The 57,055-nt window shown below is 70.4% G+C and carries 50 protein-coding genes and 2 pseudogenes (2 of these 52 cut by a window edge); 14 read left to right on the forward strand and 38 right to left on the reverse strand.

All coding sequences use genetic code 11. The annotated features are described in order from the left end of the window. Positions 1 to 395, reverse strand: partial view of a pyruvate, phosphate dikinase gene (ppdK, locus tag ACZ7L9_RS03780; protein WP_471412218.1) — the 5' portion only. 2,353 nt of this gene lie to the left of the window's left edge; 395 of the gene's 2,748 nt are visible here — the first part of the coding sequence; it begins with the start codon at positions 393 to 395; its stop codon lies beyond the left edge, outside the window. A gap of 685 nt (positions 396 to 1,080) precedes the next feature. Further along, positions 1,081 to 2,229 (reverse strand): tRNA dihydrouridine synthase DusB, encoded by a 1,149-nt coding sequence (gene dusB / locus ACZ7L9_RS03785; RefSeq protein ID WP_471412220.1) that lies wholly within the window; start codon positions 2,227 to 2,229, stop codon positions 1,081 to 1,083. Between the two features lie 70 nt (positions 2,230 to 2,299). Between dusB and ACZ7L9_RS03790 the strand changes: the two genes are divergently transcribed. Further along, positions 2,300 to 3,784 carry an MFS transporter gene (locus tag ACZ7L9_RS03790; protein WP_471412221.1) on the forward strand — a complete coding sequence of 495 codons (1,485 nt, stop codon included), beginning with the start codon at positions 2,300 to 2,302 and terminating at the stop codon, positions 3,782 to 3,784. Here the strand turns inward: ACZ7L9_RS03790 and ACZ7L9_RS03795 are convergent. Beyond that, positions 3,757 to 4,686, reverse strand: a complete 930-nt coding sequence (locus ACZ7L9_RS03795) for a helix-turn-helix transcriptional regulator (RefSeq protein ID WP_471412223.1) — start codon at positions 4,684 to 4,686, stop codon at positions 3,757 to 3,759. The two genes, ACZ7L9_RS03790 and ACZ7L9_RS03795, sit on opposite strands and share 28 nt — an antisense overlap. A gap of 101 nt (positions 4,687 to 4,787) precedes the next feature. On the opposite strand from ACZ7L9_RS03795, the gene ACZ7L9_RS03800 reads away from it, so the two are divergent. Continuing rightward, on the forward strand, positions 4,788 to 6,257 hold the full coding sequence (locus ACZ7L9_RS03800) for an MFS transporter (RefSeq protein ID WP_471412224.1): 1,470 nt from the start codon (positions 4,788 to 4,790) through the stop codon (positions 6,255 to 6,257). An 88-nt stretch (positions 6,258 to 6,345) separates the two neighbouring features. Here the strand turns inward: ACZ7L9_RS03800 and ACZ7L9_RS03805 are convergent, their stop codons facing one another. Beyond that, positions 6,346 to 6,606, reverse strand: coding sequence for a DUF6243 family protein (locus ACZ7L9_RS03805; RefSeq protein WP_471412225.1), 261 nt, complete (start codon positions 6,604 to 6,606; stop codon positions 6,346 to 6,348). 335 nt (positions 6,607 to 6,941) lie between these two features. Then, complete coding sequence (locus ACZ7L9_RS03810; RefSeq protein ID WP_471412227.1) at positions 6,942 to 8,324, reverse strand: glycine--tRNA ligase; 1,383 nt, start codon at positions 8,322 to 8,324, stop codon at positions 6,942 to 6,944. Positions 8,325 to 8,532: 208 nt separating this feature from the next. Here ACZ7L9_RS03810 and ACZ7L9_RS03815 point away from each other — a divergent pair, with 208 nt between their 5' ends. The 4 genes from ACZ7L9_RS03815 (at position 8,533) to ACZ7L9_RS03830 (ending at position 11,703) form a co-directional block, all read left to right on the forward strand. Next, entirely contained in the window at positions 8,533 to 9,486 is a 954-nt protein-coding gene (locus ACZ7L9_RS03815; protein ID WP_471412229.1) for a metal ABC transporter substrate-binding protein, read from the forward strand. Positions 9,487 to 9,524: 38 nt separating this feature from the next. After that, positions 9,525 to 10,307, forward strand: a complete 783-nt coding sequence (locus tag ACZ7L9_RS03820) for a metal ABC transporter ATP-binding protein (protein ID WP_471412230.1) — start codon at positions 9,525 to 9,527, stop codon at positions 10,305 to 10,307. A 2-nt stretch (positions 10,308 to 10,309) separates the two neighbouring features. After that, entirely contained in the window at positions 10,310 to 11,203 is an 894-nt protein-coding gene (locus ACZ7L9_RS03825; protein WP_471412232.1) for a metal ABC transporter permease, read from the forward strand. A gap of 65 nt (positions 11,204 to 11,268) precedes the next feature. Next, positions 11,269 to 11,703 carry a Fur family transcriptional regulator gene (locus tag ACZ7L9_RS03830; RefSeq protein ID WP_471412234.1) on the forward strand — a complete coding sequence of 145 codons (435 nt, stop codon included), beginning with the start codon at positions 11,269 to 11,271 and terminating at the stop codon, positions 11,701 to 11,703. 40 nt (positions 11,704 to 11,743) lie between these two features. Here ACZ7L9_RS03830 and ACZ7L9_RS03835 read toward each other — a convergent pair whose 3' ends face one another. Continuing rightward, positions 11,744 to 12,565, reverse strand: coding sequence for an isoprenyl transferase (locus ACZ7L9_RS03835; protein ID WP_471412235.1), 822 nt, complete (start codon positions 12,563 to 12,565; stop codon positions 11,744 to 11,746). Positions 12,566 to 12,616: 51 nt separating this feature from the next. Further along, positions 12,617 to 12,850 carry a FitA-like ribbon-helix-helix domain-containing protein gene (locus ACZ7L9_RS03840; RefSeq protein WP_471412236.1) on the reverse strand — a complete coding sequence of 78 codons (234 nt, stop codon included), beginning with the start codon at positions 12,848 to 12,850 and terminating at the stop codon, positions 12,617 to 12,619. On the opposite strand from ACZ7L9_RS03840, the pseudogene ACZ7L9_RS03845 reads away from it, so the two are divergent. Beyond that, positions 12,841 to 14,116, forward strand: a pseudogene (locus ACZ7L9_RS03845) (RNA-guided endonuclease InsQ/TnpB family protein). The gene ACZ7L9_RS03840 and the pseudogene ACZ7L9_RS03845 sit on opposite strands and share 10 nt — an antisense overlap. Here the strand turns inward: ACZ7L9_RS03845 and recO are convergent. The 4 genes and pseudogenes from recO to leuA form a co-directional block, all read right to left on the reverse strand. After that, positions 14,093 to 14,839, reverse strand: coding sequence for a DNA repair protein RecO (gene recO, locus ACZ7L9_RS03850; RefSeq protein WP_471412238.1), 747 nt, complete (start codon positions 14,837 to 14,839; stop codon positions 14,093 to 14,095). The pseudogene ACZ7L9_RS03845 and the gene recO overlap by 24 nt on opposite strands. 58 nt (positions 14,840 to 14,897) lie before the next feature. Continuing rightward, positions 14,898 to 15,140 (reverse strand): annotated as a pseudogene (locus ACZ7L9_RS03855) (response regulator transcription factor); the annotation flags it as partial. A 39-nt stretch (positions 15,141 to 15,179) separates the two neighbouring features. Continuing rightward, positions 15,180 to 15,857: a TerB family tellurite resistance protein gene (locus ACZ7L9_RS03860; protein ID WP_471412239.1), complete on the reverse strand. Its 678-nt coding sequence runs from the start codon at positions 15,855 to 15,857 to the stop codon at positions 15,180 to 15,182. A gap of 207 nt (positions 15,858 to 16,064) precedes the next feature. Next, positions 16,065 to 17,861 (reverse strand): 2-isopropylmalate synthase, encoded by a 1,797-nt coding sequence (gene leuA / locus ACZ7L9_RS03865; protein ID WP_471412241.1) that lies wholly within the window; start codon positions 17,859 to 17,861, stop codon positions 16,065 to 16,067. 295 nt (positions 17,862 to 18,156) lie between these two features. Between leuA and ACZ7L9_RS03870 the strand changes: the two genes are divergently transcribed. Together ACZ7L9_RS03870 and ACZ7L9_RS03875 are read left to right on the forward strand one after the other, a co-directional pair. Further along, the gene (locus tag ACZ7L9_RS03870) at positions 18,157 to 19,227 is read left to right on the forward strand and encodes a M4 family metallopeptidase (RefSeq protein ID WP_471412242.1); all 1,071 of its coding nucleotides are present in this window, start codon (positions 18,157 to 18,159) and stop codon (positions 19,225 to 19,227) included. 48 nt (positions 19,228 to 19,275) lie between these two features. Then, positions 19,276 to 19,542, forward strand: coding sequence for a protealysin inhibitor emfourin (locus ACZ7L9_RS03875; RefSeq protein WP_383756340.1), 267 nt, complete (start codon positions 19,276 to 19,278; stop codon positions 19,540 to 19,542). A gap of 28 nt (positions 19,543 to 19,570) precedes the next feature. On the opposite strand, the gene era is transcribed toward ACZ7L9_RS03875, so the two are convergent. The 9 genes from era to ACZ7L9_RS03920 all read right to left on the reverse strand — a co-directional run bounded on the left by era (position 19,571) and on the right by ACZ7L9_RS03920 (position 28,124). Then, on the reverse strand, positions 19,571 to 20,545 hold the full coding sequence (gene era, locus ACZ7L9_RS03880) for a GTPase Era (RefSeq protein ID WP_471412244.1): 975 nt from the start codon (positions 20,543 to 20,545) through the stop codon (positions 19,571 to 19,573). 62 nt (positions 20,546 to 20,607) lie between these two features. Beyond that, positions 20,608 to 21,552: a WxL protein peptidoglycan domain-containing protein gene (locus ACZ7L9_RS03885; RefSeq protein ID WP_471412245.1), complete on the reverse strand. Its 945-nt coding sequence runs from the start codon at positions 21,550 to 21,552 to the stop codon at positions 20,608 to 20,610. A 92-nt stretch (positions 21,553 to 21,644) separates the two neighbouring features. Continuing rightward, positions 21,645 to 23,000 (reverse strand): WxL domain-containing protein, encoded by a 1,356-nt coding sequence (locus ACZ7L9_RS03890; protein WP_471412247.1) that lies wholly within the window; start codon positions 22,998 to 23,000, stop codon positions 21,645 to 21,647. Positions 23,001 to 23,227: 227 nt separating this feature from the next. After that, on the reverse strand, positions 23,228 to 23,581 hold the full coding sequence (locus ACZ7L9_RS03895) for a cytidine/deoxycytidylate deaminase family protein (protein ID WP_266746118.1): 354 nt from the start codon (positions 23,579 to 23,581) through the stop codon (positions 23,228 to 23,230). 101 nt (positions 23,582 to 23,682) lie between these two features. Continuing rightward, a complete protein-coding gene (locus ACZ7L9_RS03900; protein WP_471412248.1) occupies positions 23,683 to 24,036 on the reverse strand; it encodes an MmcQ/YjbR family DNA-binding protein in 354 nt (117 codons plus the stop codon). Continuing rightward, a complete protein-coding gene (locus tag ACZ7L9_RS03905) occupies positions 24,033 to 25,325 on the reverse strand; it encodes a hemolysin family protein (protein ID WP_471412250.1) in 1,293 nt (430 codons plus the stop codon). The genes ACZ7L9_RS03900 and ACZ7L9_RS03905 overlap by 4 nt, the downstream gene beginning before the upstream one ends. Further along, the gene (ybeY, locus tag ACZ7L9_RS03910; RefSeq protein WP_471412251.1) at positions 25,322 to 25,819 is read right to left on the reverse strand and encodes an rRNA maturation RNase YbeY; all 498 of its coding nucleotides are present in this window, start codon (positions 25,817 to 25,819) and stop codon (positions 25,322 to 25,324) included. Before ybeY ends, ACZ7L9_RS03905 begins: the two co-directional genes overlap by 4 nt. A 12-nt stretch (positions 25,820 to 25,831) precedes the next feature. Continuing rightward, on the reverse strand, positions 25,832 to 26,860 hold the full coding sequence (locus ACZ7L9_RS03915) for a PhoH family protein (RefSeq protein ID WP_471412253.1): 1,029 nt from the start codon (positions 26,858 to 26,860) through the stop codon (positions 25,832 to 25,834). Positions 26,861 to 26,999: 139 nt separating this feature from the next. Then, positions 27,000 to 28,124: a carbohydrate kinase family protein gene (locus tag ACZ7L9_RS03920; RefSeq protein WP_471412255.1), complete on the reverse strand. Its 1,125-nt coding sequence runs from the start codon at positions 28,122 to 28,124 to the stop codon at positions 27,000 to 27,002. 347 nt (positions 28,125 to 28,471) lie between these two features. Between ACZ7L9_RS03920 and ACZ7L9_RS03925 the strand changes: the two genes are divergently transcribed. Then, on the forward strand, positions 28,472 to 29,827 hold the full coding sequence (locus ACZ7L9_RS03925) for an MFS transporter (protein ID WP_471412256.1): 1,356 nt from the start codon (positions 28,472 to 28,474) through the stop codon (positions 29,825 to 29,827). Here ACZ7L9_RS03925 and ACZ7L9_RS03930 read toward each other — a convergent pair. The 9 genes from ACZ7L9_RS03930 to hrcA form a co-directional block, all read right to left on the reverse strand. Further along, positions 29,791 to 30,783, reverse strand: a complete 993-nt coding sequence (locus ACZ7L9_RS03930; RefSeq protein WP_471412257.1) for an adenosine deaminase — start codon at positions 30,781 to 30,783, stop codon at positions 29,791 to 29,793. The genes ACZ7L9_RS03925 and ACZ7L9_RS03930 overlap by 37 nt on opposite strands. 38 nt (positions 30,784 to 30,821) lie before the next feature. Continuing rightward, entirely contained in the window at positions 30,822 to 31,730 is a 909-nt protein-coding gene (locus tag ACZ7L9_RS03935) for a ribonuclease Z (RefSeq protein ID WP_471412258.1), read from the reverse strand. An 18-nt stretch (positions 31,731 to 31,748) separates the two neighbouring features. Then, complete coding sequence (locus tag ACZ7L9_RS03940; RefSeq protein ID WP_471412261.1) at positions 31,749 to 32,108, reverse strand: histidine triad nucleotide-binding protein; 360 nt, start codon at positions 32,106 to 32,108, stop codon at positions 31,749 to 31,751. Positions 32,109 to 32,263: 155 nt separating this feature from the next. Beyond that, positions 32,264 to 35,497 (reverse strand): S41 family peptidase, encoded by a 3,234-nt coding sequence (locus ACZ7L9_RS03945; RefSeq protein ID WP_471412262.1) that lies wholly within the window; start codon positions 35,495 to 35,497, stop codon positions 32,264 to 32,266. 80 nt (positions 35,498 to 35,577) lie between these two features. Then, positions 35,578 to 36,111 carry a hypothetical protein gene (locus ACZ7L9_RS03950; protein WP_471412264.1) on the reverse strand — a complete coding sequence of 178 codons (534 nt, stop codon included), beginning with the start codon at positions 36,109 to 36,111 and terminating at the stop codon, positions 35,578 to 35,580. A gap of 84 nt (positions 36,112 to 36,195) precedes the next feature. Continuing rightward, positions 36,196 to 36,942 (reverse strand): 16S rRNA (uracil(1498)-N(3))-methyltransferase, encoded by a 747-nt coding sequence (locus ACZ7L9_RS03955; protein WP_471412265.1) that lies wholly within the window; start codon positions 36,940 to 36,942, stop codon positions 36,196 to 36,198. Then, positions 36,939 to 38,012 (reverse strand): nitronate monooxygenase, encoded by a 1,074-nt coding sequence (locus tag ACZ7L9_RS03960; protein WP_471412267.1) that lies wholly within the window; start codon positions 38,010 to 38,012, stop codon positions 36,939 to 36,941. The genes ACZ7L9_RS03955 and ACZ7L9_RS03960 overlap by 4 nt, the downstream gene beginning before the upstream one ends. A 212-nt stretch (positions 38,013 to 38,224) precedes the next feature. Beyond that, positions 38,225 to 39,361: a molecular chaperone DnaJ gene (gene dnaJ / locus ACZ7L9_RS03965; protein WP_471412268.1), complete on the reverse strand. Its 1,137-nt coding sequence runs from the start codon at positions 39,359 to 39,361 to the stop codon at positions 38,225 to 38,227. Beyond that, positions 39,362 to 40,378 carry a heat-inducible transcriptional repressor HrcA gene (gene hrcA, locus ACZ7L9_RS03970; protein ID WP_471412774.1) on the reverse strand — a complete coding sequence of 339 codons (1,017 nt, stop codon included), beginning with the start codon at positions 40,376 to 40,378 and terminating at the stop codon, positions 39,362 to 39,364. It lies immediately after the preceding gene. Between the two features lie 196 nt (positions 40,379 to 40,574). Between hrcA and ACZ7L9_RS03975 the strand changes: the two genes are divergently transcribed. Beyond that, positions 40,575 to 41,297, forward strand: a complete 723-nt coding sequence (locus ACZ7L9_RS03975) for an MBL fold metallo-hydrolase (RefSeq protein ID WP_471412270.1) — start codon at positions 40,575 to 40,577, stop codon at positions 41,295 to 41,297. 25 nt (positions 41,298 to 41,322) lie between these two features. Further along, on the forward strand, positions 41,323 to 42,159 hold the full coding sequence (locus ACZ7L9_RS03980; RefSeq protein ID WP_471412272.1) for a DUF3097 domain-containing protein: 837 nt from the start codon (positions 41,323 to 41,325) through the stop codon (positions 42,157 to 42,159). 58 nt (positions 42,160 to 42,217) lie between these two features. Here the strand turns inward: ACZ7L9_RS03980 and hemW are convergent, their stop codons facing one another. The 4 genes from hemW to lepA form a co-directional block, all read right to left on the reverse strand. After that, entirely contained in the window at positions 42,218 to 43,459 is a 1,242-nt protein-coding gene (hemW, locus tag ACZ7L9_RS03985; protein ID WP_471412274.1) for a radical SAM family heme chaperone HemW, read from the reverse strand. A 72-nt stretch (positions 43,460 to 43,531) separates the two neighbouring features. Further along, a complete protein-coding gene (locus tag ACZ7L9_RS03990) occupies positions 43,532 to 45,457 on the reverse strand; it encodes a SpoIIE family protein phosphatase (protein WP_471412776.1) in 1,926 nt (641 codons plus the stop codon). 210 nt (positions 45,458 to 45,667) lie between these two features. Then, positions 45,668 to 47,557: an AMP-dependent synthetase/ligase gene (locus tag ACZ7L9_RS03995; RefSeq protein ID WP_471412275.1), complete on the reverse strand. Its 1,890-nt coding sequence runs from the start codon at positions 47,555 to 47,557 to the stop codon at positions 45,668 to 45,670. A gap of 396 nt (positions 47,558 to 47,953) precedes the next feature. Beyond that, the gene (gene lepA / locus ACZ7L9_RS04000) at positions 47,954 to 49,828 is read right to left on the reverse strand and encodes a translation elongation factor 4 (RefSeq protein WP_471412277.1); all 1,875 of its coding nucleotides are present in this window, start codon (positions 49,826 to 49,828) and stop codon (positions 47,954 to 47,956) included. A gap of 215 nt (positions 49,829 to 50,043) precedes the next feature. Here lepA and rpsT point away from each other — a divergent pair, with 215 nt between their 5' ends. Further along, positions 50,044 to 50,310: a 30S ribosomal protein S20 gene (rpsT, locus tag ACZ7L9_RS04005; RefSeq protein ID WP_124717766.1), complete on the forward strand. Its 267-nt coding sequence runs from the start codon at positions 50,044 to 50,046 to the stop codon at positions 50,308 to 50,310. A gap of 264 nt (positions 50,311 to 50,574) precedes the next feature. On the opposite strand, the gene holA is transcribed toward rpsT, so the two are convergent. Then, complete coding sequence (gene holA, locus ACZ7L9_RS04010; RefSeq protein WP_471412279.1) at positions 50,575 to 51,561, reverse strand: DNA polymerase III subunit delta; 987 nt, start codon at positions 51,559 to 51,561, stop codon at positions 50,575 to 50,577. 131 nt (positions 51,562 to 51,692) lie between these two features. On the opposite strand from holA, the gene ACZ7L9_RS04015 reads away from it, so the two are divergent. Continuing rightward, on the forward strand, positions 51,693 to 51,938 hold the full coding sequence (locus ACZ7L9_RS04015; RefSeq protein WP_471412281.1) for a hypothetical protein: 246 nt from the start codon (positions 51,693 to 51,695) through the stop codon (positions 51,936 to 51,938). 13 nt (positions 51,939 to 51,951) lie between these two features. On the opposite strand, the gene ACZ7L9_RS04020 is transcribed toward ACZ7L9_RS04015, so the two are convergent. From ACZ7L9_RS04020 to ACZ7L9_RS04035, 4 genes are all read right to left on the reverse strand, one after another. After that, positions 51,952 to 52,836: a YceI family protein gene (locus ACZ7L9_RS04020; RefSeq protein WP_471412283.1), complete on the reverse strand. Its 885-nt coding sequence runs from the start codon at positions 52,834 to 52,836 to the stop codon at positions 51,952 to 51,954. Between the two features lie 250 nt (positions 52,837 to 53,086). Beyond that, a complete protein-coding gene (locus ACZ7L9_RS04025) occupies positions 53,087 to 55,666 on the reverse strand; it encodes a ComEC/Rec2 family competence protein (protein ID WP_471412284.1) in 2,580 nt (859 codons plus the stop codon). Beyond that, positions 55,663 to 56,091, reverse strand: a complete 429-nt coding sequence (locus tag ACZ7L9_RS04030; RefSeq protein WP_471412285.1) for a ComEA family DNA-binding protein — start codon at positions 56,089 to 56,091, stop codon at positions 55,663 to 55,665. Before ACZ7L9_RS04030 ends, ACZ7L9_RS04025 begins: the two co-directional genes overlap by 4 nt. 830 nt (positions 56,092 to 56,921) lie before the next feature. Continuing rightward, positions 56,922 to 57,055, reverse strand: partial view of a DegV family protein gene (locus ACZ7L9_RS04035; RefSeq protein WP_471412287.1) — the end only. The gene runs 712 nt beyond the window's last position; 134 of the gene's 846 nt are visible here — the last part of the coding sequence; its start codon lies beyond the right edge, outside the window — the gene reads right to left on this strand; the stop codon is at positions 56,922 to 56,924.

Here is a 57,055-nt window from a genome sequence, read left to right on the forward strand (position 1 = left end):
GACTCGTCGGACAGGCCGATGTTGAGGACCGTGTCCATCATGCCGGGCATCGAGAACTTCGCACCGGAGCGGACCGAGACCAGCAGCGGGTCGTCCGCCTGGCCGAGCTTCTTGCCCATCCGCGCCTCAAGGGCGTCGAGATGCGCGCTGACCTCGTCCCGGAGGTCCGCCGGCTCCTCGCCACTGTCGAGGTAGACCTTGCACGCCTCGGTGGTGATGGTGAAGCCCGGAGGGACGGGGAGCCCGAGATTGGTCATCTCGGCGAGGTTGGCACCCTTCCCGCCGAGGAGGTCCTTCAGATCCTTGTTGCCCTCGGTGAAGTCATAAACGAACTTCTGGCCCTGGGCCTCCCGGGATTCCGGGGTGGATACGTGGGGATCTTTGTTTTCCGACACGGGTCTCGACTCCTCGAGGACGCTGTGGCTGCCCTGACGGCGAGGAACATACCCAGATCGAAGGTGTCTGGGTACGTCCACTTGCGCGTCATGAGGCCTCAACCACCCGTACGCCAGCAGATCGAAAGTGACATGACCTGTCCCCCGATCGAAGGAATGCCTTCATTTCTTGAATGAATAAGCACTCAGTGCGACTGTAACCCGGCCAGCCGATCACACAGAGCACTGGAAGCGTCGATCGATCAAAGTGGAGCCCATTGGCACTGGGTGCCACCATTTGAGAAGTGCAGCTCCCAAATTTACGCTCATCTGAGCGCCTCGATTCTCAGAGTGGCGAGAATCACTCTGCGAGCTGCGCTCAAATGTCACCATCTGGACGCGCGAGTGCCGCCTATTGATCACGCGTTGATCATCAGGACACAGCCGAGCGTGAACAGACGCAGCGGCGCGAGGCACGATGCGGACCTATCGAGACTCACCGTGGCCGGATATCGCCGAATCCGGCCAGACATGGCGCTCAGATGAGCGAGATACATGGGGCGGCACGCGGTGCCTGTGTCGCCCCATGCTCCCGAGGGCCTCCGGAGGGCCGAAAGGGGCCCCGAAGGCCCGGGAAGGGCGCGAAAAGGGGCCCCGAAGATCCTGTGCGGCCTTCGGGGCCCCGGAAGAACCCGGGGGGCAGTCGTCAGCCGCCCGAGGTGTCCAGCTCCGCTTCCGCGCTGACGCCCGCGCAGTCGTACGGGTCCTTCAGCCAGCCGTCCGGCAGGACCACCCGGTTGTTGCCCGAGGTGCGTCCGCGCGGCCCGTCCGCGCCGTCCGGCCACGGCTGGTCCAGGTCCAGCTCCCGCAACTGCCCGCCCAGCTCCTCCAGCGACGAGGTGATCGCCAGTTTCTTGCGCATCTCCGAACCGACCGCGAAGCCCTTGAGGTACCAGGCGACATGCTTACGGAAGTCGATCACGCCACGGGTCTCGTCGCCGATCCACTCCCCCAGCAGCGTCGCATGCCGCAGCATCACGGTCGCGACCTCGCGGAGCGAGGGCGCCCGCCTCGTCTCCGTACCCTCGAAGGCGCTCACCAGGTCGCCGAACAGCCAGGGGCGGCCCAGGCAGCCGCGCCCCACGACCACGCCGTCGCAGCCGGTCTCGCGCATCATCCGGCGGGCGTCATCCGCGCACCAGATGTCGCCGTTGCCGAGGACGGGGATCTCCGGGACGTGCTCCTTGAGGCGGGCGATGGCGTCCCAGTCGGCGGTGCCGCCGTAGTGCTGGGCGGCCGTCCTGCCGTGCAGGGCGACGGCCGTGACGCCCTCCTCCACCGCGATCCGGCCCGCGTCGAGATAGGTGGTGTGGTCGTCGTCGATGCCCTTGCGCATCTTGATCGTGACAGGCAGATCACCCGCGTTGGAGACCGCCTGGTTGAGGATCGCGCGCAGCAGCGGCCGCTTGTACGGGAGCGCCGAGCCGCCGCCCTTGCGGGTCACCTTGGGGACCGGGCAGCCGAAGTTAAGGTCGATGTGGTCGGCGAGGTTCTCGTCGACGATCATGCGGACGGCCTTGCCGACGGTGACCGGGTCCACTCCGTACAGCTGGATCGAGCGCGGGGTCTCGCTCGCGTCGAAGTGGATGAGCTGCATGGTCTTCTCGTTGCGCTCGACCAGCGCCCGGGTGGTGATCATCTCGCTGACGAACAGCCCCTTGCCGCCGGAGAACTCCCGGCACAGGGTGCGGAACGGGGCATTGGTGATGCCGGCCATGGGGGCGAGCACCACCGGCGGCTGCACCGTGTGCGGGCCGATCCGGAGCAGCGGGGGCGAGGGGGCGAGCGTGGTCATTGCTCCATTGTCGCGTACGGCACGGAGCGGTCGGCCAGCAGAGTTCGTTAGTTAACCGTACTATCCATGTATGCCCGAGCTGAGCCCCCGCCGACGCCAGCTGGTACTGGCGATCTGCTGTATGAGCCTGCTGATCGTCAGCCTCGACAACACCGTCCTCAACGTCGCCCTGCCCTCCATGCAGAAGGAACTGCACGCCACCGTCGCGGGCATGCAGTGGACGATCGACGCCTACACCCTCGTCCTCGCCTCGCTGCTGATGCTCGCGGGCTCCACCGCCGACCGGATCGGGCGCCGGAAGATCTTCAAGATCGGGCTCGTCCTCTTCACTCTCGGCTCGGTCCTCTGCTCCCTGGCGCCGAACCTGGAGTCGCTCGTGGCGTTCCGGATGGTGCAGGCGGTGGGCGGCTCGATGCTGAATCCCGTCGCGATGTCGATCATCACCAACACCTTCACCGACCCGCGCGAGCGGGCCCGCGCCATCGGGGTGTGGGGCGGTGTCGTCGGCATCTCCATGGCGGCGGGCCCGGTGGTCGGCGGTCTGCTGGTGGATTCGGTCGGCTGGCGGTCGATCTTCTGGATCAATCTGCCGGTCGGTCTGGTCGCGCTGCTGCTCACCTGGCGGTACGTCCCCGAGTCGCGGGCCCCGAAGCCGCGCCGTCCCGACCCGGTGGGACAGCTGCTGGTGATCGCGCTGCTCGGTTCGCTGACGTACGCGATCATCGAGGCGCCCTCGGCGGGCTGGGACTCGCCGCGCATCCTGACGTTCGCCGCGCTCGCCGTCTGCGCGGTCGTCGGGCTCCTGCTGTACGAGCCCAGGCGCGCCGAGCCCCTCATCGATCTGCGGTTCTTCCACAGCGCCCCGTTCAGCGGGGCCACCGCCATAGCGGTCTGCGCGTTCGCCGCGCTGAGCGGGTTCCTCTTCCTCAACACGCTGTATCTGCAGAACGTGCGTGGTCTGAGCGCACTGCACGCCGGGCTCTACATGCTCCCGATGGCGGCCCTGACCTTTGTCTGCGCGCCCCTGTCAGGGCGGCTGGTCGGCAGCCGGGGGCCCCGGCTGCCGCTGCTCGTCGCAGGAGTGACCATGACGGCGTGCGGGCTGTTGTTCGCCGCGTTCGACGCGGAGACGGACAACGCCCTGCTGTTCATCGGCTATGTGCTGTTCGGCCTCGGCTTCGGCATGGTGAACGCGCCGATCACCAACACGGCCGTCTCCGGGATGCCGCGCTCGCAGGCCGGTGTGGCGGCGGCGGTCGCCTCGACCAGCCGGCAGGTCGGCGGGACGCTCGGGGTCGCCGTGATCGGTGCGGTGCTGGCGGCGGGAGTGGCCGGTACCGGGTCCCCGCGGGGCGCCGCGTACGCGGCCGCGTTCGTGGACGCCAGCAAGCCCGCCTGGTGGGTCCTCACGGGGTGCGGGGTGTGCGTCCTGCTGGTGGGGGCGCTGACCAGCGGGCACTGGGCGAGGGAGACGGCACGTCGGACCGCGGAGCGCCTGGAGGTGTCGGCGGGCGCCGCTGCCGGGACTCAGGCATCGGCGAGCTCCAGGGCGTGAAGACGGAGCAGCCGTTGCCGGGTCTCTTCGTCGGCGGGAGCGTACGTCACCATGCGAGGCCCGGCCGACGGGCCGAGCCACAGGTCGGTGTGGTCGAGGCGGAGCAGTCCGACATGGACGTTGCGGAAGATCTTGGTCCGGCCGCCGGGGCCCACCACCTCGTGCCGCGCCCAGATCTTCCGGAACTCCGGCGAGGCCGCCTCCAGCCGCCCCAGGAGCGCCTTCCAGGCGGGCTCGGCCAGATGCTCGGCCATCGCCCTGCGGAACTTGGCGGCCATCACCCGGTTCATCTCCGGGAGGTCCACGACGGCGGCGCGCCAGTCCGCGTTGGTGTAGGAGAGGATCATGCAGTTGCGGTCGTCGGGGTCGACGGCGTCCAGATCGCAGAGCAGCCGTCCGTAGGTCCGGTTGTACGCGAGGATGTCGTACCGGCTGTTCTGGATACAGGCCGGGAGAGGGTCCAGCTGCCGCAGCACCTCGCGCAGCGCCGGGGTGACGCTCGGGCAGTCCGCGCCGGGCGACGGGTCGACGGCACCGGCGAGCGAGAAGAGATGGCCGCGCTCGCTGCGGTCCAGCAACAGGGCACGGGCAAGTGCGTCGAGCACCTGGGGCGAGACCTGGATGTCGCGGGCCTGCTCCAGCCAGGTGTACCAGGTGACGCCGACAGCGGAGAGCTGGGCGACCTCCTCGCGGCGCAGGCCGGGGGTGCGACGGCGGCCACCGCGGGGCAGACCGACCTGCTCGGGGGTGATCCGCTCGCGCCGGCTGCGCAGGAATCCCGCGAGTTCATGCCTGCGGACGTCGGGCTCGGAGGGCTCGGGCCCCTTCGGGGCCGCTGTCCTCGGCACCCCGCGCACGTCGGACAACCCGCTCGCGGGCAACTCGCTCGCCATCCTCGTCATTCCTCCAGCGTGCCGAATGGCCCGGCGCTCTGCCAGGTGCCGCTTGTACCAGGATAAAGACTCTCTGGTACCAGGCTGAGAAGGCGGCGATTCTCGGTGGCGTGAGTGAATCAACTGTCCGCACGAAACCATCCGCCATCACCGCCCGAGTGGTCCGGCACGACCACCCCGCTCCGGTGCTCGGCGCGCTCGGTCTGTTCACCGTGCTTCTCGGCGCCGCGCTGCCGCTCATCGACTTCTTCATCGTGAATGTCGCCCTGCCGACGATCGACCACGACCTGAACGCGGGCCCCGCGCTGCTCGAACTGGTCGTCGCGGGCTACGGCCTGATCTATGCCGTCCTGCTCGTCCTCGGCGGCCGGCTCGGCGACATGGCCGGGCGGCGCCGGCTCTTCCTGCTGGGTATCGCCGCCTTCGGAATCACCTCGCTCGCCTGCGGGCTCGCGCCGGACGCCTGGACGCTCGTCGGGGCGCGGGTGGCGCAGGGCGCGGCGGCGGCGCTGATGCTGCCGCAGGTGCTCGCCACGATTCAGGCAGCCACGTCGGGGCACCGGCGGGCCCGGGCTCTGAGCCTGTACGGGGCGACGGCCGGGCTCTCCATGGTCACGGGCCAGATCCTCGGCGGAGTTCTGGTCGCCGCCGCACCGCTCTCGTCGGTGTTCGGCGAGAGCGCGGGCTGGCGCTCGGTGTTCCTGGTGAACGTTCCGGTGGCGGCGGTGGGACTGGTCCTGGCCGCCCGCGCCGTACCGGAGACCCGGTCGGAACGGCCCGCGCCGATCGACGTACCGGGCACGCTGCTGCTGACCGCGTCACTGGTGACGCTGCTCGCCCCGCTGACGGAGGGGCGTGCCGCGGGCTGGCCGCTGTGGACCTGGGTCTCGCTGGCCCTGTTCCCGTTCGCCGCGTACGCCTTCTACCGGGTCGAGCAGCGGGCCGACCGGCGCGGCCAGACCCCGTTGGTGCCGCCGAGCCTGCTGCGGCTGGAGTCGCTGCGGCGCGGGTTGGTGCTGGTGGTGCCGTTCTCGATCGGCTTCGGCGGTTTCATGTTCGTGATCGCGGTGGCGTTGCAGCAGGGCCTGGAGCTGGGCCCGGCGGCGGCGGGTCTCTCGTTGGCCCCGATGGCGGTGGCCTTCTTCGTGGCGTCGCTGGCGGGTCCGCGGCTGATCCTGCGGTACGGCAGCCGGGTCGTGACGGCCGGCGGGGTGATCCAGGCGGTGGGTGTGCTGGTGCTGGCGCTCAGCGTGTGGCGCGAGTGGTCCGGCCTCGGGCCGCTGGGGCTGATGCCGGGCGTCGCGATCGCGGGGTTCGGGCAGGGGCTGCAGTTGCCCGTCCTGTTCCGCATCGTGCTTTCCGACGTACCGGCCGCGCGTGCCGGTGTGGGCGGCGGGGTGATGACGACGACTCAGCAGGCCGCGCTGGCACTGGGCGTGGCCACGCTCGGCACGCTGTTCCTCTCCCTGGTCCCGGGCGCGGGTATGCGGGACGCGCTGATCGTGACGCTGCTGGTCCAGTTGGCCGCGGTGGTGCTGACGACGCTGCTGAGTCTGCGGCTGCCGCGCAGGGTGGCGTGAGCACGCGGGCGCGGGGCGCGGACAAGGGCGTGGGCCCGGATCACTTCAGGTGATCCGGGCCCACGGTCGTACGGGTGATCAGGAGGCGTCAGCTCTGCGCCGAGCCGTCCTGCTCGGACGCGCTCGGCTGCGCGGTGTCGTCCGACGACGGCCCGGCCTGGGCGGAGTCGGAGGCGGAGGCGGGTCCCGACTGCGCACGCTCCCGCATCTTGCGCAGCAGTTCCTGCTTCTGGTCGGCGGCCGCCTTGCGGTCGGCATCGCGCGCGGGGCCCGCGCCCTGCTGCTCGGCGCGGGACAGCTTCTTGCGCTGTCCGCCCACACCGAGGAGGTTGTTGCGGCTCTTGGCCACGGTGTTCTCCCATTCGTGGTGAGAATTGAGGTCTGAGGTGACCTGGAATCGGTCCGATGTGCGGCGGGTGGTCAGGCCCGCCGCACTCTCACTCGTAGATCTGGAAGAACGAAGACATGCCCGAACCGTACCCCGGCCGGAACGGGCTCAGCACCCGATTTTTCACCGGGGCGGCGCCCGTGCCGGCCCCGCGCCGACAGACAGCGGCTGCGGTCGGCCCGCTCAGGCGGTCGGGTCGACCGTTGCCTGGTGCGCCTCGGCGGACAGTGTGCAACGAAGCCCCCGGTTCCGTACGGGGTACGGAACCGGGGGCTTCGCCGGGAAACCGCGGTGCGTCAGCAGCCCAGCAGCCGGGCGCCGAGGTAGGCCTGGATCTGGTCCAGGGAGACGCGCTCCTGCTTCATGGTGTCGCGCTCGCGCACGGTCACCGCGTTGTCGTCGAGGGTGTCGAAGTCGACGGTGACGCAGAACGGCGTACCGATCTCGTCCTGGCGGCGGTAACGGCGGCCGATGGCGCCCGCGTCGTCGAACTCGATGTTCCAGTTCTTCCGCAGGTCGGTGGCGAGGCCCTTGGCCTTCGGCGACAGCTGCGGGTTGCGGGACAGCGGCAGGACGGCGACCTTGACCGGCGCGAGGCGCGGGTCGAGACGCATCACGGTGCGCTTCTCCATGACGCCCTTGGCGTTGGGCGCCTCGTCCTCGATGTAGGCGTCGAGGAGGAAGGCGAGCATCGCGCGGCCGACACCGGCCGCCGGCTCGATGACGTACGGAGTCCAGCGCTCGCCGGCCTCCTGGTCGAAGAAGGAAAGGTCCGTGCCCGAGGCCTTGGAGTGCGCCTTGAGGTCGTAGTCCGTGCGGTTGGCGACGCCCTCCAGCTCGCCCCACTCGCTGCCGCCGAAGCGGAAGCGGTACTCGATGTCAGCGGTGCGCTTGGAGTAGTGCGAGAGCTTCTCCGCCGGGTGCTCGTACCAGCGCATGTTCTCCTCGCGCATGCCCAGATCCGTGTACCAGTTCCAGCGCTGGTCCATCCAGTACTGCTGCCACTCCTCGTCCTCGCCCGGCTTGACGAAGAACTCCATCTCCATCTGCTCGAACTCGCGGGTCCGGAAGATGAAGTTGCCCGGAGTGATCTCGTTCCGGAAGGACTTGCCCATCTGGGCGATACCGAACGGCGGCTTCTTGCGCGAAGTCTGCTGCACCTGGCCGAAGTTGGTGAAGATGCCCTGCGCGGTCTCGGGACGCAGGTAGGCGACGGAGCCGGAGTCCTGGGTCGGGCCGAGGTGCGTGGAGAGCAGACCCGAGAACTGCTTGGGCTCGGTGAAGGTGCCCTTGTTGCCGCAGTTGGGGCAGTTGAGCTCGGTCAGGCCGTTCGCGGGAGCGTGGCCGTGCTTCTCCTCGTACGCCTCCTCCAGGTGGTCGGCGCGGAAGCGCTTGTGGCAGGAGGTGCACTCGGTCAGCGGGTCGGTGAACGTGGCGACATGGCCGGAGGCGACCCACACCTCGGGGGCCAGGATGACCGACGAGTCGAGACCGACCACGTCCTCGCGCGAAGTGACCATGTAGCGCCACCACTGGCGCTTGAGGTTCTCCTTCATCTCCACGCCCAGCGGCCCGTAGTCCCAGGCGGCGCGCTGACCACCGTAGATCTCACTGCAGGGATAGACGAAGCCACGGCGCTTGCTCAGGCTGACGATGGAGTCGATCTTGTCGGCGGCCACGGTGCTCTCTTCATTACGACGACGAAATTGGACAGGGGTGGCGCGAAGCGCCTCGGTGGGGGGTGGTGGTCGTGAGACGGGCGGGCGAATACCCCAGATTACCGGCGGGCACGCCCCTGGGATCAAATCGGTATCGGCGCGGACGGCCGAGGGGTCATCTCATCAGCCTTGTTGACAATCGTTTCCAGTTTTGTTGAAAATGACTGTCATGAACGTAAGCCGCCTCATACCCACCGCCGCCGTCGCCGGAGCAGTCGTCCTCGGTCTCACCGCGCTCACCGCCTGCTCCTCCTCGGACGCCGCCGACCACAAGAACGGCGGGAAGCTGAACGTGGTGGCCTCGTTCTATCCGATGCAGTTCCTGGCCGAGCAGATCGGCGGGAAGCACGTCTCCGTCACCACGCTGACCAAGCCGGGCGTCGAGCCGCACGATCTGGAGCTCACCCCGCGGCAGATCGGCGGACTCTCCGACGCCGACTACGTCCTGTACCTCAAGGGCATCCAGCCGGCCGTGGACGACGCCGTCAAGCAGTCCGGCGCGAAGGACGTCGTCGACGCGTCGAAGCTCACCACGCTGGAGGACCACGGCACCGAGACCGGCGCCGACGAGCACGGCCACGAACACCACGGCGACGCGGCCGGGGCCGACCCGCACATCTGGCTGGACCCGGTGAAGTACGCCGAGGTCGCCAAGGGCGTCGGGAAGTCGCTGGAGAAGACCGACCCCGACCACGCCGCGGACTACCGCAAGAACACGGACGCGCTGGTCACCAAGCTCGACGGCCTGAACACGGCGTACGAGAACGGCCTGAAGAACACCACGACCAAGACCTTCATCACCACCCACGCCGCCTTCGGGTACCTCGCCGAGCGCTACGGCCTGACCCAGGAGGGCATCGCCGGCATCGACCCCGAGGCCGAGCCCAGCCCCGCCCGGATCAAGGAGATCCACACCATCGCGGAGCAGAACAAGGTCTCCACCGTATTCTTCGAGACGCTCGCCAGCGACAAGACCGCGAAGACCCTCGCCAAGGACACCGGCCTGAAGACCGACGTCCTGGACCCGCTGGAGGGAATCACGGACAAGTCCAAGGGCGCTGACTACATCGAAGTCATGCAGTCCAACCTCGCCGCCCTGCAGAAGGCGCTCGGCGCGAAGTGATCCACGCAACACCCGTCACAGCAGCATCGGAGTCGCTCATGCCCGAGCCCGGGAGCACCACGACCGAACCCGTGATAGCCCTGCGCGGCGCCACTGCCACGCTCGGCGCGCGTCCGGTGCTGCGCGGCATCGACGTGACCATCCGCCGCGGCGAGGTCGTCGCCCTGCTCGGCGCCAACGGCTCCGGCAAGTCGACCGCCGTACGCTCCGTCATCGGCCAGGTCCCGCTCACCGGCGGCTCCGTCGAGCTGTTCGGCACCTCGCTGCGCCGCTTCCGCTCCTGGGCGCGCGTCGGATACGTACCCCAGCGCACCACGGCGGCCGGCGGTGTCCCCGCCACGATCCGTGAGGTCGTCACCTCGGGACGCCTGTCCCGTACGAAGCTGGGCCTGCTCCGCAAGGCCGACCGGGCCGCCGTCGACCGGGCCATCGACCTCGTCGGCCTCGCCGACCGGGCCAAGGACTCGGTGAACGCGCTCTCCGGCGGCCAGCACCAGCGGGTGCTGATCGCCCGGGCGCTGGCCGCCGAACCGGAGCTGCTGATCATGGACGAGCCGATGGCCGGCGTCGACCTGGCCAGCCAGGAGATCCTCGCCGCGACGCTCCGCGAACAGGTCGCGGCCGACACCACGGTGCTGCTCGTGCTGCACGAGCTCGGCCCGCTGGAGCCGCTGATCGACCGCGCGATCGTGCTGCGCGACGGCTGTGTGATGCACGACGGGCCGCCCCCGAAGGCACTGGGCCAGCACGCCCTGCCCGGCCACGACCACGTACACCCCCACGCGGCCTCCGAGCCCGTCCGGACGGGACTGCTGAGCTGATCATGGAATTCCTCGACCCTCCCTTCATGCAGCGGGCCCTGCTCGCCGCCGTACTGGTCGGCGTCATCGCCCCTGCCGTCGGCATCTACCTCGTCCAGCGCCGCCAGGCCCTGATGGGCGACGGCATCGGCCACATCGCGATGACCGGTGTCGGCCTCGGCTTCCTGCTCTCCACCAGCCCGGTGTGGATGGCCACGGCGGTCGCCGTCGTCGGATCCGTCGCTATGGAGCTGATCCGCTGGTACGGACGCACCCGCGGCGACATCGCGCTGGCCATGCTGTTCTACGGCGGCATGGCGGGCGGTGTCCTGCTGATCAACCTCTCCGACACCGGCTCCAACGCCAACCTCACCTCGTACCTCTTCGGCTCCCTGTCCACGGTCTCCACCGAGGACATCACCGCGATCTGTCTGCTGGCCGCCTTCGTGCTGCTGGTGACGCTGGGGCTGCGACGGCAACTGTTCGCGGTCAGCCAGGACGAGGAGTTCGCCCGGGTCACCGGGCTGCCGGTGCGGGCGCTGAATCTGCTGGTGGCCGTGACGGCGGCGGTGACCGTCACCGTGGCGATGCGGGTCGTCGGGCTGCTGCTGGTCAGCGCGCTGATGGTGGTGCCGGTCGCGGCCGCGCAGCAGATCTCCAGGTCCTTCAAGGTGACCTTCGTGCTGTCGGTCGTCATCGGTACGGCGGTGACCCTGGCGGGCACCGTGACCTCGTACTACCAGGACGTCCCGCCCGGCGCGACGATCGTGCTGCTGGCCATCGTGGTCTTCGTCGGCCTGACGCTGCTCGCGACCCCGCTGGCCAGAAGGCGCGCCCGGCACAGCGAAGCCGCGTCCGGGGAGTGCACTCTGGAGGTACCGGCCTCCCGCCCGGCCCCGGACGAGGTCAGGATTTGACCGTGCCGCCCGGGCGGGCTGGCACAATGGCCCGACACAGGTACGGGCGACACGAGGAGGCTGCTGTGGCGACGGCGCCGATCAGTGGAACGAACGCGGCCCCGGTACGCGGCCGGTCGACCCGGCAGCGGGCGGCGGTGGCGGCGGCGCTCGACGAAGTGGACGAGTTCCGCAGCGCCCAGGAGCTGCACGACGTGCTCAAGCACCGCGGTGACTCGGTGGGGCTGACCACCGTCTACCGCACTCTTCAGTCCCTCGCCGACGCGGGCGAGGTCGATGTGCTGCGCACCACGGACGGCGAGTCCGTGTACCGGCGCTGCTCGACCGGGGACCACCATCACCATCTGGTGTGCCGGATGTGCGGCAAGGCCGTGGAGGTCGAGGGGCCCGCGGTGGAGCAGTGGGCGGAGACCATCGCCGCGCAGCACGGGTATGTGAACGTGGCCCACACGGTGGAGATCTTCGGAACGTGCGCGGAGTGCGCGGCCGCGAAGGAGTGACGACGACGGCCCGGGGGCGCTGCCCCCGGGCCCGCGCCGCTCAGCTCGTCGGCTCCTGAGCCGCCTCCACCGCGCCGCCGAAGCGCCGGTCCCGCTGGGCGTACTCCAGGCAGGCCCGCCACAGGTCGCGGCGGTCGAAGTCCGGCCAGAGAACGTCCTGGAAGACCATCTCGGCGTAGGCGCTCTGCCAGATCAGGTAGTTGGACGTGCGCTGCTCGCCGCTGGGGCGGACGAAGAGGTCGACGTCCGGCATGTCCGGGTAGTAGATGTACTTCGCGAACGTCTTCTCGTTGACCTTGGACGGGTCCAGCTTCCCGGCCGCGACGTCCTGCGCGATGCGCTGCGCGGCGTCGGCGATCTCGGCCCGGCCGCCGTAGTTGACGCAGAAGTACAGCGTCATTTTGTCGTTGTCCTTCGTCTGCTCCTGGGCGACCTGGAGCTCCTGGACGACGGACTTCCACAGTTTGGGCATGCGCCCCACCCAGCGGATGCGGATGCCCAGTTCGTCCATCTCGTCACGGCGGCGGCGGATGACGTCCCGGTTGAAGTTCATCAGGAACTTCACTTCCTCTGGGGACCGCTTCCAGTTCTCGGTGGAGAACGCGTACAGCGAGAGGTTCTTGACGCCCATCTCGATGCAGCCCTTGAGGACGTCCATGACGACGCCCTCGCCGACCTTGTGCCCCTCGGTGCGCGGGAGGCCGCGCTCCTTGGCCCAGCGGCCGTTGCCGTCCATCACGACGGCGATGTGCTTGGGCACCAGCTCGCCGGGGATCTTCGGGGGCGTGGCACCGGAAGGGTGCGGCTCCGGGATCTTGTAGTCGCGCCGGTTACGGCCGCCGAGCATCCCACGTACTGCCATGAGCTTCTCTCGTCTCTCTGTGTCACCTGGTAATCGAAGGATGCCCGTACTTCAGGCCGGGGAGGAATCCGACTTCCCCCGTAGCGGGGCAACGGCAAGGGAATCGCCGCTGGGCGATGCCCCGTCCACCGTAACGTCGCTGAGGCCGCCCTCGATCAGGTGCAGGATCTCGGAGTTGATCGACCGCCGGTCTGCAGCCGCCTGGACCTTCAGTCGTGCGTGCAAGTCATCTGGGATACGCAGAGCGAAACGAATCATGATGCTATCATGATGCCATGGCGACATCAAAGGAAGCCGAGGCGACCGAGCTTGCCCGGTACACCTACCGGCTTCGCGTGTCGCCCACCGCTCACACCGCTCTGAACGCCGAGTGGGACTGCTGCCGGTGGATCTGGAACGAGTGCGTGGCAAAGTCGAAGGCCGTCCACACGCTCAACCGGGCGACGGGCGAGAAGTTGACGTGCGGCCCGGCACAGCTCGACAAGATGCTGACCGAGGCCCGCGCCTGCACTCCATGGCTGGCCAAGGGCTCCTCGGTACCTCAGCAGCAGCTCATCCGGGATTTCGCGAAGTCCCGGGCGAAGGCGCTGAAGGACATCAAGGACCGGCTGCCCATGCACCGCCGGGCCGGAATGCCCAAGTACAGGAAGAAGCACGAGTCACTTCCCACGCTGAACTACACCCGTCGGGGGTTCCGTCTCAAGGACCGGCACCTGCATCTCGCCGGAGGCATCACCTTGACCGTGGTGTGGTCGCGAGAGCTGCCCGCCGCGCCGTCCAGTGTGCGCGTGTACCAGGATGCTCTGGGCCACTGGTACGCCTCCTTCGTCGTCCCCACCCAAGTGGACCCCCTCCCGCCGACTGGTGCTGTGCTCGGGATCGACTGGGGCGTGAAAGAAACCGCCACCACCACCAACGACGCCCACGACCTTCCCCACGCCCAGCACGGGCGAGACGCTCAGGTGAAACTAACCCGCTACCAGCGGATGATGGCCCGACGCCGCCCCGCCAGAGGACGGGCCGCCTCCAAGGGCTACCGCAAGGCGAAGAGGCAGACGGCGAAGCTGCACAAGAAGGTGGCCCGGCAGCGACAGGACACCTGCCGCAAGTGGGCCAAGAAGGTTGTACGCGCCCACGACGCCTTGGCCGTCGAGGACTTCCACCCGAAGTTCCTCGCACGGTCGACCATGGCACGCAAGGCGGCCGACGCCGCGATCGGCACCACGAAACAGACCCTGATCGAGATGGCCCGCAAGCACGGTCGGGACGTCCACCTCGTACACCCTGCGCACACCACCATGGACTGCGCACAGTGCGGAGCAACCAAGCACGCACTCCCCCTCTCCGAAAGGACATACGCCTGCACCGCGTGCGGAGTCTTATCCCCCAGGGATAAGAATTCTGCCCGCGTCATGCTGATCCGGGCTGGTCTCGTACCCGGCTGGTGCTGATCGTGTAAGACCTGCGCGCCCGCCGGGCCGCAGGCAACGTGAGCCAGGAATTCCCCTCGTTTGCGAGGGGGAGGAGTCAATTCTCTACGTACCGCAGTGAGCGCAGTCCGCGCTCCAGATGCCAGTGCAGATAGGCGGACACCAGTCCGCTCCCCTCCCTGACATGACGCGCCTCGCACGCGTCCGCCGTGTCCCAGTCGCCGGTGAGCAGCGCGCTCAGCAGCGTGACGGCCTCAGCCGAGGGTACGACGCTGCCGGGCACCCGGCAGTCGCCGCATATGACGCCGCCGGCCGCGACGGAGAAGAACCGGTTCGGTCCGGGCATTCCGCACTTCGCGCAGTCCTCGAAGCTGGGTGCGTAGCCGTTGACGGCGAGCGAACGCAGCAGGAAGGCGTCGAGGACGAGATGCGGCTCGTGTTCGCCGCGGGCCAGGGTGCGCAGCCCTCCGACGAGCAGCAGGTACTGCTGGACCGCAGGCTCGCCCTCGTGGTCGGTGAACCGTTCGGCGGTCTCCAGCATGGCGGTGCCCGCGGTGTAGCGGGCGTAGTCGGTGACGATGCCGCCGCCGTACGGGGCGATCGTCTCGCTCTGGGTGCAGAGCGGCAGTCCGCGGCCGATCAGTTCGCTGCCCCGGGCGAAGAACTGAACATCGACGTGGGAGAAGGGTTCCAGCCGCGCCCCGAACTTGGACTTCGTGCGCCGCACCCCGCGCGCGACGGCCCGCACCCGGCCGTGGCCGCGGGTCAGGATCGTGATGATCCGGTCGGCCTCGCCCAGCTTCTGCGTGCGCAGCACCACGCCGTCGTCCCGGAACAAGCTCATGCGTCCATTGTCCGGTACGGGGACGGCTCATCGGGCCCGCCCCCCGGGCCGGGGCCGCTCACCTGCCGTCCGCCTCGCCGGCGGCGGGTACGACCAGGCCCGATTCGTACGCGACGATCACCAGCTGGGCCCGGTCGCGGGCGCCGACCTTGCCCGTGATCCGGCTGACATGGGTCTTCGCGGTGAGCGGACCGAGGCCGAGGGCCCCGGCGATCTCGGCGTTGTTCAGCCCGCGCCCGACCAGGCAGAGGACCTGACGCTCCCGGTCGGAGAGCCGGTCCGGGCCCCCGGGCACCGGGGCGGGGCCGGGCGGCCCGGACCATCGCCGGGACGGGGCCGTTCAGGACGGGGTACGCGCCGCCGCCGCGAGGAGCCGGGCCGTGTCCTCGGCGCAGAGTTGCAGCGCCCCGCCGACCGTGGTCAGCACCTCGCGCTCCGCCTGCCCGTAAGGGCCGTCGGCGAGCGCGATCCTGGCGCCCTGCAGCAGGATCGATTCGCGCCCGGCGGGGGCCAGATGCGGGGCGAGGGGTTCCAGTGCCTCGTGCAGTTCGATGGCGAGGGCCGCTCCGCAGGCCTCGGCCGCCGGATCGAAGGCGGAGCCGTGGCCGATGTCGGCGGAGAGGACCTCGACGACGGTGGAGAGCTGTTCCTCCGTGCAGTCGTCGAATCCGGCGTCGCGCACGGTGGTGGCCGCGGTCTCCAGGACCGCGCGGGAGGCGGTGCCGCCGGCCGCGAGTACGCCGAGCGCGACCGTGTGGACGGCGTCCCGGAGCATCGCGGAGAACCGGGTGGTGGTGGGGTGGTCGAGCACGTCGGTGCCGAAGTGGGCCCGGCAGGCGGCGCATTCGACGACGGGGCCCGCGGTGCCGCGCCGCAGCGTCGGCACTCCGAGCACCGTGAAGCGTCGACGGCCGGTGAGGCGGCGGTAGTTGCGGTCGCCGCCGCAGCCGGGGCAGAAGAACTCGCCGTCGCCGACGGGGTCCCAGACGGTGCGGATGCCGCAGATACGCAGCTTCATGGCGCGTTGTCCCAGGGCTGACCGCACGTCGCACACCTCCGTAACACTCCGGCAACATTGCCGTGTCGACGTGATGTTAACCACAGTCGCGATGTGCCGTCAGTACCTCGATCGTCACAACCCCCGGAGATGGCCGAACCCCGCCCCCCGGAGGCGGGTGGGGCGGGGTCTTCGGCCGTGCGGCTTCAGGCCCTTTCGGGCACCGGGTCAGCGGGTGGCGCGGTTGACGGCCGAGACGACCGCCTTCAGCGAGGCACGCGTGGTGTTGGCGTCGATACCGATGCCCCACAGGACCTTTCCGTCGATCGCGCACTCGATGTACGAGGCGGCCTGGGAGCTGGCGCCCTCACTCATGGTGTGCTCGGTGTAGTCCAGCAGCCGGGCGTCGATGCCGATGGCCTGCAGCGCTTCGAAGAACGCGGAGATCGGTCCGTTGCCGGTGCCGGTCAGCACGGTGTCCGTACCGTCCACGGTCGCCTCGACGGTGATCGTGTCCCGGCCGTCGGAGCCGGTCGTGGTCTGGCCGGAGCGGATCTGCACGCGTCCCCATTGAGCCGCGGCGTCGCCCGGGTTCGGCAGGTACTCGTCCTGGAACGTGGACCAGATCTGCGTCGGCGTGACCTCGCCGCCCTCGGCATCGGTCTTGGCCTGAATGATCCGGGAGAACTCGATCTGCATCCGGCGCGGCAGGTCCAGCTTGTGGTCGTTCTTCAGGACGTAGGCGATTCCGCCCTTGCCGGACTGCGAGTTGACCCGGATGACGGCCTCGTAACTGCGGCCGACGTCCTTCGGGTCGATCGGCAGGTACGGCACCGCCCACTCGAGATCGTCGACGGTCTTGCCCCGGGCGGCCGCGTCGGCCTCCATGGCGTCGAAGCCCTTCTTGATGGCGTCCTGGTGGGAGCCGGAGAAGGCGGTGTAGACCAGGTCGCCCGCGTAGGGGTGGCGCGGGTGGACCTCCATCTGGTTGCAGTACTCGCTGGTGCGGCGGATCTCGTCGATCTGCGAGAAGTCGATCTGCGGGTCGACACCCTGCGAGAACAGGTTCATGCCCAGGGTTACCAGGTCGACGTTGCCGGTGCGCTCGCCCTGGCCGAACAGGCAGCCCTCGATCCGGTCCGCACCGGCCATGACGGCCAGTTCCGCGGCGGCGACGGCGGTGCCGCGGTCGTTGTGCGGGTGGACCGACAGGCAGATGTGCTCGCGGCGCGACAGGTTGCGCGACATCCACTCGAACCGGTCCGCGTGCGTGGACGGGGTCGAACGCTCCACGGTGGCGGGCAGGTTGAGGATGATCTCGCGGCCCTCCTCCGGCTGCCAGACGTCACAGACCGCCTCGCAGACCTCCAGGGCGAAGTCCAGCTCGGTGTCGGTGAAGATCTCGGGGCTGTACTGGTAGCCGAAGATCGTCTCCGGGCCCAGCAGCTTCTCCGCGTACTCCATGACCAGCCGGGTGCCGTCCACGGCGATCTGCTTGATGTCGTCCTTCGAGCCGCGGAAGACGACCCGGCGGAAGGTTGGCGCCGTCGCGTTGTACAGGTGCACGGTCGCGCGGTGGGCGCCGACGAGGGACTCCACGGTCCGCTCGATCAGATCCTCGCGGGCCTGCGTCAGGACGGAGATCGTCACGTCCTCGGGGATCGCGCCCTCTTCGATGATGGAGCGGACGAACGCGAAGTCGGTCTCGCCGGAGGACGGGAAGCCGACCTCGATCTCCTTGTAGCCCATGCGTACGAGCAGATCGAACATCTCGCGCTTGCGGGCCGGCGACATCGGGTCGATCAGGGCCTGGTTGCCGTCGCGCAGGTCGGTGGAGAGCCAGCGGGGCGCGACGGTGATCCGGTTGTCCGGCCAGGTGCGGTCGGGGATCTCGACGGCCTCGTACCGGCCGTACTTGTGGACCGGCATCCCGGACGGCTTCTGCAGCTGAGTGGCGTTGGTGATCGGCGTGGGGCGGCCGACAGCGGTTTCAGTAGCGGGCTGAGCGGGATTGACGACGGTCATGGCGTACGGCTCCTCGGGGGTCCAACCAATGGGACGGCCGACTGTGTCGCTGCAACACCAGACTCCGCGGGGAGGGGGTCGGCCTACGACTACAGGCCCTCGCCGCGGCAGCTAAGAAGAAGCAGCCCGAAACGCATGATGCGAAGAGCGTAGCCGAGAGGCGTCTGATGCGTCCGTCCCGTATCAGTATGCGGGACCGGACGTCGGAAACGCCCAAGAGTGATCAATCACTCCATTTCATCAATCCTGGTCGCAACCAGTGACATCACGATTACTCGGTGCCACAGTCGAATGCATGCAGCCTCAGTCTCAGCGCGGGTTCCACCCCGTCTTCTGCACCATCGTGCCGCCCCATGTCCTCGACAAGCTGTCGCAGTCCGACAACCCCGATCTGGCGGGCCCCGCCCGCCGCACCCTGGAGAGCGACGCCGCCCGCCGCACCCGCCGCCAGATGGCCACGGTCGTCACCGTGCCCACCGCGACCGAGGGGGAAGCCTCCGACAAGCCCGACCGGACCCTGTACGACTGCCGCCACCGCACCCGGCTGCCCGGCACCAAGGTCCGCGCCGAGGGCCAGGAGCCGACGAAGGACGCGAGCGTCAACCGCGCGTACGCGGGACTCGGAGCCACCTTCGAGCTGCTGCTCAAGGCGTACGGCCGCCGTTCGATCGACGGCAACGGGCTGCCGCTGATCGGTTCGGTGCACTACGACGAGAAGTACAACAACGCCTTCTTCGACGGCGAGCAGATGGTCTTCGGCGACGGGGACGGCGAGATCTTCCTGGACTTCACCGTCGCCATCGACGTGATCGCCCACGAGCTGACGCACGGCCTCACCCAGTACACCGCCAATCTGAGCTACTACGGCCAGTCCGGCGCGCTCAACGAATCGATGTCCGACGTCTTCGGCTCCCTGGTCAAGCAGTACTCACTGGGCCAGAGCGCCGACCAGGCCGACTGGCTGATCGGCGCCGGACTGCTGGCCCCCGGCGTCCAGGGCGACGCCCTGCGCTCCATGAAGGCGCCGGGAACCGCGTACGACGACGACGTGCTCGGCAAGGATCCGCAGCCGGCGAAGATGGAGGACTACGTCCGTACCAGCGAGGACAACGGCGGAGTGCACCTCAATTCCGGCATCCCGAACCGCGCGTTCTATCTGCTGGCGACGGCACTCGGCGGCAATGCGTGGGAGCGGGCCGGGCAGCTCTGGTTCGATGTGCTCACAGGTGGTCAACTGGCCGTGGACGCGGACTTCGCGTCCTTCGCCCGGTTGACGGTGGCCGCGGCCCGCAGCCGCTTCGGGGAAGGCGACGAGGCGGAGGCGGTCCTGAAGGCATGGTCGGAGGTGGGCGTACCGACCGCGTAGCGCACACAGAGGGCATTCCCGGGCCCGTCCGGCGATGGAGGACACCACATGCGGATCCAGGTCAGCAGGACCGGCGGCTTCGCCGGCATCGCACGCCACCGCGAGGTCGACACCACCGGACGGGCCGACGCCGGGGAGTGGGAGGCCCTGGCCGAATCGGCGCTGGCCGCGGGCCACGACACCCCGCCCCCGGGCGTCCCGGACGGCTTCCGGTACCGGATCACGATCGGCGACCGCACGATCCACTGCGCGGACCCGAAGCTCACCGACGCCCAGCGCGCACTGATCTCACGCGTCCTGAAGGAGGGCGCGTGAAAGGGGCGTACGCCGCCTGACTCCGCGGTCAGAACCCCAGCTTCCGCAGTTGCTTCGGGTCGCGCTGCCAGTCCTTGGCCACCTTCACATGCAGGTCCAGGAAGACCGGCGTCCCGAGCAGGGCCTCGATGTGCTTGCGCGACTTCGTGCCGACGTCCTTCAGCCGCTTGCCCTTCGGGCCGATGATGATGCCCTTCTGGCTGGGGCGCTCGATGTAGACGTTGGCGTGGATGTCGAGCAGCGGCTTGTCCGCCGGGCGGTTCTCGCGCGGCAGCATCTCCTCGACGACGACCGCGATGGAGTGCGGCAGCTCGTCCCGTACGCCTTCGAGCGCGGCCTCCCGGATCAGCTCCGCGACCATGACCATCTCGGGCTCGTCGGTGAGGTCGCCCTCCGGGTAGAGCGGCGGGCTCTCCGGGAGCAGCGGGGCGATCAGGTCGGCGAGAAGGTCGACCTGGCTGTCCTTCACCGCGGAGACCGGAATGATCTCTGCCCATTCGAAGCCGAGCTCCTCGCCGAGGCGGGAGACGGCGAGCAGCTGTTCGGCGAGCTGCTTGGAGTCGACCAGGTCGGTCTTGGTGATGACGGCGATCTTCGGGGTCTTCTTGATGCCCGCGAGTTCCTTGACGATGTACTTGTCGCCGGGGCCGAGCTTCTGGTCGGCGGGCAGGCAGAAGCCGATGACGTCGACCTCGGCCCAGGTGGTCCGTACGACGTCGTTGAGACGCTCGCCCAGCAGCGTGCGCGGCTTGTGGAGGCCGGGGGTGTCGACCAGGATCAGCTGGGCGTCCTCGCGGTGCACGATGCCACGCACGGTGTGCCGGGTGGTCTGGGGCCGGTTGGAGGTGATCGCCACCTTCTGGCCGACCAGAGCGTTCGTGAGGGTGGACTTGCCCGCGTTGGGGCGGCCCACGAAGCAGGCGAAGCCGGCCCGGTGGGGGGCGTTGTTCGCAGCCTGCTGGGCAGCGGCTTCTGTGTCAGGTCGAACGCTCATGGCGCCCATTGTCCCCGATCCTGGCGGCCCCGCCGTACCAACCGCCGCGGCGGGGCCCGTACCGCGCCGTCTCAGGCCTTGGAGGAGCGGCTCCGACGGGCCCGTATCCACATCCCGGTACCCCCGCCGACGATCACCAGCAGGAACCCGGCCACCAGCCAGGGCAGCGCGAAGTACGGGGCGGCGGCGGACTCGCGGGTGTCCCGGGCGCTCGCGGTCACTTTGATCTCGCCCCATTCCAGCTGCGGCGCGTCGGCCCACTGTTCGGTCAGCCGGACCCGCTGGCGGGGCAGCAGCTCGGAGGGGATCCCCTTCAGGTCGCGGGCGAGCAGGGTGCGGCCGAAGAGTCCCTCGGCCCTGAGGGCGACCTCGGGGTTGAGGGTGACATTGCCCCGGTTGTGGAGCGTGTAGGAGATGACGGCCCGGCTCTTCCCGGTGCCCGGGACCAGCGGCTGGCTGTGCTCGACCCGGACGTCGTCCACGGAGAGCGCGGGCATGGTCGGCCCGTTCACCCGCAGATAGATCCGCGCGCCGACCGCCTTGCGGATGCCGACGGCGACGGCCCCCGCGTCGGCCGGGTCGATGCGTTCGTCGAGGGCGACGAGCGCGCCGGGGTGGTCGCCCGGCTCGGCGTCCTCCGGGACGGTGATGGTGAGCGGGACGGTGACGGAGCCGTGCGGCCGCACGGTGACCCGGTCGCGGTCGGTCCTCGCCCAGGCGCCGACCGAGCGCTGCTTCTCGTTCTGCGCGCGGACGGCGAATCCGCCGTCGCGTGCGGTGTTGTACGCGTCGGCCGCGTACAGCCGGAAGGTCTGCGGCCGGTCCGTCTTGTTGGTGACGGTGACCTTGTCGTCGAGCGTGGCACCGGGATCGGCGGAGAGGTAGAAGTACGGGCGCTGACCGGCCTGTGTGGTGGCCGGGTAGACCGACCAGCTGCCGTTGTCCGCGGCGTGGGCCGCGGGGGCGCCGGCCAGCAGGAGGACGCCGGCCAGCAGGAGTACGTACAGCTTGCGCACGGTGTGAGGCCTCCAGGTTGGTCGGTCGGGGGTCGGGACGGGCGGTCCGGGCGGGTGCGCGCCCGGTCCACCGGTCGGTCGGGGCTGCTCGGTCACGTGAGCGTGAGAGTGAGCACGCCGGAGTACGCGCCGGGGGCGGTGTACGCCGGTACGGTCAGCGCGAGCCGGGCGTCGACGGTGAACTCACCGCCGGTGAGGGTCCCGTTCGGCGCGGATGCCAGCGTGGCGCCCGCGCTGCCGACCGGCCCCTCGGAACCGGCCGCACAGGTGCTGGCGCTGCCGGGCTTCGTCGCGCAGACCGGGGTCCAGGCGAGAGCGGATGCGCCGATCGTCGCGCCGCCGGGGCCCTTGAAGTCGGTGACCTTTCCGGTCAGGGACCAGCCGGCGGGTCCGCCGCGGTAGTCCTCGACCGTCACCGTCCGCAGGGAGCCGCGGGAGGCGCCGCCCTTCCCGAAGTCGACCGCCGACATCTCGACGGTGTCCCCGGCCTGGACCATGGAGAGCGTGCCCGCCTTGACGGACGCGTTGAGCTGCTGGCTTCCGTCCGGGATCCCCCCGCCGCCACTCGTGACGGTGTAGGCCTGCGGGCCCGCCCCCCTGGCCGCGTCCCAGCTGCCGCCCTCATAGGCGACGATGCCGGTGGTGGCCGGATCGCTGACGGTGAGCCGGCCGCTGAAGCCGCCGGAGCCGTCCGCCTCTACGGTGGCCGTGTCGGCGGTCTGCTGGTCGCCGGCCCGGCCGGCGAGCGTGATGGCCGCGCCCGGGGTGAACTTCGACCCGGTCACGGTGACCGCGTCACCCGCCTTGCCGGATGCGGCCCCGAGCTGGATGGCACGTTCGTTGACCTGGCCGCCGCCGTCCGTCGCGATGATCGTCTCGGAGACGGGAGCGGGCGGGTCCGTCACCGTGCACGGCGTGTCCAGCTCCATGATGTAGCTGGTGTGGATGTTGTAGTCGCCCGGCGACAGCGTGATCTGGCCGGGCGCGGTGACCGTGAAGGTGCCGGTCATCGAGAACGACGGGAAGGCGCCCTTGCCGGGGACCGGATCGTTCTTCTTCGGGCCCGCGACGGTGACGCTCGCGGACTGCGCACCGCCGACGGTGACCTTGCCGGTCGGCGTCATGATGTCGGCGGGCAGCGCCAGATCGACCGGGTTGCTCGCGGCCGGTTCGACGACGGTGTACGTGACCGTGACCTTGTCACCCACCATCGGGGCGGCGTTGTCGACGGTGATCTCGGCCTTCGTCGTCCCGTCGATCGGCGGGATGCCCGCGATGGCCGGCGGGATGCAGTGCGTGGGGAAGTCCACCGGCACGGAGGCCGTCATCGTGGCCTGCGCGGGGCTCGCGAGCCCCCCTCCCCCGGCGACGACGAGCGCACCCACGCCCAGCGCGGCGGCCCAGCGGCGGCCGCGCGCGGGACGTCTTCGGGCGTCGGTTCTTCGCATGCTGATTCTTCGTACGGTCGGACGCATGGAGCCCCCTCCTGCCGGATGCGGCGCAGCGGCTCTTCTGCGCCGACAGGGGGCCCATTGACGACTCCGGCCGAAAAGAAGTCAATGGCAGCGAAATGCACTGACTGATGGACCATCAGATGCTGTCAAGATCCGCACTGCGCCAAGGAATTCCGCCCGGGGATTCTGCCGGGAGACGCCGTAGGGGGATTCCGCCGACGTCAGCCCGCAGTCACGCTGACCCGCAGCGTGCCGTCGGGGCCGGCGAGCAGCACCGGTGTGTCCGGGCCGCCCAGGTCCCGTACCGCGGCGCGGTCCTCGTCGGACGGGGTCTGCGCCTCGGAGACGACTGCGGCCGCCTCCAGCGAGGTGGCGCCACTGGCCACAGCCATCGCGACGGCCGTCTGCAGCGCGCTGAGCTTCAGCGATTCCAGCCGCACGGTGCCCGCGACGTACGTACGTCCGGTCTCATCCCGTACGGCCGCACCCTCCGGCACACCGTTGCGGGCGCGGGCGCTGCGGGCAAGCGTGACAATCTTGCGGTCCTCGGGGCCGAGGTCGGTGCTCTCAGTCATGTGCCGAGCATACGAACCGGCGGGCCCGTTGCCCGCCCGGCCCCTTGCCGTAACCGGTGGCTCCGCCCGCGGACTCCCTTTCCCCGACCGCCGGAGATGCCCTATGCCCGGTCGAGCCTCAGCCGCTCCGCCTTCGGCAAGCCCGCGACCACCAGGTCGTAGGAGTCCTCGATCAGCTCACGGAGCACCCGGTCCGGCACCCCGGACACCGTCACCGTGTTCCAGTGGCGCTTGTTCATGTGCCAGCCCGGCACCACCGCGTCGTACTCCTCCCGCAGCCGCACCGCCTCGTCCGGATCACACTTGAGGTTCACCGACAGCGGACGAACATCCAGCGTGCTGAGCGCGAACATCTTGCCGAGCACCTTGAAGACGGACGTCTCCGGCCCGAACGGGAACTCCTCGACGCTCGCATTGAATTCCAGGCAGAACGCCCTCAGCTGCTGCGGAGTCACTCCGCTTCCACCCCCTCCTGCCCCACGGGCTCCACCAGCACCGTGACGATCTTGTTCCGGCGGCCCGCCGTGGCCTCCGCCGTCAGCCGCAGTCGGCGGCCGTCCGGCAGATCGACGATCGCCGACGCCCCGGCGATCGGCACCCGGCCCAGCGCCTTCGCCAGCAGTCCGCCGACTGTTTCCACATCCTCGTCGTCGTACTCGTCGAGGTCGAACAGGTCCCCGAGGTCGCCGATGTCGAGGCGTGCGGTCACCCGGAAGCAACCGTTCTCCAGCTCCTGGACGGGCGGGAGTTCACGGTCGTACTCGTCGGTGATCTCGCCGACGATCTCTTCGAGGATGTCCTCGATGGTGACGATGCCCGCCGTACCGCCGTACTCGTCGATCACAACGGCGACGTGACTGCGCTCCTGCTGCATCTCGCGCAGCAGATCGCCGGCGTTCTTCGTGTCGGGCACGAACGCCGCCGACCGCATCGCCGTGGAAACGAGATCGGCCTCCGACTCCCGGTTGATGTGCGTCTTGCGGACCAGGTCCTTGAGATACACGACGCCGACGATGTCGTCCTCGTTCTCCCCGGTGACGGGGATCCGCGAGAAGCCGGAGCGCAGCGCCAGGGTCAGCGCCTGCCGGATCGTCTTGTACCGCTCGATGCAGACCAGGTCGGTCCGCGGCACCATGACCTCGCGTACGAGCGTGTCACCGAGCTCGAAGACGGAGTGCACCATGCGGCGCTCCTCGTCCTCGATCAGCGACTCCGCCTCGGCGAGGTCGACCATCGCCCGCAGTTCGGCCTCGCTGGCGAACGGTCCCTTGCGGAAGCCCTTGCCCGGCGTCAGCGCGTTGCCGATGAGGATCAGCAGCTGCGGGACCGGGCCCATGACCCTGGCCAGCGGCAGCAGGACGTATGCCGCCGCCGTCGCCGTGTTCAGCGGGTGCTGGCGGCCGATGGTGCGCGGCGACACTCCGATGGCGACGTAGGAGACGAGGACCATCACGGCCATGGCGACGGCCAGAGCCTCCCAGGTCTCCGGGAACTCCTTCAGACAGGCATACGTGACGAGCACACCGGCCGACATCTCGCAGGCGACCCGCACCAGCAGGGCGACATTGAGGTAGCGGGTCGGGTCCGCCGCGACCTGTTCCAGCTTCTGGCTGCCGCGCCGCCCCAAGCGGACCGCCTCGGCGGCCCGGAAACTCGACGTACGGGCGATGCCCGCCTCCGCGCAGGCCGCCAGCCAGCCGACGACGACCAGCAACACGGCACCCAGGACGAGGGGAACGCTCACGACACCGTGGGGGCGGGCGACGGGCCGCTCAGGCCGCGCTCGGCACGCCAGCCGTCGACGATCGCGGCCTGGAGGCCGAACATCTCGACCTTCTCGTCCGGCTCCTCGTGGTCGTACCCGAGGAGATGCAGCACTCCGTGGACGGTGAGGAGCTGGAGCTCCTCGTCCATGGAGTGCCGCGTCGACGCGTCCTCGCCCTGCTGCTTGGCGACCTCGGGGCAGAGCACGATGTCACCGAGGAGCCCCTGCGGGGGCTCCTCGTCGTCCTTGGACGGCGGACGGAGTTCGTCCATCGGGAAGGACATGACGTCCGTGGGCCCCGGCAGGTCCATCCACTGGATGTGGAGCTGCTCCATGGCGTCGGTGTCCACCACGATCACCGAGAGCTCGGAGAGGGGGTGGATCCGCATCCGCGCGAGCGCGTAGCGGGCGATGTCGAGGATCGCCTGCTCGTCGACCTCGGTTCCGGACTCGTTGTTGACGTCGATCGACATTGTGCGGCGCGACTACTTCCCGTTGTGGCTGTCTCGGTTGTCGTACTTCTCGTACGCGTCGACGATACGGCCGACCAGCTTGTGCCGGACGACATCCTGGGAGGTGAGCCGGGAGAAGTACACGTCCTGGACACCTTCGAGGATGTCCTGGACCTGACGCAGACCGCTCTTGGTCCCGTTCGGAAGGTCGACCTGCGTGACGTCACCGGTGACGACGATCTTCGAATCGAAGCCGAGCCGGGTCAGGAACATCTTCATCTGCTCGGCGCTGGTGTTCTGCGCCTCGTCGAGGATGATGAACGCGTCATTGAGTGTCCTTCCACGCATGTATGCCAGCGGCGCCACCTCTATCGTCCCCGCCGCCATCAGCCGCGGGATCGAGTCGGGGTCGAGCATGTCGTGCAGTGCGTCGTAGAGGGGGCGCAGATACGGGTCGATCTTCTCGTAGAGCGTGCCGGGCAGGAAGCCGAGCCGCTCGCCCGCCTCGACGGCGGGGCGGGTCAGGATGATCCGGTTGACCTGCTTGGACTGCAGGGCCTGGACGGCCTTCGCCATGGCGAGATAGGTCTTGCCGGTGCCCGCGGGGCCGATGCCGAAGACGACGGTGTGTTTGTCGATCGCGTCGACGTATCGCTTCTGGTTGAGCGTCTTGGGACGGATGGTGCGACCGCGGCTGGAGAGGATGTTCTGGGTGAGTACCTCGGCCGGTGTCTCCGGACCGTCGCCCTCGCCGTTCTCCGTTGCCTTGAGCATGGCGATCGAGCGTTCCACTGCGTCCTCCGTCATCGGCTGACCGGTGCGGAGCACCAGCATCATCTCGGCGAACAGGCGCTGGATCAGAGCGACTTCCGTCGCGTCCCCGGCGGCGCTGACCTCGTTTCCCCGGACATGGATGTCGGCCGCCGGGAAGGCCGTTTCGATCACGCGCAGCAACGAGTCGCCTGAACCCAGGACGGTCACCATCGGATGCTTGGCCGGTACGGTGAACTGGGCTCGCGCCTGGCCCGGCGCGGGGGTCTGGTCTGTGGATGTCTGAGTCATGGGCCGGCTCTGTGGCCTGCACATACCTCCCGTTGGAAGGTTCTCGCCGATCGACAACCTCTGGATTACCAAGCCTACGACTCCGCGCTGACAACACCGAGGGCTTTTACGTACGCGCTGCGAACACGCGTGCCCCGGGTCATGCCGGGCGGCGGAAGCCGATCGTCGGGACGGCCCGGCGCAGCGGCCACGGCCGGGCGGCCGTGGGCAGCAGTTTCTCCAGGAACGCGTAGCGCTGGAGCGCGGCCGGGTCCTGGTCGGCGAAGGTGCGGACCTTTTGCCACCAGGCGGCGATCTCGTCCCAGTCGGGTGCCGACAGCGATCCGCCGAACTCCTGCACCGAGAGCGCCGCGGTCAGTCCGGCGAAGGCCAGTCGGTCGGCCAGGGGCCAGTCCGCGAGGGTACCGGTGACGAATCCGGCGACGAAGACATCGCCCGCCCCGGTCGGGTCGAGGGCCTCGACCTCGATCGCGGGTACTTCGGCGCTCGCCCCGGTCGCCGCGTCCACCGCGTACGCGCCCTCCGCGCCGAGGGTGACCACGGCGAGGGGCACCCGCTCGGCCAGGGCGTGGGCGGCGGCGCGCGGGCAGTCGGTGCGGGTGTAGCGCATCGCTTCCTCGGCGTTGGGGAGAAATGCCTGGCAGTGTCGCAGGTCGGTGAGGGCGTCCAGGTCCCAGCGGCCGGTCTCGTCCCAGCCGACGTCGGCGAAGATCCGGGCTCCGTTCCCGGCCGCCTTGGCGACCCAGGGTTCGCTGCGGCCGGGGACGAGCGAGGCGATGGCGGCTCGGGCGCGGGGCGGGCAGCGCGGGAACACGGATTCCCCGGCGGGGATCGCGGCACCGGGGGTGCCCGCGGGGCCCGGGGCCTCGTGGCCGTGCGAGACCATCGTCCGCTCGTCCTCGTACGCCATCGAGACGGTCACCGGCGAGTGCCAGCCGGGGACGGTGTGCGACATGGACAGGTCGATGCCCTCGCCCTGCTCCAGGGCGTCCCAGCAGTACTCGCCGTAGTGGTCGTCGCCGAACGCCGCGGCGAGCGAGGTGTGCAGTCCCAGCCGGGCCAGCGCGGTGGCCATGTTGGCGACCCCGCCGGGGCTGGAGCCCATGCCGCGCGCCCAGGATTCGGTGCCGCGCACCGGGGCGCTGTCCAGGCCGGTGAAGATGATGTCGAGGAAGACCGTGCCGGTGAGGAAGACGTCGCAGTCGGGGTCCTGCGGGGCACGCAGCCCGTCCAGTGGGTCGATGCCTGGAATGTCTGTGCTCACCTTGCACTCCCCGGTCGTGGCAGATCCGGCCAGTGTGCCCGATGCGCGCCGGTATCCGGAGGGTCCGCGCCGCCGCTTCCGAGGAGCGCCGGCCGGCCTCGCACGCAACGACGCTGACCTGCATAAACGTGCGCTGCTACCCGCATGATCGAAGGGTAAACGCATCTGTGATCCAGATCACACAGAGGCACCTTTCGGCCGACTGGGTGCAGTTGATACAAATTGGGCCCGCGAGCCCCGTCTGCGACAACTGCCGACGCGTGCACCGCCTCCCCTGCATTTCCCGCATTGCTCTCGCCTGTCCTCCCTGCCTCCTTCGCCGCTTCGGCATGTCTTCAGGAACGCCCATGTCCTCGCGCCCTCGCGCCGCGTGGCCCCTGGTCGCCGTGTTCACCGCCGGTTACCTCGCCGCCTATCTGCTCCCCACCATCGTCGGGCGGCTCTCCGTCCATCTCGGTCTCAGTACGGCCCAGGCCGGTCTGGCGGGCAGTGCCCTGCTGCTGAGTTCGGCGACCGCCGGGTTCACGCTGGCGGGCCGGGTCGAGGCGTACGGGCCGCGGAGACCGGCGCGGATGGGGCTCGTGCTGGCCATGGCGGGGTACGGCTGCGCCGCGCTGGCGAGTTCCGTGCCGCTGGTGGTCATGGGCGCGGTGATCGGCGGTTTCGGTTCCGGTACGGCCACGGCGGTGGCCGCGGCGGGCATCGCCGCCCAGCGCGATCCGCACCGGACCTCGTCGCTCGGTCTGCTGAGCGTCTCCGCGACGGCGGGCGCCCTCTATCTGACGATCCCGCACCTCGGCGGCGGCCACCGGCTGCCGTTCGCCTCGATCGCCCTGGTGGCCCTGCTCGTCTGGCCCGCCACTGCTCGGCTCGGCTGCGCCGCGCCCAGCGGCCCCGCAGCTCCCGTCTCCCGTCGGCTGCCGCATCGCCGCTCCGGCCTGGTGCTGGCGGGCGGCATGCTCGTCTGGTCCATGGCGCAGAACGCGCTGTGGGGGGTCAGCAGCCGGATCGGGGTGGTGCAGGTGGGACTCTCCGAGGTCACCATCGGCGCGGTGTTCGCCGCCGCGCTCGGTGCGGGGCTGCTCGGGGTGATGGGCGCCGGGGTGCTCGGGGCCAGGCTCGGCCGGGCGGTGCCGATCGGTGTGGGCACTCTGATCATCGCGGCGAGCATCGTGCTCAGCTCGTCCGCCGGGAACCTCGGCTCGTTCGCGACCGGCGAGATCCTGTGGAACACCGTCTACCCGGTGGTCCTGTCGTATCTGATCGGCCTGGCCGCGTCCCTGGACGTACGCGGGCGCTGGGCGGTCCTCGCGGGCTCCGCTTCATCGGTCGGGGTGGCCTGCGGGCCGGTCCTCGGCAGTGTGCTGTCCGAGCAGGCCGGGTACCCGGTCATGGGACTGATCCTGGGCGCCGTCACGCTCCTGGTCGCGGCCCCGGTCACGGCCGTCGCCCTGCACACCGGTGGCCGTCCGCTGGTGCCGGGATCGGTACGCCGCCGGGGTGGCGCACCGGCCGCGCTGCTCGCCGTCACCACCGGGGCGGTGCCCGGCGCCGTGCCCAGACTGGGCGCGCCCGAGCAGGCCGTCACGGAGATCAGCCTGCCCGTGCGCCGCAGGCGCCCGGTCAGGAACGCGTTCCGGACGGCCGGCCCGTCGGGCGGTTCCGGTCAGTCGAACTCGTACGCCTCGACCTCGGCCAGATAACGCGCCCTGCGCTCCTCGTCGTGGTCGAGGAAGGCAGCCTCGAAGGAGTTGCGGGCCAGCGCGCGCAGCTGCTCGTGGTCGAGGCCGAGCGCCTCGTGGACGGCGTGAAAGGTATCTGCGACGTAGCCGCCGAAGTAGGCGGGGTCGTCGGAGTTCACCGTGCAGAGCAGCCCGGCGGCCATCATGGCCGTCAGCGGGTGATCCTCCAGCGTGTCGATGGCGCGCAGCCGCACGTTGGACAGCGGGCAGAGGGTGAGCGGCACCCGGTCGGCGACCAGCCGCTTCACCAGGTCCGGGTCCTCCATGCAGCGCAGCCCGTGGTCGATGCGTTCGACGCCGAGGACGTCCAGGGCCTCCCGGATGTACTCGGGCGGGCCCTCCTCGCCGGCGTGGGCGACCTTGCGCAGTCCGAGCGCCCCGGCCGCCTCGTACACCTCGCGGAACTTGGCGGGCGGATGCCCGACCTCCGCCGAGTCGAGGCCGACCGCGCTGATCCGGTTCAGATACGGCTTCGCGGCCTCCAGGGTCTGCAGCGCCGATTCGGCGGACTGGTCGCGCAGGAAGCACATGATCAGCTGGGTGGAGATGCCGTGCTTCTCCTCGCTGCGGTCCAGCGCCCGGCCGAGCCCCTCGACGACGGTGCCGATCGGGACGCCTCGGGCGATGTGCGCCTGCGGGTCGAAGAAGATCTCGGCATGCCGGACGCCCTGGGTGGCGGCGCGGGTGAGATACGCGTCGACGAGCTCCTCGAAGTCCTCCTCGGTCCGGAGCACCGCCATCAGCGCGTAGTACAGGTCGAGGAAGGTCTGCAGGTCGTCGAAGAGGTAGGCGGTGCGGAGCTCTTCGGTGGTCGCGTACGGCAGTTGTACGCCGTTGCGTTCGGCGAGCGCGAAGGCCAGCTCGGGTTCGAGGGTTCCTTCGATGTGGAGGTGGAGTTCGGCTTTGGGAAGGTGCACGAGTATTTCACGCTCACAGGTGATGGGGCCGATGTGTGTCAGATGTGCCGGGTGGGCACGGGGATCCGGCCGAGGTCCCGGGCGACGGTCAGTTCGCCCTCGAACCCCGCGGCGCGGGCCTGGACCTCGAAGGCGGCCGGGTCGTCGTACCGCTGCGAGAAGTGGGTCAGTACGAGGTGCCGTACACCCGCGTCCCTGGCCACCCGAGCTGCCTGGCCTGCGGTCAGATGGCCGTGGTCGGTGGCGAGCCGTTCGTCCTCGTCGAGGAAGGTCGATTCGATGACCAGCAGGTCGCATCCCTCGGCGAGCACGTGCACGCCGTCGCAGAGCCTGGTGTCCATGATGAACGCGAACCGCTGGCCGCGCCTGCGCTCGGAGACGTCGTCGAGGGTGACGGAGCCGAGGGCGCCCTCGCGCTGGATCCGGCCGATGTCGGGGCCCTTGATGCCGTGTTCGGCGAGTTTCGCGGGGAGCATGCGGCGCCCGTCGGGTTCGACGAGCCGGTAGCCGTACGACTCGACGGGGTGCGAGAGCCGGTGGCTGCTGAGCGTGTACGCGTCCGTGGTGGCGAGCACCCCGTCGGCGGCGACCGGGGCCTCGGTCAGCTCGACGCACTCGCGGTAGGCGGTCGCGTACCGCAGCCGCTCGAAGTAGCGCTGTCCGCTCGCCGGGTAGTGCGCGGTGACCGGATGCGGGACCTGGTCGAGGTTGATCCGCTGGATGACCCCGGCCAGGCCGAGCGAGTGGTCGCCGTGGAAGTGCGTGACGCAGATCCGGTCGATGTCGTGCGCGGCGACGCCGGCCCGCAGCATCTGGCGCTGGGTGCCCTCACCCGGGTCGAAGAGGATGCCCTCGCCGTCCCAGCGCAGCAGATAGCCGTTGTGGTTGCGGTGCCTGGTCGGGACCTGGCTGGCGGTGCCGAGGACCACGAGTTCGCGTACGGACACGGTGTGCGACCGACCGTTCTAGCCGGGGGGCCACTGGAGTCCGCGGCCGCCCAGGACGTGGGCGTGCGCGTGGAAAACGGTCTGCCCGGCGCCGGAGCCGGTGTTGAAGACGACCCGGTAGCCGGTGTCGACGATCTTCTCGTCGGCGGCGATGTGTCCGGCCTCGCGCAGTATGTCGGCGGCGATGGCCGGCTCGGCGGCGGCAAGGGCGGCGGCGTCCGGGTGGTGGACGCGGGGGATGACGAGTACGTGGGTGGGGGCCTGGGGGTTGATGTCCCGGAAGGCGACGGTGGTTTCGGTCTCCCGGACGATGGTTGCCGGGATCTCACCCGAGACGATCTTGCAGAACAGGCAGTCGGGCTGCGGTTCTCCCGCCATGGGGCTGGCTCCTCGGTCGGTGTTCATCGTTGTACGGGCATGCTAGCTGGCGGGTACGGCCGGGGCGGAGCCCCCGTTCGGGAAGGGAAGGGCAGGGGTTCGGGTGCGCCAGTGGCGGGCCCGAACCCCTGCCCTTCCCTTCCCGAACGCTCCTCTTACGCCCCCGGCCGCTCCGGCGCCCGCTTCGCCGGGGTTTCCGCCAACGACGCGAGCGCGATCCGGATCGCCTCGTCCAGCTGCGGATCGCGCCCCGCCGCATGGTCCTGCGGCGCCATCACGACCTCGACGTCGGGATCGACCCCGTGGTTCTCCACGCCCCAGCCGTAATTCTCGAACCAGAACGCGTACTTGGGCTGGGTGACCAGCGTCCCGTCCACGAGCCGGTAGCGGCTGTCGATGCCGACGACGCCGCCCCAGGTACGCGTGCCGACCACCGGGCCGATACGCAGTGCCTTGATCGCGGCGTTCACGATGTCGCCGTCCGAGCCGGAGAACTCGTTGGCGACGGCCACCACCGGGCCGCGCGGCGCGTCCTGCGGGTAGCTGTACGGCTGCATGCCGCGCGGCAGGTCCCAGCCGACGATGCGCCGGGCGAGCTTCTCCACGATCAGCTGCGAGGTGTGGCCGCCGCGGTTCTCCCGGACGTCCAGGACCAGCCCCTCGCGGGCCACTTCGAGCCGCAGATCGCGGTGGAGCTGCGCCCAGCCGGAGCCGACCATGTCGGGGACGTGGAGGTAGCCGAGGCGTCCGCCGGAGTGCTCGTGGACGTAGGCCCGCCGGTCGGCGACCCATGCGTGGTAGCGCAGTGCCTCCTCGTCGGCGACCGGTACGACGACGACATGGCGCGGGTCACCGCCGTCCACCGGTGAGACGGTCAGCTCGACCGGCTTCTCGGCGGAACCGGTGAGCAGCGGTCCGGGCCCGGCCACCGGGTCGACCGGGTGGCCGTCGACGGCGAGAATCGCGTCGCCGACGCGCACCGCCACGCCGGGTGCGGCGAGCGGCGAGCGGGCCGCCGGGTCGGAGGTCTCGGACGGCAGGATCCGGTCGATACGCCAACTTCCCTCGTCCGTACGGGAGATGTCCGCACCGAGCAGCCCCTGCCGGGCGGAGTCGTCGCGCCATCCGCCGGGCGGTGTCACATAGGCGTGCGAGGTGCCGAGCTCGCCCTGCACCTCCCACAGCAGGTCCATCAGGTCGTCGTGGGTGGCGACGCGCTCCAGCACCGGTCGGTAGCGGTCCAGGACTCCGTCCCAGTCGATGCCGCCCATGTCGGGGCGCCAGAAGTTGTCCCGCATGATGCGCCCGGCCTCGTCGTACATCTGCCGCCACTCGGCGGCCGGTTCGAGGGTCCGGCGGATCCTGGAGAGGTCGACGGTGACGCTGCTGTCGGTGCCGCCGTCGTGGTCGTCGTCACCGGCCGGGACGCGGCTGTCGGACGGCACGACGCGCAGCTTGCCACGGGTCCGCAGGGCGATTCGTCGGCCGTCGCCGCTGACCTCGAACCCGCCGACGTCGGAGGCGAGTTCCTCGCAGCGCAGTTTCTCCAGGTCGTACCGTTCGAGGACGGTCTCGGGCCGGCGGGCGTCGGGCGTGGCGCCGCTCGTGCCGAGCACTCCGGTCACGGGGTGGTTCAGCCACAGCAGTCCGTCCTTCGCGGCGCGCAGCGTGGAGTAGCTGGCGGCCTCGACGGGCAGCGGCACGATCCGGTCGGCGAGCCCTTCGAGGTCGATGCGGGTGACGGGCAGCGCGGTCGGGTTGTCCTCGCCGTCGCCGCTCTTCTCCTTCTCGGTCGGGCGGCCGTGGCGCTGCGGTCCGAACGGGGAGGGCGTGGTGGCGGCGAGCGTCAGCAGATGCGGACGGCAGGTGCCGATGAACGCCAGGTCGAAGACGTGGTCGTCGTAGATCGGGTCGAAGGACCGTTCGGAGAGGAACGCGAGGTGCTTGCCGTCGGCGGTGAACGCCGGGGAGAAGTCCCGGAAGCGGAGCGGGGTGGCCTCGGCGACCGACAGGTCGGCGACGTGGGCGAGCTTGAGCTGCCTGAGCGGTTCGGGCCCGGGGTGCGACCAGGCGAGCCAGGAGGAGTCGGGCGAGAAGACGAGGCCGGAGGCGTCGCCGTGCTCGCTGCGGTCCACCTCGTGGACCTCGCCGCTCACCCGCTCGACGATCAGTACCCGTCCGTCGTGCGTGGCGACGGCGAACCGGCTGCCGTCCGGGGCCGCGGCGAGGTCGAGGACCCTGCCGATGCGGCCCGCGGCGAGCCGGCGCGGTACGGAGCCCGGTGCGGTGCCGGTGGCGGGTGCGCACTCCAGGGCGTCGTCGCCCTCGGCGTCGGTGACCCAGACGACGTGCTGGTCGCCGTCGGCCTGGAAGGCGCGGGGCATTCTGGCCCGTACCCCTGGTTCGACGGCGATCGCGCGGGCCGGGCCCTCGCGGTGGGTGACCCAGTGGACGGCACCGCGCGTCCCGACCGCGCAGCCGCGGCCCGTGCGGTCCGGGGACGCGGCGTCGAGGTGGCTGTCGGCGTGCACGGGGTGGGGCTGGAGGTCGGCGCGCTGGCCGCCGAGCAGGATGTCGAGGCGGCGGGGCGCGGCGCCTTCGAGGTCGTCCAGCAGCCAGAGTTCACCGGCCGAGGCGTAACAGACGCGGGTGCCGTCGGTGGTCGCGTGGCGGGCGTAGAAGCCTTCGGCCTCGGTGTGACGGCGCAGGTCCGAGCCGTCGGGGAGCGAGGAGTAGAGCGCGCCGACGCCCTCGTGGTCGGAGAGGAACGCCACGCGGTCACCGACCCACATCGGGGATTCGATGTTCCCGTCGAGGTCCTCGTGGAGTCGTACGAACTCCGCCGGGCCGTCGGCCGCGCCCTCTGCAGCGATCCACAGCTTGCCCGCGGTGCCGCCCCGGTAGCGCTTCCAGGCGGCGGCCTCGCGCCCCATGGTGGCCGAGAGCAGCAGGACCCGTCCGACGGGCCCGTACGCGAGGGAGCCGACCGGCCCGTACGGCAGGGTCCGCGCGGGCCCGCCGTCGACCGGTACGGCCCTGGCCCAGCTGCGCCGCAGCGACGCCTGCCCCTGGGTGCTGATGACGAGCACGTCGCCCTCGGGCGTCCAGCCGCGTACGGAGGTCCGTGCGTCACCCCAGTACGTGAGCCGCTCGGAGGGGCCGCCGTCGACCGGTGCGACGTGCACTTCGGGCACCCCGTCCCGGGTGGACGTCCAGGCGACGCGGGTTCCGTCGGGAGATATCCGCGGGTTGGTGACGGGTCGGTTGTCGGCGCTGACGCGCCAGGCTCGGCCGCCTTCCAGCGGCGCCAGCCAGACATCGTCCTCGGCGGTGAAGGCGATCAAATCGCCCTGGACATGGGGGTATCGGAGGTAGGCAGGCTGCGTCACATCGATCACCCTAGGCCGCGGGCGTGCTCCGCGGAACAGAGTTGGCCGGAGTCCACCGGGTGGTTCGGTGGCCGCCGCACTCATTTGCCCCGGGGCGAATCGGTCACCGTGACCGTCACCGTGACCGTCGGCCGTGCGGTGCCGGTGCCGCCGCCCAGGGGCGGATTCGCCGCGCCGGTCGACGGTGCGGCGGTGCAGTCGCCCAGCACATCTGCCCGGAAGACGACTTTGCCGCCGGCATTCGCGGTCAGGTCGCCCCGCACGCACCGCCCGTCGAGCTCCTGGGTCACGTTGCCGTTGATCGTGATGTCCTTGCCGTCCCGGGTCCTTCCGACGCAGTCGACGTCCGCGATCCGGCGCACGGAGGCGGCGGGCGACGCGCCCCCGGTCCGGCCCGCGACGGTGTCGGCCGTGCAGTTGAGCCACTGGACACCGACCCCGTTGCGCTCCAGGGCACTGGTGGCGGTCCGGTCTGTGGTCACGGCGATGGATGCGGAGTTCAGCCCGTCCACGGGCTCACAGGCCACCACACCGGCGGCCGCCGCGCCCGCGAGTGCGGACGCGGCCAGAAAGCGACGGGTCCTTCTCCGACCCCATGCCCTTGATGTCCCCATACGGGCAGCTTCCCACCGTTCCCCCACCCAACGGTAGACGGCTTGCGGCCACACCGGAGTTGGCGCCGGAGCGCGGGAGGGGGCTCACGACCAGCGGCCGGTGCGCCCCAGCAGCAGTGCCGTCGCCGCCGTGCCCGCCGTCGAGGTGCGCAGGACGGACGTTCCGAGCCGGCAGGTGCGGGCGCCCGCCCCGGCGAAGACCGCCAGTTCGTCCGGCGACACACCGCCCTCGGGGCCGACGACCAGCACGATCTCGCCCTGGGTGGGGAGTTGGACGGTGGCCAGCGGCTCGCTGTCGTGCTCCCGGTCCTCGTGCAGGACGGCAGCGAAGTCCGCCGTGGCCAGAAGCGCGGCAATCTGTTTGGTCGTCATCGCGTCCGCCACCTCGGGGAAGCGCACCCGGCGCGACTGCTTGCCGGCCTCCCGGGCGGTGTTGCGCCATTTCGCGAGGGACTTGAGGCCGCGATCGCCCTTCCACTGCGTGATGCAGCGGGAGGCCTGCCAGGGCACGATCGCGTCGACACCGGTCTCCGTCATCGTCTCGACGGCGACCTCGCCGCGGTCGCCCTTGGGCAGGGCCTGGACGACGGTGACACGGGGCGTGGGCCACGGCTCCTCGCGGACCGTCACCAGGTCCATGACCACGAGCCGGTCCTTGCCCTCGGCGGCCCTGACGACCCCTCGCGTCCACCGGCCGTGGCCATCCGTCAGCACGACGTCCTCACCGGCGCGCAGCCGCTTGACCGATACGGCGTGCCGTCCCTCGGATCCTTCCAGGACGAACTCGGGCCCGTCGGGGACCCGTTCGACGACGAAGACCGGTGCGGTCACTGCGTACTCCCTGTGTTCACGGCCGTCCGTGCGGCGTCCAGTTCCTCGACGAGCAGTTCGATCAGCCGGCCGGCGGGCAGCTCGCGGGCCAGCCGGTGCCCCTGGCCCGCCCACAGGGCCATGCCCTGGGCGTCGCCGGCCTTGGCCGCCGCCTTGCGCAGACCGGCGGTCAGATAGTGGACCTGCGGGTAGGCCGCGGGGGCGTACGGGCCGTGCTCGCGCATGAAGCGGTTGACCAGGCCGCGGGCCGGGCGGCCGGAGAAGGCCCGGGTCAGGTCGGTCCGTACGAACAGCGGGTTGGTCAGCGCCTGCTTGTGCAGCGGATTCGCACCGGACTCGGGGCAGACCAGGAACGCCGTGCCGAGCTGCGCCGCCTCCGCGCCCGCGGCAAGCACCGCCGTGATCTGGGAGCCGCGCATCAGCCCGCCGGCGGCGATGATCGGCACCTGTACGGTCTCGCGGACCTGGGCCACCAGGGAGAGGACTCCGATCCCGGTGCCGTCGGTCTGCGGGTCGTCGCGATGGGTGGACTGGTGGCCGCCCGCCTCTATGCCCTGGACGCAGACCGCGTCGGCGCCCGCCCACTGGGCGGCCTGGGCCTCCTCGGGCGTGGTGACCGTCACGACGGTGTACGTGCCGACCCCGGCGAACGCGTCGAGGGTGTCCCGGGTCGGGCAGCCGAAGGTGAACGAGACGGCCGGGACCGGGTCCTCCAGGAGGATCGCGAGTTTGGCGTCGTAGTTGTCGTCGCCGCCGGAGTCCGGGTCGCCGAGCGGCGTCTCGTACCAGGCGGCCTCACCGGCGAGTTGATGCCGGTACACCTCGACGGCGCTCGGATCGGCGAGTGCGGGCTGTGGCATGAAGAGATTGACGCCGAAGGGCCGGCCGGTCAGCCCGCGCAACTGCTTGATCTCGTGGTACATGCCGTCCGCCGTCTTGTACCCGGCGGCGAGGAAGCCGAGGCCGCCCGCTTCGGCGACGGCCGCGACGAGCTGCGGACAGGAGGCACCCCCTGCCATCGGGGCCGCCACGATCGGATACCGGCAGAGATCGGTCAACACGGATGACATGACCGCATCGTGTCACGTCCCACGCACCTCGGCGTGCTCAGCCCCGGGTCCTCTTTGTCCTTAAATCTGTCCTCGAACGCCGGACGGCTCGGCAAACGAGCCCGTCCGGCGTTCAGGAACAGCGTTCAGGGACGGTACGCAGGAACCGGTACGCAGGAAAGATGCACAGGAACGGTGGACGAATCCGTGTGCACGAACCTGTACGGGGACCGTCAGCGGCCGTTGAAGGCGTCCTTCAGACGGGAGAACAGCCCCTGCTGCCCGGGCTGGAACTGGCCGGTGGGCCGCTCCTCGCCGCGCAGCTTCGCGAGGTCCCGGAGCAGTCGCTCCTGTTCCGGGTCCAGCTTCGTCGGGGTCATGACCTCGACGTGCACGATCAGATCCCCGCGCCCGCCGCCCCGCAGATGCGTGATGCCGCGGCCGTGCAGCGGGACCGACTGGCCCGACTGCGTGCCGGGCCGGATGTCGACCTCCTCCAGGCCGTCGAGCGTCTCCAGCGGCACCTTGGTGCCTAGCGCGCCCGCCGTCATGGGGATGGTGACCGTGCAGTGCAGATCGTCGCCGCGGCGCTGGAACACCGAGTGCGGCAGCTCATGGATCTCCACGTACAGGTCGCCGGCCGGGCCGCCACCGGGGCCGACCTCGCCCTCGCCCGCGAGCTGGATGCGGGTGCCGTTGTCGACACCGGCGGGGATCTTCACGGTGAGCGTGCGCCGCGACCGGATACGGCCGTCGCCGGCGCACTCCGGGCACGGGGTCGGCACGACCGTACCGAAGCCCTGGCACTGCGGGCAGGGCCGCGAGGTCATGACCTGGCCCAGGAAGGACCGGGTGACCTGGGAAACCTCACCGCGGCCGCGGCACATGTCGCAGGTCTGGGCGGAGGTGCCGGGTGCGGCGCCCTCGCCACTGCAGGTCGTACAGACGACGGCCGTGTCGACCTGGATGTCCTTCGTGGTGCCGAACGCGGCCTCGGCGAGATCGATCTCCAGCCGGATCATCGCGTCCTGGCCGCGCCGGGTGCGCGAACGGGGCCCGCGCTGCGACGACGTACCGAAGAACGCGTCCATGATGTCGGAGAAGTTGCCGAAGCCACCCTGTCCGAATCCGCCCGCGCCACCGCCGCCGGAGGCGGACAGCGGATCGCCGCCCAGGTCGTAGACCTGCTTCTTCTGCGCGTCCGACAACACCTCGTAGGCGGCGTTGATCTCCTTGAACCGCTCCTGGGTCTTCGGATCGGGATTGACATCCGGATGCAGCTCGCGAGCGAGCCGCCGGAATGCCTTCTTGATCTCGTCCTGAGATGCGTCGCGGCGCACGCCGAGTACGGCGTAGTAGTCCGTGGCCACTTACGACTCCGCCAGGATCTGTCCGACGTAACGTGCCACTGCGCGTACCGCTCCCATCGTTCCGGGGTAGTCCATGCGGGTCGGTCCGACCACGCCGAGTTTGGCGACTGCCTCGTCGCCCGAACCGTAGCCGACCGCGACGACGGACGTGGAGTTGAGCCCCTCGTGGGCGTTCTCGTGCCCGATTCGTACGGTCATGCCTGAGTCCTTGGCCTCGCCGAGCAGCTTCAGCAGCACGACCTGCTCCTCCAGTGCTTCCAGCACCGGCCGGATCATCACAGGGAAGTCGTGCCCGAAGCGGGTGAGGTTGGAGGTGCCGCCGATCATCAGCCGCTCCTCCGTCTCCTCGACGAGGGTTTCGAGCAGGGTGGAGAGCACGGTGGAGACCGTTCCCCGGTCCTCGCTCTCGAATGATTCCGGCAGATCCTGCACCAGCTGCGGGACATCCGCAAAGCGGCGCCCGACGACCCGGCTGTTGAGCCGGGCCCGCAGGTCGGCGAGAGACGTCTCACCGAACGGGGCGGGGCAGTCGATCATGCGCTGTTCGACCCGGCCGGTGTCCGTGATCAGCACGAGCATCAGCCGGGCGGACGCCAGCGACAGCAGCTCCACATGCCGCACCGTGGACCGGGTCAGCGAGGGGTACTGCACGATGGCGACCTGCCGGGTCAGCTGCGCGAGCAGCCGTACGGTACGGCCCACGACGTCGTCGAGGTCGACCGCGCCGTCGAGGAAGTTGTGAATGGCACGGCGTTCCGGCGACGAGAGCGGCTTGACACCCGCGAGCTTGTCGACGAAGAGCCGGTAGCCCTTGTCCGTCGGGATGCGTCCCGCACTGGTGTGGGGCTGGGCGATGAATCCCTCGTCCTCCAGCACCGCCATGTCGTTGCGGACGGTGGCCGGGGAGACCCCCAGCTTGTGCCGCTCGGTGAGTGCTTTGGAACCCACGGGCTCCTCGGTGCCGACATAGTCCTGGACGATGGCGCGCAGCACTTCGAGTCTGCGTTCGCTGAGCATCGCGCACACCTCCAGCTGTGTTCCTCGGTGGTTCTCGGGCCGTTCCTGGTTCATTCCCAGGAATCCGCCTGGCACTCTGTCGTCGCGAGTGCCAGCAATCCCCCGGTCAGTGTACGGCGGCCGAGTGGGGGCCGAGCAAGGGCGACCGGCCACGCTACCTCGGGACCGCGCAGGTCGTTGCCGATAGCGTCGCGGTATGGATGCCTCTTGGGAAGAGTTCGGCTGGGAGCGACTCGGTCACGGAATGGGCCGGCGGCGCCTTCCCGGATGGGATGCGACCGTCGCACTGGTCCTCGGGACGGAGGGAGTTCTGCTCTACGACACCGGATCGACACTTCGCGAAGGCGCCGAAGTACGGGCTCAGGCGGAGGCCCTGCTCGGCCGCAAGGTGACGCATATCGCACTCAGCCACCCGCACTTCGACCATGTACTGGGCACCGCGGCGTTCTCCGGCGCCCAGGTGTACGGGGCGGTCGGCATGGCGGGCCTGCTGAAGTCCGGAACGGACGCCCTGTACGCCTCCGCGGTACGCCACGGGGTGTCCGAGCACGACGCGGCGGAGGCCACCGGTGTCGTGGTGGCGCCGCACCACGAGGTGTGCGGTGAGTGGACGCTCGATCTGGGGGGCGGCCGCCAGGTGCTGCTGGCGAACGTGGGCCCCGCCCACAGCGGCCACGACCTGGCCGCGCTCGTGCCCGGTTCCCCCGCGGTGGTGCTCTGCGGGGACCTGGTCGAGGAGTCCGGCGAACCGCAGGCGGGCCGGGACGCGGTCCCGTCGTGCTGGCCGGCCGCGCTGGACCGGCTGCTGGAACTCGGGGGCGAGGACGCGGTGTACGTGCCCGGGCACGGGGCGGTGGTGGACGCGGCGTTCGTCAGGGGGCAGCGTGACCGGCTGGCCGCCCTCTTCGGCGTGTCGTGACCGGTTCCCGTCCTATCGTCTTCCGATGCGCAGCTACCAACCGGACCTGACCCCGCCGTGGAAGAGGTCCGTCCCCGTTCCCGAGGTCCCCGCCGAGCCCGATCTGGTCGTGGAGGAGGTCTCCACCGGATTCTGCGGTGCGGTGATCCGCTGCGAGAAGATGGCCGAGGGGCCGACGGTGACCCTGGAGGACCGTTTCGGCAAGCACCGGGTGTTCCCGATGGAACCGCGCGGCTTCCTGCTGGAGGGCCGGGTGGTCACGCTCGTACGGCCGTCGGCCGCCGCGCCCGTACGCCCGGCGCGCACGGCCTCGGGCTCGGTCGCGGTCCCCGGGGCGCGCGCCCGGGTCGCGCGGGCTGGCCGGATCTATGTGGAGGGCCGCCACGACGCGGAGTTGGTCGAGCGGGTCTGGGGCGACGATCTGCGGATCGAGGGCGTGGTCGTCGAATACCTGGAAGGCATCGACGACCTCCCGGCCGTCGTGCGCGAATTCTCCCCCGGCCCGGATGCCAGGCTGGGCGTCCTGGTCGACCACCTGGTTCCCGGCTCCAAGGAGTCCCGGATCGCGGACCAGGTCTCGGACGCGAACGTGCTGGTGGTCGGCCACCCCTACATCGACGTGTGGGAGGCGGTGAAGCCGTCGTCCGTGGGGATCGCCGCCTGGCCGGTGATCCCGCGCGGCCAGGACTGGAAGACGGGCGTGTGCCGCGCGCTGGGCTGGGAGGAGAACACGGGCGCGGCCTGGCAGCGAATCCTGTCCACGGTGCGCTCGTACCGGGATCTGGAGCCGGCCCTGCTGGGCTCCGTGGAACACCTGATCGACTTCGTGACGGCGCCGGTGGAGAGCCCCTCCGGCGCTTGAGAGGAGCGGGGATCCGGGTGCACCCGGATCCCCGCCGTGCGCCGCCCGGCCGCCCTCATCAGTCGACCAGATCCCGCACCACCGCGTCCGCCAACAACCGCCCCCGCAGCGTGAGCACCGCCCGCCCCTCCCCGTACGGCGTCGGCTCCAGCAGTCCGTCCTCCACCGCCCGCCCCGCCGCGGCCAGCCCCGCCGGTGCCAGCAGTGACAACGGGCACCCGTCCACGAGCCGCAGCTCCAGCAGGATCCGCTCGACCCGCCGGTCCTCCGCGGAGAGGATCTCGCGTCCGGCCCCCGGCGACCGCCCCTCGGCCAGCGCCTGCGCGTACGCCCCCGGATGCTTCACGTTCCACCAGCGCACCCCGCCCACATGGCTGTGCGCCCCGGGACCGGCACCCCACCAGTCGGCGCCCCGCCAGTACAGCTCGTTGTGCAGGCACCGGCCCTCGGGCGTGCGGGACCAGTTCGACACCTCGTACCAGGAGAAGCCCGCGGCGGCCATCGCCTCGTCCGCGATCAGGTACCGGTCCGCGTGGGCGTCGTCATCGGTCATCGGGATCTCGCCGCGCCGGATCCGCCGCGCAAGCTGCGTGCCCTCCTCGACGATCAGCGCGTACGCCGACACGTGGTCCGGCCCCGCCCCGATCGCCGCGTCCAGCGAGGCGCGCCAGTCGTCGTCGGACTCCCCGGGCGTGCCGTAGATCAGATCGAGGTTGACGTGCTCGAAGCCCGCCTGCCGCGCCTCGGCGACACAGGCCTCGGGCCGGCCCGGCGTGTGCGTGCGGTCCAGGATCCTCAGCACGTGCTGCCGCGCGCTCTGCATCCCGAACGAGACCCGGTTGAAGCCGCCCTCGCGCAGCTCGGCCAGATAAGCCGGATCGACGGATTCCGGGTTGGCCTCGGTGGTGATCTCGGCATCGTCCGCGAGCCCGAACTCGTCCCGGATCGCGCCCAGCATCCGGACCAGGTCCCCGGCGGCCAGCAGGGTCGGCGTGCCGCCGCCGACGAAGACCGTACGGACCCGACGCGGATCGTCGCCGAGGACCTTGCGGGCCTGGCGGACCTCGCCGATCAGGTGGGCGGCGTAGTTGTCCCGGGAGGCCAGCGCACCGCCGGAACCGCGCAGCTCGGTGGCGGTGTAGGTGTTGAAGTCGCAGTAGCCGCAGCGGGTCGCGCAGTAGGGCACATGCAGGTAGAAGCCGAGCGGCCGGTCGGCGGCGCCTTCCAGGGCATGGCGGGGCAGCGCCCCGTCGTCGGGTACGGGTTCACCATCGGGCAGTACGGAAGGCATACCGCCCATTGTCGCTCGCCGCCGAGGAACCCCGGGCCACGTCCGTGATCACGGAAGCCGCCCGGGCCCGGACGCATGGCTTCAGCCCGCCTGCAGCACCAGCAGCGCCAGATCGTCATCGGGCGGCCGCTCGGCGAATTCGTGCACGGCCCGCTTGATGCGGTCCGCGATCCCGTCCGCTGACAGCCCGGCGCAGTCGGCCAGCGCCCGGGCCAGACCGTCCCCGTCGTCGAACATCAGCGCCCCGGAGCGCCGCTCCGTCACGCCGTCCGTGACGCACAGCAGGCTGTCGCCCGGTGCCAGGTCGAAGCTCTGGCTCTCGTACGCGACGTCGTCGAAGATCCCGAGCAGCATCTGCGGCTCGGCGGCCGGGCGCACCTCGCCGTCGGGCCGCAGCAGCAGCGGCAGCGGGTGGCCGGCACTGGCCACGGTGCAGCGCACGCCGCCGTCGGGCAGCGGCACCAGTTCCCCGTACAGCAGGGAGAGGAAGCGTGACTGCCCGGTGTCCGCCGTCTGCTGCCCGCCCGCCGCGGCCACCATGAGAGCGGCCGCCTCGGCGGCCTCCATCGCATCGTCGAGGAGCAGCCGGTTGAGCCGGTCCAGCACCTCGCCGACGCCGAAACCCTCACGCGCCAGCAGCCGCAGCCAGGGCCGGGCCAGGCCGGTGACGACGGCGGCTTCGGGGCCGCTGCCCTGGACGTCGCCGAGGACGAAGCACCAGCGGTCGCCGGGGCACGGGAAGATGTCGTAGAAGTCTCCGCCGACGACCCCGTCGTCGCTGGGTTCGTACACCAGTGAGCTGGTGACGCCGGGTATGTCGGCGACCTTGCTGGGCAGCAGGGCGCGTTGCAGGATGCGGCTGATGGTGGCCTGCCGGGTGTAGGCGCGGGCGGCACCGACGGCGAGGCCGACACGGCGTACGAAGTCCTCGATCAGGGCGGTCACTTCGTCGGGGACGCGTGCCGTTCCCTCGCGGCCGAGGAGCACGGCGCCGAGTGTCCGGCCGCCCGAGGTGATCCGGTAGGCGAGAGCGGACTCGGGGCGCTCGTCGGCCTTCTCGCCGTCCTCCTCTCCCTCGGGCCAGGGCAGCGAGACGGGCCCGGTGCCCACCCGCTCGGGCAGCCGGATCGGGTCCTGCTCCAGCAGCGTGCGCAGCCGGCCGGTCTCGGCCTCGTCGCGGTGCCAGACGCTGGCGAGCCGGGGCACTGCCGCGGGACCGCCGTTCTCGGGTTCCAGCCAGATCGCGCACCAGTCGGCGAGTCTGGGCACCAGTAACTGACCGGCGAGCGCCGCCACGATGTCCTCGTCGAGCTGGCCGGCGAGCAGGTCCGAGGCCTCGGCGAGGAACGAGAGCGCGCCGCGGCCCGCCCAGTCCGCGCCGTCGCGCAGGGCCCGCCGGGCACTGGGGGCGAGCAGTTCGGCGGCGCGCAGCCCCTGCGCGAATCCGGGCTCGCCGGACGGTTCGGGGAACGGGTTCCAGTCGTCGACGGGGAGCCGGGCCCAGACGGTCTTGAGGCCGGTGCGGTAGGTGATGCCCCAACGCTCGGCGAGGGTGCCGACGAGCTGGAGTCCGCGACCGTACTCGGCGGGATCGGCGGAGCCGGTGGTGACCCCGCTCTCCGCCGCGTCGTCCGGGCCGCCGTCCTCCGAACGTTCGCTGCGCACGGCACGGGCCGGGTGGTGGTCGGAGACCTCCAGCACCAGGGCCGCGGCCTCGTCCTCGGTGGCCTCCTCCAGCCGGCACAGCAGCTCGACATTGGTCCCGGCGTGCACGACCGCGTTGGTGACCAGCTCGCTGACGACGACCGCCGCGTCGTCGGCCAGCCGCTCGCTGAAGCCCACGGCCGCCGGCAGTCCGAGCCCGCTCCATTCGCTGAGCGCCGCCTGGACGAACCGGCGGCCGGCGGAGGGTGCGAGCAGGTTTCCGGGCAGGGACGTACGTGCGACGGGCCGTGCGTCCGCATGGCCGACGGTGTTGCCGGGACGTTGAACGATGTCCCGCTGCAAGGGAATGGGCCCCACGGTGCAGCTCCTGACCTGTTCTCGCTCTGTCTGTTCTCGTTCTGTCTGTCTGTTCTCACTGGGCGCCACTGACGACACCGACAGAGTGACAGATTGACCATGCCCATAAGCGACGAGTTGCCGAAGTGAGCGGAGAAAGTGAGCGGAGCGGGACAGGGGCGGCCGCACCGTGCGGCCGCCGCCCGAGGATCTGTGTTATGCCTCGCGGGTCCCCGCGTACATGTCGTCGATGAGGCCCTTGTACTCGCGCTCGACGACCGGCCGCTTCAGTTTGAGACTGGGCGTCAGCTCGCCGTGCTCGATGTCGAGATCGCGGGGCAGCAGCCGGAACTTCTTGACGGTCTGCCAGCGCTGCAGCCCCTCGTTGAGCCGCCTCACATAGCCCTCGATGAGCGCGACGGTCTGCGGGGAGGCCACCACCTCGGCGTACGGCTTCCCGCCCAGACCGTTCTCGGCGGCCCAGCCGAGGATGGTCGGCTCGTCGAGTGCGATCAGGGCGGTGCAGAAGTTACGGTCCGCGCCGTGCACCAGGATGTTGGAGACGAACGGGCAGACCGCCTTGAACTGTCCTTCGACCTCCGCCGGGGCGATGTACTTGCCGCCGGACGTCTTGATGAGGTCCTTCTTGCGGTCGGTGATCCGGAGGTAGCCGTCCACGGACAGCTCTCCGATGTCACCGGTGTGGAACCAGCCGTCCGCCTCCAGCACCTCGGCGGTCTTCTCCGGCAGCCCCTGGTAGCCCTCCATCAGGCCGGGGCCGCGCAGCAGGATCTCACCGTCGTCGGCGATCCGTACCTCGGTACCGGGGAGGGGCTTGCCGACGGTGCCGGTGCGGTAGGCCTCGCCCGGGTTGACGAAGGAGGCGGCGCTGGACTCGGTGAGGCCGTAACCCTCCAGGATGTGGATCCCGGCGCCCGCGAAGAAGTAGCCGATGTCGGGGGCGAGTGCCGCGGAGCCGGAGATACAGGCACGCAGCCGGCCGCCGAAGGCCTCCCGGATCTTGGCGAAGACGAGGGTGTCGGCGACCTTGTGCTTGGCACCGAGTGCGAACGGGACGGAGGCCGTGCCGGTGTGCCGGAAGTTGTCCTGCGAGACCGTCGCGTACTCGCGGGCGACCCCGGCCGCCCACTGGAAGATCTTGTACTTGGCCCCGCCACCGGCCCGCGCCTTGGCGGCGACACCGTTGTAGACCTTCTCGAAGATACGGGGGACGGCGGCCATGTACGTCGGCTGGACCACCGGCAGATTCTCGATGATCTTGTCGACCCGGCCGTCGACGGCGGTGACGTGACCGACCTCGATCTGGCCGGAGGTGAGGACCTTGCCGAAGACGTGCGCGAGCGGCAGCCAGAGGTACTGGACGTCCTCCTTGCCGATCATGCCGGTCGCCACGGTGGCCTTGGCCATGTAGGACCAGTTGTCGTGCGGCAGGCGCACGCCCTTGGGACGGCCCGTGGTGCCCGAGGTGTAGATCAGCGTGGCGAGCTGGTCGGCCGTGATGGCGGCGACCCGCTCCTTGACCGCGTCGGGGTGCTTCGCCAGGTACTCGGCGCCGCGGGCCTCCAGGTCGGCGAGGGTGAGCACCCAGCCCTCGGGGTCGCCCTCGGCGGGCCCGGCGTCCTCGGGGTCGATGACGACGGCGTGGGCGAGGTTCGGCAGCTCGGCGCGGCGCTCGCGGGCCTTGGCCAGCTGGACGGCGTCCTCGGCGATCAGCACCCGGCTCTCGGAGTCGGAGAGGATGAACGCCGACTCCTCGGCGTTGGTCGACGGGTAGATCGTGGTGGTGGCGGCGCCCGCGCACATCACACCGAGGTCGACGAGGATCCATTCCACCCGGGTGCTGGCGGCGAGCGCGATCCGCTCCTCCGGCTGAACGCCCAGACCGATCAGCCCTGCCGCGATGGCGTACACGCGCTCGGCGGCCTGCGCCCAGCTCAGCGACTTCCACTCATCGGGCCCCTCGCCGGCGGCCGAAGGGACGGGGTAGCGGTAGGCCTCCCCGTCCGGGGTGGCCGCCACGCGGTCGACGAAGAGGTTCGCCACGGAGGGCGGTCGGTTATCGATCAAGGTCTGTGTGTCGCTCACGACATCCTCCGGGCCTGCGGCAGTGCTTCACGACCGGCTGCTTGTTCCTGTTGGCTGCTGCTTGTTCCTGTGCGTGTCCTGCGTACGTCTGCGTTTCTGTCCTGCGCTACCTGGCCTGTGGTTGTGGCCTGCGGTGCTCGATCCCGCTTGCTTAACTGGCGAGTAACTACGAAGCCGTGATCAGGGTAGAGCGCGCGCGTCCGCCGCGTAAGAGGCAACGAGCCGCCGCTTCATAACAAACGGGCCCCTGTGTCGCAGTGCGCTGCGACACAGGGGCCCGTTGGGCTGCCACCTGGTAGGGGCGGGCCGGAGCCGGGTTGCAGGTCCGATCCGATCCGGCGCCGGAGCCGGGGTGCGGGCCGGAACCGGGAGCCGGTCCTCGGTCTCGCGGCGGGGCTACTTCTTGCCCTTGCCGTCCCCGCCCGACTCGTCCGTCGACAGCACGGCGATGAAGGCCTCCTGCGGCACCTCCACATTGCCGACCATCTTCATCCGCTTCTTGCCTTCCTTCTGCTTCTCCAGCAGCTTCCGCTTACGGGAGATGTCACCGCCGTAGCACTTGGCGAGGACGTCCTTGCGGATGGCGCGGACCGTCTCACGGGCGATGACCCGGGAGCCGATGGCGGCCTGGATCGGCACCTCGAAGTTCTGCCGCGGGATCAGCTCGCGCAGCTTGGCGACGAGCCGCACGCCATACGCGTACGCCTTGTCCTTGTGCGTGACGGCGGAGAACGCGTCGACCTTGTCGCCGTGCAGCAGGATGTCGACCTTGACGAGCTGGGCGGACTGCTCGCCGGTGGGCTCGTAGTCGAGGGAGGCATAGCCCCGGGTCTTGGACTTCAGCTGGTCGAAGAAGTCGAAGACGATCTCGGCGAGCGGCAGGGTGTAGCGGATCTCGACCCGGTCCTCGGAGAGGTAGTCCATGCCGAGGAGGGTGCCGCGCCGGTTCTGGCAGAGCTCCATGATCGCGCCGATGAACTCGCTGGGGGCCAGGACCGTGGCGCGCACGACGGGCTCGTGCACCTTGTCGATCTTGCCCTCGGGGAATTCGCTCGGATTGGTGACGGTGTGCTCGGTGCCGTCCTCCATCTCGACGCGGTAGACCACGTTGGGGGCGGTGGCGATGAGTTCGAGACCGAATTCGCGTTCCAGCCGCTCGCGGATCACATCGAGGTGGAGCAGGCCGAGGAAGCCGACGCGGAAGCCGAAGCCGAGCGCGGCGGAGGTCTCCGGCTCGTACACCAGGGCGGCGTCGTTGAGCTGGAGCTTGTCGAGCGCCTCGCGCAGGTCCGGGTAGTCCGAGCCGTCCAGCGGGTACAGGCCCGAGAACACCATCGGCTTCGGGTCCTTGTAGCCGCCCAGCGCCTCGGTCGCGCCCTTGTTCAGGGAGGTGATGGTGTCACCGACCTTGGACTGCCGGACGTCCTTCACGCCGGTGATGATGTAGCCCACCTCGCCCACGCCGAGGCCGTCGGCCGGGGTCATCTCCGGGGAGGAGACCCCGATCTCCAGCAGCTCGTGGGTGGCGCCGGTGGACATCATCCTGATGCGCTCGCGCTTGTTGAGCTGGCCGTCGACGACACGGACGTACGTGACGACACCGCGGTACGAGTCGTAGACCGAGTCGAAGATCATCGCGCGGGCGGGGGCGTCGGCCTTGCCGACCGGGGCCGGGACGTCCTTGACCACGCGGTCGAGCAGCGCTTCCACACCGAGGCCGGTCTTCGCCGAGACCTTGAGCACGTCCTCCGGCTGGCAGCCGATGAGGTTGGCCAGTTCCTCGGAGAACTTCTCCGGCTGCGCGGCCGGCAGGTCGATCTTGTTGAGGACCGGGACGATGGTGAGGTCGTTCTCCATCGCCAGGTAGAGGTTGGCCAGCGTCTGGGCCTCGATGCCCTGCGCGGCGTCGACGAGCAGGATCGTGCCCTCGCAGGCGGCGAGCGAACGGGAGACCTCATAGGTGAAGTCCACGTGGCCCGGAGTGTCGATCATGTTGAGGACATGGGTGCGGCCCTGGTCCTCACCCGTTTCGGGCGCCCAGGGCAGACGTACCGCCTGGGACTTGATGGTGATACCGCGCTCGCGCTCGATGTCCATCCGGTCGAGGTACTGAGCGCGCATCTGCCGCTGGTCGACCACGCCCGTCAGCTGAAGCATCCGGTCGGCAAGGGTCGACTTGCCGTGGTCGATGTGCGCGATGATGCAGAAGTTGCGGATCAGCGCCGGGTCGGTACGGCTCGGCTCGGGCACGTGGGTAGGAGTCGCGGGCACGCAGGGTCCTGATTCTTGAGACGCCGAACGCCGTGTCTCGGGTCGATGTCGGTTCGGTCGGATCGATACGTAGCCTCCATCGTCCCATGGTTGTGGGGCGGAGACCGGTTTGGGCCGGTCGGAGCGGGACTGGTACCGTTGACAGCTGTGCCTCGCGACCCTCTCGGGCCGTGCGGCGCACATCGGAGATCCAACGAACCTGAAAAGGCTCTTTCGTGGCGAACATCAAGTCCCAGATCAAGCGGAACAAGACGAACGAGAAGGCGCGCCTGCGCAACAAGGCCGTCAAGTCCTCGCTCAAGACCGCTATCCGCAAGGCCCGTGAGGCTGCCGCCGCCGGTGACGTCGAGAAGGCCACCACGGCCGCTCGCGACGCCTCCCGCGCGCTCGACAAGGCCGTCTCGAAGGGTGTCATCCACAAGAACGCCGCCGCCAACAAGAAGTCGGCGCTGGCCTCCAAGGTTGCCTCCCTCCAGGGCTGAGCATTCTGAGTAACCGCCGGAACGGACCAGCGGGCCCTCTCTCCCGCCCCTGACCGGCCCCCGCGCCGCACACCGAACCTGCGTTCGCCACGCGGGTGCGGCGCACCGAGTGTGATCCGAAGGCCCTGGCCGCCGCTCTCCCCAGAGCGAGGCCGGGGCCTTCGGCTTACTCCCTCTGCTCAGCCCGCCCGGCACGCGTCATGTTTTTTGCGGTCCGGCTACCGCTCTCCTTCTGCTTCTCGCGGTCCGGCCACCCCGGCTTTCCTACCGTCCGGACCGCGCTGCCCGCGCCACCGCGACCACGGCCTTCTCCAACGCATACTCCGGATCGTCGCCACCGCCCTTGACCCCCGCGTCCGCATCCGCGACCGCTCGCAGCGCCACCGCCACGCCGTCCGGTGTCCACCCACGCATCTGCTGCCGCACGCGGTCGATCTTCCACGGGGGCATGCCCAGCTCACGGGCGAGGTCCGCGGGGCGCCCTCCGCGGGCCGAGGACAGCTTGCCGATCGCCCGTACACCCTGCGCCAGCGCGCTGGTGATCAGCACGGGCGCCACCCCGGTCGACAGCGACCAGCGCAACGCCTCCAGCGCCTCCGCCGCCCGCCCCTCCACGGCGCGATCGGCGACCGTGAAACTCGATGCCTCCGCGCGGCCCGTGTAGTAACGGGCGACGACCGCCTCGTCGACCGTGCCCTCGACATCCGCGACGAGCTGCGAGACCGCGCTCGCCAGCTCCCGCAGATCGCTGCCGATGGAATCGACCAGCGCCTGACACGCCTCCGGAGTCGCCGAGCGCCCAAGCGCCCGGAACTCCGACCGTACGAACGAGAGCCGCTCGGCCGGCTTGGTCGTCTTCGGACACGCGACCTCCCGCGCCCCGGCCTTGCGCGCCGCGTCCAGCAGCCCCTTGCCCTTGGCGCCGCCCGCGTGCAGCAGAACGAGGGTGATCTCCTCGACCGGATCACCGAGGTATGCCTTGACGTCCCTGATCGTGTCGGCGGAGAGGTCCTGCGCATTGCGCACGATCACCACCTTGCGCTCGGCGAAGAGCGACGGGCTCGTCAGCTCGGCAAGGGTGCCGGGCTGGAGCTGGTCGGAGGTGAGGTCGCGGACGTCCGTGTCGGGGTCGGAGGCGCGGGCCGCAGCCACCACGTTTTGCACGGCGCGGTCGAGGAGCAGGTCCTCCTGTCCCACGGCGAGCGTGAGGGGGGCGAGCGGATCGTCGGTGGAATTCCTTCTGGTGGCCATCGCCGTCCAGCATCCCACGCGCCACTGACAGTCGCCGGACTCCCCACCCGGACCGGGCGCCCGACGCCACCGGCTCGGCAGGGCGGGGCGAAACGGACCGCTCGGTGCACCCGGTACGGGAGAATGAGCAGGTGAGCGATGTGAGACATGTGCTGGTACTGCCCGACCGCGATGCGGCGGAGGAGGTGGCCGGAGAGCTCGGCGACCGCTTCGGGGTCACCGAGGAACCCCAGCTCGTACGCGACGCACTGGCCGGCGAGGACGATGCCGAGGACGCCCAGTGGCTGGTGATCGTGGAGGACCCGTCGGGGCGGCTGGACTCCTCGGTGCTCGACGCGTTCGCCTCGGAGTACGAGGGTTGGCTCGAAGCGCCCTAGAGGGGCACCCGGCTCAGCTCTTGGGGACGATCTGGATGTCCATGTCGATGGCGATGCTGGAGCCGACGGCCGCGATGCCGCGGGCGAGCATGGTCTGCCAGGTGAGGGTGAAGTCCTCGCGGTGCAGTTCCGTGGTGGCCCGGCAGGCGGCGCGGGTCTCGCCCTCCAAGCCGCTGCCCAGGCCGAGGTACTGGGTGTCCAGCGTGACCGTGCGGCTGACGCCGTGCAATGTGAGCGCGCCGGTCACGCCCCAGCGGGTGCCGCCGCGGTGGACGAAGCGGTCACTGTAGAACTCCAGCGTCGGGTAGCGGCCCACGTCGAGGAAGTCGCTGGAGCGCAGATGGTCGTCGCGCATCTGGACGTTCGTGTCGATCGACGCGGCATCGATGATCACGTGCATCGCCGAGTTCTCCATGTGGTCGGCGATCCGGACAGCACCCGCGAATGTGTTGAACCGGCCATGGATGCGCGCCATGCCGATGTGCCGGGCCGTGAAGCCGATCTGCGAGTGCATGGGCTCCACCTCCCACTCCCCGGGGGCGGGCAGTTGCGGGGGCGCGGCCAGTTGCAGCGTCACATCACCGAGGCTCGCGTGGCCGCCCTCTACGACCGTGGCCGCGCCGTGGAACGGGGTGAAGCCCTCAGCCGTGACGGCCAGTCGGTATTCACCGGCCGGGACGGTGGCGAGGACGCTGCCGTACGGGTCCGTCTCACCGCCGACGACCTTGCGGCCCGCGCTGTCCGTGACGACGAACTCGGCCTGCGGCACGATCTCGTTGACGGGGTCGAGCACCCGGCAACTGAGCACTCCCGCGGTGTGTGGCACCTCGAGGCCGGCGAGGGCGTTGCCGCGCACGGTTTCCGTCGCTCTCTTGCTTCCCAGCCAACGGCCGAACATCTTCTACCTACCCCCGGGGGCGATTCACCTTGGGCCCTGGCGGCTGGACGTCCTCGTCGGAGCAGCGGCCCACCGACGAGCACCCATTCGATCACCGATGTGCCGTTCGAGGCAAACAGAGCAGCTCGCAGGGGCTTGGGTAGAGGTGTTACCGATGGTCCGAATTGGCCACTCCGCTTGTGCGCCCCGCCAGGCGGAAGCTGCGCGCGGAAGCCGCCGGGCGAGGGCGCCCGGCCGGCGAGGCTCGGGCTCATGAGCTGCTCACCGCGCTCAGCCCCGTCCCGGCACCCGTCACGGCGATCGCGCCGTCCGTGTCCGTGCGCAGCACCACCGTGCCGCCGGCTCGGAGCGCGTCGACGGTGCGCGGGGCCGGGTGACCGTACGGGTTGTCTTTGCCCACGCTCACCAGGGCGAGTCTCGGTCGCACGCTGTGCAGCAGAGCGGGGTCCTGATGGGCGGAGCCGTGATGAGCGACCTTGAGGACGTCCACCGGCGGCAGCGCGGGATACCTGCGCAACAGCCCTTGCTGGGCCGGAGGTTCGAGGTCGCCCAGGAGCAGCAGGGTCAGCCCGCCGGTCCGGACGTAGAGGGTGACGCTGGCATCGTTCGGCTCCTGCGGCACGGGGCCCGAGACGGCTCCCCGGAGCACTGGTGCGCCGCCCGCCCCCGTGCCGCCCGTCGGCCACAGGACTCGCCAGTCGAGGTGCCCGATCCGACGGCGTTCACCGGGGACCGCCCGCATCAGAGGGACGCCCGTCGCGGCGGCCGTTCTCCGTACGAACGCGACCTGGTCCGGAGGTTCGTCCAGGTTCGTCGTCTGGATCGCCCCGACCGCTCTGCCCCGCAGCACACCGGGCAACCCCCGCACATGGTCCGCGTGGAAATGTGTGAGGACCAGAAGCGGCACCTCGGTAATGCCCAGGTCGCGCAGACACCGGTCGACGAGCCGCGGGTCGGGGCCGACGTCGACGACCACGCCCCTGCCCTCCCCCGCGGCCAGCACCAGGGAGTCGCCCTGACCGACGTCGCACATCACGAACGCCCAGTCGGGCGGCGGCCATCCGGTCAGCACACGGGTCAGCGGAACCGGGCGCAGCACCGCGACGATCAGCAGCAGTGCGGCGGCCGAGCAGACCCAGGGATGACGCACGATACGACGGGCTGACAGCACCACCACTGCCGTCAGCACGGCGAGCAGCAGCGCCCCTTTCCCACCGTCGGGCCAGTCGATCTCCGCCCCGGGCAGCGCCGCCCCGGTGCGGGCCACCGAAGCGATCCACCCGGCCGGCCACCCCGCGATCCGGGCGAGCAGCTCCGCCACCGGTATGGCCACCGGCGCCAGGGCGAGCGCGGCGAATCCGAGGACCGTGGCCGGCGCCACCGCGAACTCGGCCAGCAGATTGCACGGGATCGCCACCAGACTGACCCGGGAGGCGAGCAGCACGACAACCGGCGCACACACGGCCTGCGCCGCGGCGGCCGCGGCCAGCGCCTCGGCGAGCCGGGACGGAACCCGGCGCCGTTGCAGCGCTTCGCTCCACTTCGGGGCGACGGTGAGCAGGGCACCGGTGGCCAGCACGGAGAGGACGAAGCCGTAACTGCGTGCCATCCACGGGTCGTACAGAACCAGCAGAAGGACCGCGGCAGCCAGCGCGGGGATCAGTGCTCTGCGGCGCCCTGTGCCGATGGCGAGCAGGGTGATCAGCCCGCAGGCCGCGGACCGCAGCACGCTCGGCTCGGGCCGGCAGACGATGACGAAGGCGAGCGTGAGCCCGCCGCCGAGCAAGGCCGTCATCCGCAGCGAAATTCCCAACCGGGGCGCCAGACCGCGGCGTTCGACGCGCACTGCCATGCCCGGCGGCCCGATCAGGAGAACGAGCAGGATCGCCAGGTTGGCACCGGAGACCGCCATCAGGTGGGTGAGGTCGGCCGCCTGGAAGGCATCGTGCAGTTCCGGAGTGACCCGTGAGGTGTCACCGACCACCAGGCCGGGCAGAAGCGCCCGCGCATCGGGATCGAGTCGCTCGGTCGCCTGCCGCAGACCACCACGCAGAACACCCGCCAGGCGCTGGACCGAGGAAGGGGGCCCGGTGACGTGCGGCGGGCCCTTGCCCTCCGGCCGGAGTACGGCGGCGTTGCGCTCCCCTTCATGCAGCGGTGGCGCCAGTCGGCCCGCGACGTGCAGCCGTGTGGAGGGGAGCAACTCCTGCCACCGGGCCATCGATCCGCCGGGCGAGACGATCAGCAGCACCGGCGTACGCAGCCGGGTGACCGCACCGTCGCGCCCGGTCAGCCGTGTGATCTCGGCATCCACGAGGAGGGAGGCGGGCGTGCTGTGATCGCCGCGCACCCGGGGCACGGTCTGCCGGGCGTCGGACGTCACCGTCACCTCCGCGTCGACTCTCGCGAACCGCTGGGCCAGCTCGCGGACCGGCCCCTGCCGTACGTCCGCGCTGTGCCATCCGGCCGACGCAGCCCCGGCCGCCGCGCAGAGCAGCGCCGCAGCGGTTGCAGTTGCGGTGGCGTGCGGCCGCCGCCGGTTGCGTACCGCACTCCCGTCATCTGCCGCCCCTCCCCCGGTACCGGCCGACAGCCCTTGCATCGCACGGGTCGCCGACACTCCGGACATCGCCAGGAGCACCATGGCCGCGCCGACGCAGAGCATCACGCCCGCCGTGGTCCACCGCCCGGGCGCGCCGAGCGCGAGCGCCGCTCCGGCCCAGGCCGCCAAGGCCGGCGGGACCAGCCGAAGGTCGAGTGGGCCTTCCTGCCGCGGGTCGGAGACACCCAGCCGCCGGCCCGAGGCCGCATGGACGTCCGGGTGGCTCATGGCACCACCAGAGGTTGGAGGTCGGCGAACCGGCGATCGCCGATCCCGTTGACTTCTCGGAGTTCGTCGACGGAACGGAAACCGCCGTGCTGGGTGCGGTAGTCGACGATGTGCTGGGCGAGAACCGGACCGACACCGGGCAGGGAGTCGAGTTGTTCGACGGTCGCCTGATTGAGGCTGACCGGTCCTGTTGTGGCGCCGCCGCTGCCGGTGCCGCCCGTGGCGGCTCCTCCCGTCCCGCCCATGACCGGAGGAGCCGGTGGGGCGCCCACCACGATCTGCTCCCCGTCCATCAGCACCCGCGCCCGGTTGAGCCCGGCGAGGTCGACACCGGGCCGGGCTCCGCCCGCGGCCCGGATCGCGTCGGCAACCCGTGCGCCGGACGGCAGTTGATGGATCCCCGGCAGTCGCACCTTCCCGCTCACATCGACGACGATGTGCCCGCCCGGCCCTGTCGTGGGTGGCGGCCCCGGTAACGGCTCGGGCACTGCCGCCACCCCGGGCGTCGGCTCCGATGTGCCGGCGTGCGCAGCTTCGTCGACCGGATCAGGAGCTCGTACGGAGTGGGGGCGCCCGGACCAGAAATGCACTACGGCGAAGACCGCGGTCGCGATCAGGACAACGGCCAGCGCGGCAAGGGTCCTTGGCTCCAAACCGCATCTGAGCCGAAGCCACACCGGAATCCGCTCCCGCAGCGCGGGTACCGCCCTCGCCCGCAGCCCCGGAGCCGGCGCGGAAGCCGGTGTCGAGGCCGACTCGGAAACCGGTGTCGACGCCGGCGCAGAAGCCGTAGCCGTGGTCGCAGCTCTACCAGGAGCGAGACTTGGTGTCGGGCTCGGAGCAGGAGCAGGAGCGAACGCCGAAGCTGGATTCGAGACCGGAGCCGCGGCCGAAGCGGGCGCCGGAGCCGCTGCCACCCCGAGCGCGGGCCGCGCGACCCGTCCGCCGTGCGCCCCTCCCATGAGGGCGTCCGCCCGCCGCCGCGAAGCCGCCGCCACGCCGTCCGCGCGCCCACGCGAGGACCGTCGTCCGGGTCCGAGGCCGGGACCGCTACGGGCGCGGCCGGGGCCGCTGCCGCTTCCGCTGGTTGCACGATGTGATCGGGGAGCCATGCCTCACGACGGTAGGCACATCCGCCCGAACCCGCTGGGCGGACCGGATTTCGGTGGACAACCGAGCAGTTGTGGATATCTCGGCCACCCGGAGGAGTGAGATCCGAGGACCGGTATCCAAGAAGCGGGGTCGCGAACCGGCTTCAGCGCGGCGAGACCACGGCCCCGAGCAGTCCGGGCCCGGTGTGCGCGCCGATCACCGCGCCCACCTCGCTGACATGCAGATCGACCAGGCCCGGCACTCGCTCGCGCAAGCGCTCGGCGAGCCGCTCGGCCC

The sequence above is a fragment of the Streptomyces sp. NPDC111516 genome (assembly GCF_055635345.1).

Coding starts and splice junctions, on each gene's coding strand:
- ybeY (WP_471412251.1), bottom strand. CDS start 25,819: ATGTCGATCGACGTCAACAACGAGTCCGGAACCGAGGTCGACGAGCAG.
- ACZ7L9_RS03940 (WP_471412261.1), bottom strand. CDS start 32,108: ATGGCGGGAGAACCGCAGCCCGACTGCCTGTTCTGCAAGATCGTCTCG.
- ACZ7L9_RS04025 (WP_471412284.1), bottom strand. CDS start 55,666: ATGAGCCACCCGGACGTCCATGCGGCCTCGGGCCGGCGGCTGGGTGTC.
- ACZ7L9_RS04020 (WP_471412283.1), bottom strand. CDS start 52,836: ATGTTCGGCCGTTGGCTGGGAAGCAAGAGAGCGACGGAAACCGTGCGC.
- hemW (WP_471412274.1), bottom strand. CDS start 43,459: ATGGGCGGTATGCCTTCCGTACTGCCCGATGGTGAACCCGTACCCGAC.
- era (WP_471412244.1), bottom strand. CDS start 20,545: ATGGGCGCCATGAGCGTTCGACCTGACACAGAAGCCGCTGCCCAGCAG.
- ACZ7L9_RS03960 (WP_471412267.1), bottom strand. CDS start 38,012: ATGTCATCCGTGTTGACCGATCTCTGCCGGTATCCGATCGTGGCGGCC.
- ACZ7L9_RS03820 (WP_471412230.1), top strand. CDS start 9,525: ATGCCCGAGCCCGGGAGCACCACGACCGAACCCGTGATAGCCCTGCGC.
- ACZ7L9_RS03840 (WP_471412236.1), bottom strand. CDS start 12,850: ATGTCGCCATGGCATCATGATAGCATCATGATTCGTTTCGCTCTGCGT.
- ACZ7L9_RS03795 (WP_471412223.1), bottom strand. CDS start 4,686: ATGACGAGGATGGCGAGCGAGTTGCCCGCGAGCGGGTTGTCCGACGTG.
- hrcA (WP_471412774.1), bottom strand. CDS start 40,378: ATGCTCAGCGAACGCAGACTCGAAGTGCTGCGCGCCATCGTCCAGGAC.
- ACZ7L9_RS03835 (WP_471412235.1), bottom strand. CDS start 12,565: ATGGCAGTACGTGGGATGCTCGGCGGCCGTAACCGGCGCGACTACAAG.
- dusB (WP_471412220.1), bottom strand. CDS start 2,229: ATGACCACGCTCGCCCCCTCGCCCCCGCTGCTCCGGATCGGCCCGCAC.
- ACZ7L9_RS03860 (WP_471412239.1), bottom strand. CDS start 15,857: ATGAAGCTGCGTATCTGCGGCATCCGCACCGTCTGGGACCCCGTCGGC.
- ACZ7L9_RS03980 (WP_471412272.1), top strand. CDS start 41,323: ATGCGCAGCTACCAACCGGACCTGACCCCGCCGTGGAAGAGGTCCGTC.
- recO (WP_471412238.1), bottom strand. CDS start 14,839: ATGAGCTTGTTCCGGGACGACGGCGTGGTGCTGCGCACGCAGAAGCTG.
- ACZ7L9_RS03925 (WP_471412256.1), top strand. CDS start 28,472: ATGTCCTCGCGCCCTCGCGCCGCGTGGCCCCTGGTCGCCGTGTTCACC.
- holA (WP_471412279.1), bottom strand. CDS start 51,561: ATGGCCACCAGAAGGAATTCCACCGACGATCCGCTCGCCCCCCTCACG.
- ACZ7L9_RS03815 (WP_471412229.1), top strand. CDS start 8,533: ATGAACGTAAGCCGCCTCATACCCACCGCCGCCGTCGCCGGAGCAGTC.
- ACZ7L9_RS03875 (WP_383756340.1), top strand. CDS start 19,276: ATGCGGATCCAGGTCAGCAGGACCGGCGGCTTCGCCGGCATCGCACGC.
- ACZ7L9_RS03790 (WP_471412221.1), top strand. CDS start 2,300: ATGCCCGAGCTGAGCCCCCGCCGACGCCAGCTGGTACTGGCGATCTGC.
- ACZ7L9_RS03950 (WP_471412264.1), bottom strand. CDS start 36,111: ATGGGGACATCAAGGGCATGGGGTCGGAGAAGGACCCGTCGCTTTCTG.
- ACZ7L9_RS03825 (WP_471412232.1), top strand. CDS start 10,310: ATGGAATTCCTCGACCCTCCCTTCATGCAGCGGGCCCTGCTCGCCGCC.
- ACZ7L9_RS03870 (WP_471412242.1), top strand. CDS start 18,157: ATGCAGCCTCAGTCTCAGCGCGGGTTCCACCCCGTCTTCTGCACCATC.
- ACZ7L9_RS03895 (WP_266746118.1), bottom strand. CDS start 23,581: ATGACTGAGAGCACCGACCTCGGCCCCGAGGACCGCAAGATTGTCACG.
- ACZ7L9_RS03890 (WP_471412247.1), bottom strand. CDS start 23,000: ATGCGAAGAACCGACGCCCGAAGACGTCCCGCGCGCGGCCGCCGCTGG.
- ACZ7L9_RS03975 (WP_471412270.1), top strand. CDS start 40,575: ATGGATGCCTCTTGGGAAGAGTTCGGCTGGGAGCGACTCGGTCACGGA.
- ACZ7L9_RS03915 (WP_471412253.1), bottom strand. CDS start 26,860: ATGACTCAGACATCCACAGACCAGACCCCCGCGCCGGGCCAGGCGCGA.
- leuA (WP_471412241.1), bottom strand. CDS start 17,861: ATGACCGTCGTCAATCCCGCTCAGCCCGCTACTGAAACCGCTGTCGGC.